The sequence below is a fragment of the Staphylococcus sp. HMSC056G08 genome (assembly GCF_001812305.1).
Lineage (GTDB): Bacteria > Bacillota > Bacilli > Staphylococcales > Staphylococcaceae > Staphylococcus > Staphylococcus simulans.
This window is the reverse complement of record NZ_KV808472.1, coordinates 1-43,835: the sequence shown is the minus strand read 5'-3', so window position 1 is coordinate 43,835 and position 43,835 is coordinate 1. Positions and strand designations below refer to the sequence as shown.

The window sequence follows — 43,835 nt, the reverse complement described above, 5'->3', positions numbered from 1 at the left end:
TCAAGTTATAACGGTAGTTTGTCTACGGTCTGACTGCATTCTATTGAATGCAGTGATTAATGATGAAACTTTGCTTCCATTCGGTAAATACGTGAACCTTTATCCGCAAACTTTCTTTCATATTCAGTTTCAATATTATCCTCATCATCTTCATCATGAAGATTGAGATTAATCTTAGTAAAATACATACCAAACTGAGACATATTTTCTAAACTATAAGCAAATAATCCTCGATTATCAGTCTTGAAATGGATTTCTCCATCTTCTTTCAAAATCGTTTTATATAATGCAAGGAACGTGTGATACGTTAGTCTTCGCTTCGCATGTCGTTTTTTCGGCCAAGGATCAGAAAAATTTAAATAAACACGATCAATTTCGCCAGGTTTAAAGTAATCAGTTAATTCCATTGCATCATTACAAATTAGTTTGATATTCTGCAAATCCTTTTCCAACACTTTATCTAACACACGAATCATCACGTTTTTATCTCTTTCTAAAGAGACAAAGTTGACTTCAGGATGTTGTGCAGCGAGTTCTGTAATAAACTGCCCCATTCCAGAACCGACTTCAATATAAATCGGTTGTGATTTATCGAACCATGCTGACATCTCGCCAGCATGCGTTCCATCCATATCTACAACTGTATTATGTTTGCGCAAATAATCCTCTGCCCAAGGTTTATTTCTTAATCTCATTTGCTTATTCTCCTCAAATAAATACGTTGCTGTTCATCACTTCATTTAAAAATTTCAGCCATATATTCATATCTTTATAACGTTTCTGTTCTTCAGACCACTCTACAAGACCAATCGCTTGAATAACGGTATACCATTTCATTCTTTTACTTAAATCTAATGATTCTTTGCAACCATATTTTTCAAGCCATTCTGACCACTCATTTTGAGGAACGTAATTGTAAAGCAGCATTCCGATATCGATGGCAGGATCTGCTAACATTGCACCTTCCCAGTCGACTAAATAAAGTTCATCACGATCAGATAGCAACCAATTATTATGATTTACATCTCCATGAACGACTGTATAAAAGCGAGGGTCCAAATGAGGTTTATGCTCTTCAAGATACGTCAAGGCTTTTCTGACTACATGGTGCGTCAGTACCTGTCTGGAAAGCGAGGTATTGATTTTATTGTATAGAATATCTGGTGTTATAGGTTCCATTTCCATTCTTTTCAACATGGTCAATAATGTTTTTGAGCTATGAATTTTTTTCAATAACTTAGCCACTCTTGTCTGAGTCATTTCTTCGAAAGTTAATTCTCTGCCATTTTTCCAATGTTGCGCTGTGACAACTTCCCCTGTTTCTATTCGTTTTGTCCAAACTAATTTAGGGACAATACCTTCAGCTGATAATGCCGCTATAAATGGATTAGAATTTCTTTTCAAAAATAGCTTTTGACCATCTTGTTCGGCCATATAAGCCTCTCCGGATGCGCCTCCAGCAGAATCTAAAGTCCATCCTAACTGATAGAACTGCTCCAACACGTTCACCTCGCTTTCAATTAGAAAATGGCTCTAGAAGTGTATTTCAAGAGCCATATTTTATATTTCTTTAAAAAGTTTAATACTTTTACGTCCTTAGCACTCATTGTTAATTTTATAATTTTTAACCTTGGTTTTCAACCAAAAATGAGAAACAAAAAGACACATTTTACTTTCTAGAAAGCTATTGAAAATAATTAAATTTTCAGTAGCGACAAAATAAAATTATAACACATTTTCAAGGTAAGTTGGAGAAAATCATGCAATTAATGACTTTCCTCAATTTTTTGTTCGAAGCCTTTTTGTAATTGGCGAGTAATTGGGCCGACTTCACCATTGCCGACCGCTTCACCATCCAATTTAATTACAGGCATTACTTCAACAGACGTACTAGAAACAATAATTTCATCTGCTTGTTTTAAGAAATCCACTGTAAACGTTTCTTCTTTAAATGGGATTTCTTGTTCTTCAGCAACTGCTTTAATAACTCGTCTCGTAATACCATTCAAAATATAATTATTCGTAGGATGTGTATAAACAACACCGTCTTTAATTGCGTAAACGTTACTTGAAGCTCCTTCAGTAACTGTTTCGCCACGATGTTGGATTGCTTCATCAGCGTTATATTTCACAGCGTATTCTTTCGCAAGCACGTTGCCTAATAAATTTAAGCTTTTGATATCACATCTTAACCAACGAATATCTTCTACAGTAACAGCATTGATACCATTTTCTAGTTTTTCCACAGGTCTGCCGTAGCTTCTTGTAAATGCCATCATCTGAGGTTTAACATCTGGTCCAGGGAATGCATGATCTCGTGGTGCTGCACCACGAGTAACTTGGATATACACCCCACCATTTTCAACATTATTTACTTCTGCAAGTTTTTTTACTTTGTCAGTTAGTGATTCTATTGTTTCATCTAAATCAATATTTAATTCTGACGCACTTCGTAAAAATCTTTCAAAGTGTTCTTTTACAGTAAATAATGTATTGTCATAAATACGAATGTATTCATAAATACCGTCACCAAAGTTATAACCTCTGTCATTGTATGGTACATTTGCATCCTGTTCATCTACAAATTGGCCGTTCAAAAATACCTTGTTTGTCATACTCATTCCTCCACACATAATGCGTATAGCGCTTCTAAATAAATGCTAGTAGCATTGAAAAGTTGTTTTTTCGTAATATATTCATTTCTTTGATGCATTAAGTCCTCTGAGTCGCTGAACATTGCTCCGAATGCTACGCCTTTATCTAGATTACGTGCATAAGTACCTCCGCCAATTGTATAAGGCTCAGTCATGTCACCTGTTTGATTACGATAAGCTTGAACTAATGATTGTACAAATGGATCTTCTTTATCTACATAGTGCGGACGTTGAACTTTCCCAAGTTTAAGTTCGAATCCTAAATCATTCACTTCATGCTTGAATCCTTCAATTGCTTCATCAAATTCAAATCCCTCTGGATAACGTAAGTTCACACCGAATCTTCCGCCTTCAGGCAATGTATATGAAATAATACCGATATTTGTTGTTAAGTCTCCCATTTTATCAGTATGGAATTTCATACCCATTTTTTCACCGAAGTGAGATTCGAATAAGTAACGTTCACTTAAATCAACGAATTTAGCTGCTTGAGTATCTAATTCTAATCCACGTAAGAAGTGGAGTAAGAACAAGCCGGCATTTAAACCGATAGATGGATCCATACCATGTACCGCTTTACCTTTTAATCGTAAAACCAGCTTATCGTCTTCTAATTCACTGTTACCTACAAGTTCATGTGCTTCTAGATATTGTTGGTAACGTTCTGTTACTTCTGAATTGTTATTTTTAACTTTGAGATGTGCAACTGCTTCATCTGGAACCATGTTATAGCGTTGTCCAGATTCAAATGATAAAAGTGTAACTTCTGAATTTGTATCAGTAGAATCTTTTGCTTCGCCAGCTAATTCAATATCGAATGTTGTAATACCTTTTTCACCATGGATTGCAGGGAATTCTGCATCAGGTGCAAAGCCTAGTTCAGGCATTTCTTCTGTTTTGAAATAACGATCTACACAAGTCCAGTCTGATTCTTCATCTGTGCCAATGATAATGTGTACACGTTTTTTCCAGTCTACATTCATTTCATTTAAGATTTTAACCGCATAGTACGCAGCAATTGTTGGACCTTTATCATCCAATGTACCACGTGCAATAATTGCATCTTCAGTTACAGTCGGTTCAAACGGTGGTGTATCCCAACCTTCACCTGCAGGTACCACGTCAACATGACAAAGAATGCCGAATAAGTCTTCACATTTACCTGCTTCAATTCTTCCTGCAACATGATCGACATCGTGGACATTAAATCCGTCACGTTCTGCAATTTGATACATATAATCAAGCGCAGCTCTAGGACCTGGACCTAGCGGTGCATCAGGTGTAGCTTTGCTATCATCTCTGACACTTTCAATTGAAAGTAAGCCGTTTAAATCAGCAATAATTTGATCTTGGTATTCTTGCACTTTTTCTTTCCACATTCGTGATCAACTTCCTTCTCAAATTTTAGTTCACTCTATATTTTACCCTAACTGATTCTTAAACAACAGTGGGAACCTACTTAATTTTCTGACTTAATCTCAAAATGTTGTCATCACAGTCATCTCAGAATGAAATTTTTAAATAAAAAAATACCTTAGCTATTCGCTAAGGTACTGAAGGTTCAATTGCTATTATTTAGTATCGTTTGAACCTTTATTGTCATTTTGTTTTAAGTCTTCTTCAGTCACAATTCTGATATTATTTTGTGCTTCATCAGATTGTTTAACATCATCTAAAGTTGGTGATGCTGCATCTTCTGAATTAGAGAAGCGAGCTTTTTGCTCTTGTAAGAAACCTTTAGGGTCTTGTTTTACTTTTTCAGCATAGCCTTTAGGATCTTGTTTTACTTCGTTGAACGTTTCAGTTGCTTTAGATGCAACTTGGTTCGCTAATTCTTTAGCATTTTCTTTGTATGATTCTGGATTTTCTTTGTATTTATCATACTCTTGTTTTAGACGATCTCTGCTTTCTTTTCTTGATAATAATACTGCTGCAGTTGCTGCACCAATACCTAGTACTGCTTTAAAAAAGTTACTTGATTTTGCCATAATAATCACCTTGTCCTTTAAGAAATTAGTTTTTCACTAGTTCTAATTCTGCTTCCGTCAAAGTACGATATGCACCTTTTGACAGATTATCATCTAGTTTTAAGCTTCCGATTTGAACTCGCTTTAATTTAGTTACCTCATTTTCAATTGCGTGAAACATCCTTTTTACTTGGTGGTAACGTCCTTCTTGAATTGTAACGTACACAATCCTTGGATTTTCCGTTAGTCCAAGCTTTGCAGGTTTAACCGGTCCATCTGATAATTTAATACCTTGTTCAAACTTTTGTACATCTTCCTCTGTTACAGGCAGTGCTGCTTCAACACGATATACTTTCGATACGTGTTTATTCGGACTCATTACATCATGATTAAATTGCCCATCATTCGTAATCAATAATAAGCCTTCAGTATCTTTATCAAGACGACCTACCGGAAATATGTCTAAATATTGGTAGTCTTCAATTAATCCGATAACCGTTAAGTGTTCTGCATCCTCTACAGCAGACACATAGCCTTCAGGTTTATTGAGCATCAGATAAATCTTATCAATATAAGTTATTTGTTCTCCATTGACTGTAATGATATCTGAATTCGGATCAATTTGTCGTTTGCTTTGTTTTTCTTTTTTGTTATTCACTTCAACAGCGTTCTGTTTAAGCAATTGTTTTACCTCACTGCGTGTTCCGACACCCATGTTCGATAAAAATTTATCCAATCGCATTATGAGATTCTCAACTTTCTACGTAACTTGCTTGGCAATTCACCTAAAAATTGGTCAGCAAGTCTTGTTTTCAGCGTGATACCGCCATAAACAACCATGCCGATAACAACCCCCACAATTAAGATAATCAGACTTCCGATTTTAGTTTGCGGTGACACAATCAGTTGCGTTACCCAATATGCTGCTTCAACACAAAGCATCATGATAAAGCCATAGATAAAGATTTTCGCAAACTGTATCCAAGTTTCTGTAAATGTAAACTTAGCATACTTTTTCAAAATATAAAAGTTACATATGTTCGCAAACAATAATGCGATACCTGTACTTAATACCGCACCTGCTGTATGGAATGCGACAATTAATGGGAAGTTCAAGACAACCTTAACGACGACTGCTGCTAATATAACAAACACTGTCAATTTCTGTTTATCAATTCCTTGTAGCATTGATGCTGTAATACTTAATAAAGAAATCAGCATCGCGACGGGTGCGTAGAAGAATAATAAACGACTTCCGTCAAAGTTACTGCTATAGAACACTGTATATAACGGTGCTGCTAAAGCCATAATACCTAAACTTGCTGGAACAGTGATGAACATCAATACACCTAATGATGTTCTGATTTGACGATGCATTTCTGATAATTCCCCTGACTCATAAGTTTTAGTGATATAAGGGATTAAACTAATCGCGAAACCAGCAGCTAAAGATGTTGGTATCATCACAATTTTATTTGTTGTCATATTCAAGATTGTAAAGAAGTAGTCATGCAATTGTTGCGGTACTCCTGCCATACCTAACGCATTGTTATGTGTTAATTGGTCTACAATATTGAATAATGGGAAGTTCAAACTCACAATGACAAACGGGATACTATAAGAAATAATTTCCTTATACATTTTTGAATATGGTACATCTAAACCAGTGGTATCAGACGCTACCATTTTATCAATATGCGGTTTACGCTTACGCCAGTAATACCATAGCGTAAAGATACCGACGATAGCACCGATTGCTGCCGCGAACGTAGCGACACCATTCGCCATCAATACTGATCCACCCATCACATTTAACACGACATAACTGCCGCCTAAAATGAAAATAATACGTGCAACTTGTTCAGTTACTTCAGAAACAGCTGTAGGTCCCATAGATTTAAATCCTTGGAACACACCTCGCCAAGTTGCAAGTAACGGAATGAAGATAACAACTGTACTGATAATACGAATAATCCACGTGATGTCTTCGACAGTCCAGCCGCCCTCTATGTTTGATTTATGCGCAAGTGTCACATTGGCAATCAATGGTGATAATGCATATAAAATAATAAAACCGATAACACCGCTGATTGACATAACGATAAAACTTGATCGATATAACTTTTGACTGACATGATATGCACCGATTGCATTATATTTCGCAACATATTTTGATGCGGCCAATGGCACACCAGCAGTTGCTACCGCAATCGCAATGTTATAAGGTGCATATGCATAGTTGAACGGGGCCAAGTTTTCTTCTCCGCCGATAATGGCATAAAACGGAATGATAAATAGCACACCTAGTATTTTAGTTATTAAAATACTTACCGTTAGAAGAAAGGTCCCTCTTACTAATTCTTGACTTTCATTCATTACAATCTTCCTATCTGAAAATAATTTTAATCTTATCCTACTACCAACAATTGTCAGCAGTTACTTTTTTTCATTAGTATTATAGCTTAAAATAGTGTTAACAGGAAAGATTATATAAATAATTTCACAACAGTGTCAGAGAAATATATCGCAGGCACTGCAAAACAAACAAATGACTCACCTAAGCTTTCACAATAACCTAAATACAATACAGAAATCAAATTTAAAGGAGGCAGACGCGCATATTCATTTCAGCGCGTACCGATTATATGTATCAATCGATTATTATCGGCGGCGGACCCAGTGGTTTAATGTCTGCAGCAGCCGCAAGTCAAAACAAACAAAAAGTATTATTAATAGAAAAGAAAAAAGGACTCGGCAGGAAATTAAAAATTTCAGGCGGCGGACGATGTAATGTCACAAATCGACTGCCCTATGATGAAATTATTCGCCACATTCCAGGTAACGGAAAATTCTTATACAGTCCTTTTTCAGTCTTTGATAACGAATCCATTATTGAGTTCTTCGAATCTCGCGGTGTGAAACTTAAAGAAGAAGATCACGGCAGAATGTTCCCGGTTTCTAACCGTGCTCAAGACGTCGTAGATACTTTAGTTCAAGAACTCAAAAATAATAATGTTGAAATTAAAGAAGAAACTGCAGTCAAACATATTAAGCTAGATGAGGACGGCCATTTTATTGTGACAGATCAAAATGATCAAGTTTATCATAGTAAGACCGTTGTTATTGCGACGGGTGGGACAAGTGTTCCGCAAACAGGATCAACTGGAGATGGCTATACGTTTGCTGAGTCTCTCGGTCATACAATAACTGAACTCTTCCCTACTGAAGTCCCAATTACTTCTAAAGCACCTTTTATTATCAGGAAGACTCTAAAAGGATTGAGTTTAAAAGATGTCGCATTATCAGTGCTTAGAAAAAATGGCAAACCGCGTATCACACATCAAATGGATATGATTTTCACTCATTTTGGAATCAGTGGTCCAGCCGCATTACGATGCAGCCAATTCGTCTACAAAGAACAAAAATCTCAAAAGAAACAAGACATTCAAATGCAATTAGATGTGTTCCCTGACGAAAAAGAAAATGAGGTTCAAGCGCGTATCAAATCTTTAATTAAAGAAACACCAGATAAACTTGTTAAAAACAGTCTGCGTGGGATTATTGAAGAACGCTATCTCAACTTTATACTAGAACAAGCTGGTGTAGCTGAAGACACTACAGGTCATCATATTTCCAACCAACAAATCCTGACGCTTGCACAACTGTTCAAAGGTTTTACATTTACAGTGAATGGTACGTTACCTATTGAAAAAGCATTTGTGACAGGTGGCGGTGTTTCTATTAAAGAAATTGAACCGCATACAATGATGTCAAAAATTACACCTGGCCTATTTTTATGCGGTGAAGTTTTAGATATTCATGGTTATACTGGCGGTTACAATATTACAAGCGCATTGGTTACAGGCCGTGTATCAGGTATCAATGCCGGACAGTTTGAATAGTTTTCCACATAATTTAATCAACAAAATGAAAAATAGCCGAAACTGCATCGTAATTTTACGACCAGTTTCGGCTATTATCATTCAATTAGATACTATTAATTTCTAAACCTTCATCGCCCCAAGCTTTCATACCGCCTTCTACATTAACCGCATGAATATTAGGGTTTTGTTCTTTCAAGTAATTCACTACATTCGCACTGCGAACACCTGCAGCACAGATAATGTAATACGTATCATTCTCATTGAATTCATTAAGGTTATCAGGAATTTCATTCATTGGAATAGTTGTTGCTCCTGGAATAATACCTTTCGCTGTTTCTTCGTTTTCTCGGACATCAACGATATGAATTGGTTCATTATCGAACATTTTCTTTTTCAATTCATCAGCTGTGATTGATTCCATAACTTAATCATCCTCCTTTATTATTTAGCTACAATATTAACTAATTTTTGCGGAACTGCGATGACTTTCTTGATGTCTTTATCCCCTATATCTAATTTAACATTCTCATTGTGTAACGCAATATCTTCCATTTCTTCTTTTGACGCATCTTTTGGAATGAAGACTTTTGCTCTTACTTTGCCATTAACTTGGACAACGATTTCAACTTCGTCATCTACTAACAATGCTTCATCGAAATCTGGCCAAGGTTGGTAACTGATTGTCTCATCATGACCTAATTTAGCCCATAGTTCTTCACCTAAGTGTGGTGCAATTGGTGATAACATTTTAACGAAACCTTCAACATATGGTTTGTATAATTGATCAGCTTTATAACCTTCATTGATGAAGACCATCAATTGACTGATTGCTGTGTTGAAGTTCAATGTATCAAAGTCTTCTGTCACCTTTTTAACAGTTTGGTTATAAACTTTTTGAAGTGACTTATCATCTGTATCTACAATTTTAGAAGATAATGAGCCATCTTCATTCACAAACAATCTCCAAACACGGTCTAAGAAACGTCTTGAACCATCTAAACCTTTTTCACTCCATGCGATTGCCGCATCTAAAGGTCCCATAAACATTTCATATAAACGTAATGTGTCAGCACCGTGAGAACGGATGATATCATCAGGGTTTACAACGTTACCACGAGATTTACTCATTTTTTCGTTACCTTCACCTAAGATCATACCTTGGTTGAATAATTTTTGGAATGGTTCTTTCGTTGGTACAACGCCTAAATCATAAAGCACTTTATGCCAGAATCTTGCATAGAGTAAGTGAAGTACAGCGTGTTCTACACCACCGATATATAAATCAACCGGTAACCAATGTTTTAATTTTTCTGGATCTGCTAACATTTCATCGTTATGCGGATCAATATAGCGTAAGTAGTACCAGCAACTGCCTGCCCATTGCGGCATCGTATTCGTTTCACGACGACCCTTCATACCAGTTTCTGGATCTACAACGTTTACGAATTCATCAATATTCGCAAGTGGAGATTCACCAGTACCAGAAGGTTCGATAGAATCAGTTTCTGGTAATAATAATGGTAATTCATCAGTCGGAACAGTTGTCATAGTGCCATCTTCCCAATGAATAATTGGAATAGGTTCACCCCAATAACGTTGACGGCTGAATAACCAGTCACGAAGTTTATAATTGACTTTTTTCTCGCCGGCACCTTTTTCTTCTAACAATTCAATTGCTTTTGTAATGGCTTCAGCATTATGCAAGCCATCTAAAGCACCAGAATTTACATGTGGACCATCGCCTGTGTATGCCGCTTCTGAAATATCTCCGCCTTCAATAACTTCTTTGATTGGCAAATCAAATTTTTGTGCGAATTCATAGTCACGTTCATCATGCGCAGGAACAGCCATCACAGCTCCTGTACCATAAGATGATAAGACATAGTCCGCAATCCAGATCGGTAATTTTTCACCAGATAATGGATTAATCGCATAAGCACCAGTGAATACACCTGTTTTGTATTTTGCTAAATCTGTACGTTCCAAATCAGATTTCATAGAAGCATCTTTTTGGTATTTTTCCACTTCTGCTTTATGATCTTCTGTTGTAATTTGAGAGACTAACTCATGTTCTGGACTTAATACTGCGAAAGTCGCACCATAAATAGTGTCTGGACGTGTCGTAAACACATCAATTTTACCGCCATGATTTTCAACTTCAAACGTAACTTTTGCCCCTTCAGAACGACCAATCCAGTTACGTTGCATATCTTTAATTGATTCAGGCCAATCTAAATCTTCTAAGTCTTCTAATAAACGGTCTGCATATTCTGTAATACGAAATACCCATTGACGCATAGGACGACGATATACTGGGAAACCACCACGTTCTGAAACGCCATCTACAACTTCTTCGTTAGATAAAACCGCTTTAAGCTCAGGACACCAGTTCACAGCTACTTCATCAACATAAGCTAAACCTTTATTGAACAGTTGGATGAATACCCATTGTGTCCATTTATAATAGTCAGGATCTGTTGTGCTTAATTCTCTATCCCAGTCATAACTGAAACCTAATTCTTGAATTTGGCGTTTAAACGTTTGAATATTCTTTTTAGTGAATTCACGTGGATCATTACCTGTATTCAACGCATATTGTTCTGCCGGTAAACCGAAAGCATCCCATCCCATAGGATGTAACACGTTGTACCCTTGCATACGTTTGTAACGTGAAATAATATCTGTTGCTGTATAACCTTCAGGGTGCCCAACATGAAGTCCAGCACCTGATGGATACGGGAACATATCTAAAGCATAAAATTTCTTTTGACCCAAGTTATCGTTCGTTTTGAACGTTTTGTGTTCTGCCCAATAATCTTGCCATTTCTTCTCAATTTCTTGATGATTAAAACTCACTTTGCTTTCCTCCTAATAAAAAAATACAACTCAAACTATTATGCTTTGCTTATGAAGGACGACATTGTGCCGCGGTACCACCTTCATTCGTATCTTCTACGCACCTCATACATAATAGCTCGAGCTGTATTATTCTTAATATAATCGTTGGTAAGTTCATTTAAATGACTTAACTGGTTTGCACCGAACACCAGCTCTCTTGATAAGTCCATTAAATTACTACTCCATATACACTTATAACTATATTTTATTCTAACTCTTAATGCAAGTCTTAAATTCCTAGTCACCGCTTCTATTCTCATTGATATATAAATGAAGTTATTCTACGTCCCTGCTTATCCATAAAAAGAAAAAACAAGATATACCACGTATACCTTGTTTAAACATCAAATTCATCTGGTGATAAACGTTTATCATATATAAATAAGAAAAACATCGAAATAAACAATAAGCCCATCATCGTTAAGAACATGGCTTGCATATTGAAACTGTCAACTAAAATACCGCCGATTAAAGGTCCGAATGCTTTACCGACCGTCGCTGCTGAATTAACAATACCTTGATAAGCACCTTGTTTACCTTCAGGCGCTAATTGATTCGCAATAGTTGGAACGGCTGGCCATACGAACATTTCACCAAGCGTTAAAATGATCATCCCAATCACAAATACTGAAAATTGCTCCGCAAAGCTTGTCACAAAGAATGACACGATGAATACGCAAATTCCGACAAACATCTGTTTTTTCAAATTACCTCTAAGTAAGCGAATAACCGGATAAATTAAAGGTTGGGCTACTAAGATCATAATACCGTTAATTGTCCACAGAACACTGTATTGAGACAATGAAATATTCATTTCTTGAGTGAATGAAGCGATAGTGCTTTCCCATTGAATATATGCAATCCAACAAATTGAAAACATAACACAAAGTAATAACAAAGCTACAAAACGTTTGCGATATTTCTTTTGTGCCCATTGGTTTGCATCGGGTATTTTAACTTTACCGCGATATTGTAAATTAAATCGTGTCACTGCCACGATAAAGAATGCGACATACATTAACAAGTTTGCGATAAAAATGTAATTAAAGCTGAGTTCAGCTACATACCCAGCAATAGCAGCTCCAAATGCGACACCTAAGTTTTGTGCTAAATAGATCGCATTAAAAGTTTGGCGTCCACCATTCGGCCAAACTGCACCTGCCATCGCATAAATTGCCGGGATAATGATACCGCCGCCAAATCCTAACATGACTAACCATACCGCATATAAAGGCCACCCATGATAGAAATTCAATAATGTCGTTGCGCATAAACAAATCACTGCACCGCTCATAATCGTAATAAAACCACCGAGCTTATCAAAGAAAAAACCACCTAATAAGTTCCCGACAACCATACCTAAAGAGTTGATCATTAAAACCATTCCGGCAGTCGTCAAACTCTTCCCTAATTCCTGACTCATATAAATCGTATTTAAAGGCCATAAAAAACTAGCACCCATAATATTGATGGCCATACCAATAACTAACCACCAAATGGATTTAGGCATATTCATACTGTTCCACCCACTTTCTATTCTTTTTATCTTTTTCTCAGGCAAAAACGTTCTGTATTTTTACCAATAAAAATTTCGCAAACAGAGACAAATAACTGTAAGCGAAACGTGTTTAGGATTTATATTGAATTGAATTTTGGATTTTGCAACCAAATCATCTTACTATAATTTTCAAATGAATAAAAGACCTAATTCGGATTTTCTCCTCAACATGTCCCTTCAATTTATGGTAAAATCTTACAATGGATTAATTTAAGAAAGGAAAATGTCATATGGGTCGATATTTTACGTATGCATTTGAAGATAAACGTTATCATACATGGAATTACCATTTAAAAAATAGATTCGGACAAAAGATATTTAAAGTCGCATTAGATGGAGGCTTTGATTGCCCAAACCGTGACGGCACTGTTGCACATGGCGGTTGCACATTCTGCTCAGCTGCAGGAAGTGGTGACTTTGCGGGAAATCGTGCAGATCCGATTGATGTACAATTTAAAGAAATTAAAGAACGCATGCATGAAAAATGGCATGAAGGTAAATATATTGCTTATTTCCAAGCCTTTACAAATACACACGCACCTGTCGAAGTGTTAAAAGAAAAATTTGAACCTGTGTTGAAAGAACCTGGTGTTGTCGGCTTATCCATTGGAACAAGACCTGACTGTCTTCCTGACGATGTGGTTGAATACTTAGCCGATTTAAATAAACGTACGTATTTATGGGTGGAATTAGGATTACAAACCGTACATCAAGAAACTTCCGATTTAATCAACCGTGCACATGATATGCAGACATATTATGATGGTGTTGCTAAATTGAGAAAACATAATATTAACGTGTGTACCCACATTATTAATGGTTTGCCTGGTGAAGATTATGACATGATGATGGAAACAGCAAAAACTGTCGCACAAATGGATGTTCAAGGTATCAAAATCCATCTATTACACTTACTTAAAGGCACACCGATGGTAAAACAATATGAAAAAGGCATGTTGAATTTTATGTCACAAGAAGAATATGTCAACTTAGTTTGTGATCAATTAGAAATCTTGCCACCTGAAATGATTATTCATCGTATTACAGGTGATGGCCCAATTGATTTAATGGTTGGACCAATGTGGAGTGTTAATAAGTGGGAAGTGCTGAATGCGATTGATGCAGAATTAGCACGTCGTCATTCCGCACAAGGTGAACATTATCAACCTGTAGAGAAAGTAGAACAATCATGAAAGTAGAACGTATTTTACCTTTTGCGAAGTCATTAATTATTTCTCACATCAATGAAACTAGCACAGTAGTAGATGCTACGTGCGGCAATGGACATGACACATTATTTTTAGCCCAGCATGTTCCAAAGGGGCATGTGTATGGGTTTGATATACAGGAAGCGGCTATCAAAGCAGCACGAGAGAAAGTAAAAGATTATAACAACACTACTTTGATCTTAGATGGACATGAACATGTATCACGCTACATCAAACAAGAAGATTTGCCGATTGATGCGGCAATCTTTAATTTAGGATACTTGCCTAAAGGTGATAAACATATTGTGACGACTTCTGAAACTACTATACAAGCCATTGAGTCACTTTTTGAAATGTTAGCACCAGAAGGTATTATTGTAATTGTGATTTACCCTGGCCATCCTGAAGGTCGAATAGAAAGCAATGTTGTCTTTGAATATCTTCAACAATTCGATCAACAAAAAGCACATGTCTTACAATACGGTTTTATTAACCAACAAAATAATCCACCTTATATTTGCGCGATTGAAAAAAGATAATATCTGAGTATAAAAATAAGAGCAGTTACCGCATAATGCGATAGCTGCTCTTGTTGTATTTAAATTTAGTTAAATAATTTATCTACACTTTTAGTTGTTTCTTTTAATACTTCTACAGAGTGGCTAAACTCTTTAGTTTCTCTTTCATTTAAAGGTGTTTCATAAATTTTCACTGCACCTGCACGGTTTACAAGTGTTGGTACACCGATGTAAACATCTTTATGACCGTATTCACCTTCTAAGTAACTTGAAACTGTTAATACAAGATTTTGGTTACGTAAAATGGCTTTAGAAATGTGTAATAAGCCCATTGCGATACCATAATAAGTTGCGCCTTTAGCTTTAATGATGTCATAAGCTGCATCACGTGTATTTAAGAAGATTTCTTCAATACGTTTTGCACGTTCAGGATCACCATTTAAAATATCATATAAATTTTGACCTGCAATACTTGCTTGTGACCATACTGCTAATTCTGAATCACCATGTTCACCAATAATGCTAGCATTAACACTTTCAGGTGCTACACCGAATTCTGCACCTAATTCATATTTGAAACGTGCTGTATCTAGAATTGTACCAGAACCGATAACACGTTCTTTTGGTAAACCAGAAACTTTTTTAGTGACATAAGTAAGCACATCTACTGGGTTAGCAGCAATTAAGAAAATACCATCAAAACCGCTGTCCATAATTTGACCCACAATTGATTTGAAGATTTTAGTATTTTTTTCTACTAAATCTAAGCGTGTTTCACCAGGTTTTTGGGGTGCACCTGCAGTGATAACAACTAAATCAGCATCTGAACAATCAGCATATGAACCTGCTGTAACGATAGATGGTGATTCACCATAAGGCATACCATGGTTTAAGTCTAGTACATCGCCTTTTACTTTTTCTTCTACTAAATCAATAATTACTAATTGATCAGCAACACCTTGTGCTACCATAGCGAATGCATAACTAGAACCTACTGCACCATCGCCTACTAAAACTACTTTATTCGCTTTTACATTACTCATATTACTTACCCTCTCCAATTTAGAATCGCTTCTATGTGATTTATTTCACATATACAAGATACCAATTTCAGCCTATAAAATCAATGCGAAATGCTTGGAAATTTTACACATTGTAAACATTTACCGACAATACAAAAGACGCTGTAATGGTAAAGGTTATTACAGCGCCTTTTTGATTAAATTTCAATTTGATCATCAATGTCATTTGGTATAAAACCTAATGCATTGACTTTGTTATTTAAATAACTAAGAATATAACGCATGACTAACGGACGCTCTGGTTCATTATGAATTTCATGGTAGAGTCCTTCCCATGCTTTATAATAAAGTTCGTCTGTTTTTACACGTTTTTTGATTTCTACAATCGCATCGGTGTCTAAAATTTGATCTTCTTTCCCATACATTAAGCACATTGGGATACTTTGGATGTCTTCTAAATGTTCTAAAGTCTTTTTCATGACATGAACAACTTCTTTATACCAATGGTAAGATACTTTTGTCAGCATCAAACCATCTTCTTTAGTTTCTCTTATAACTTCTTCATTTCTTGTTAAATGCTCTGGTTCAATGCCTACATTAAAGCGCATATCTTTAACGCCTGCACCAATATTAGATGTAAATAGATTTTTGCGTGTTTTAGCATTTGTCTTAAACGCAACTAATGGCGAAAGTAAAATAATACCTTCAATCGGCAACTCAGTTCTTTCCATTAAATTTAATGTAATCAAACCGCCTAAGCCGACACCCATTAAAAATGTAGGTAATTTATATTCACTCGCTATTCTCAACCATTCCAATATATGTTCGTGATAGACTTCAAAGTTGTCGATTTGACCTTTATTAGATCTTGAAGTTTGGCCTTGTCCAGGCAAATCACCCATAATCACATGATATCCATTTCGTCTGAGTGATGTAATCACATAGGCATATCTGCCTGTATGTTCTAATATATTGTGAGCAATAACTATGACACCTTTTGCTTCACTTTCTGTTTCCCACTTCCACATATCAACGACTACCCTTCTACTGAATTAATTACTATTATTGTATCAAAACGAACCGATTAAAATCTATTTAGAACTGACATATATACTCAACGGAATTAAGGATAACCTTTTTAGTATTGTGTTCTTTTCTCATATCAATTACATAATTTACTATTCGTGTTATTTATAAATAAATAAGTATATTTGTATATTGTTAACGTTTTCATACATTTATGAAACATGATACACTATTTTTAACAGAGTTGTATGGGAGGAATTTACATGCCATTAGTCAAAGATTTTTTTATCAGTTTATCAAATAACACTTTTTTGAACCAAGCAGCACGAAAATACGGACCTATGTTAGGTGCCAGTAAAGTAGTTGTTGGTAACTCGATTGATGAAGTTATTAAGACAATCCAAACACTTAATGATAAGGGGATTACGGTGACTGTCGATTGTCTTGGTGAATTTGTAGATTCAAAAGAACAAAGTATTAAAGAAAAGAAAATTATTTTAACTGTACTACAAGCAATTTACGACAACGATTTAGACGCACATATTTCTCTTAAAATCAGTCAATTAGGCGCAGAGTTCGATGTAGATTTGGCAGAACAGAACTTAAGAGAAATTGTAGAAAAAGCAAAGTCACTTGGTAATATTCATATCAATATTGATACCGAGAAATATGCAGGCTTATCAAATATCCTCTACGTATTGGATGAATTATCAAAAGATTATGATAACATCGGAACAGTAGTTCAAGCTTATTTATATTCAGCCGACAATATGATTGAAAATTACCCGCACATTCGATTACGTTTAGTCAAAGGTGCTTATAAAGAAAATGCGTCTATCGCCTACCAAACTAAAGAGGACATCGATGAGAATTACATTAAGCTTATCGAAAAAAGACTGAAAAGTGCGAAGAATTTTACATCTATCGCTACACATGACCACAAAATCATTGAACATGTTAAAAATTTCATTAAAGAGAACAACATAGATCGTGATAATTTCGAATTTCAAATGTTGTATGGTTTCCGTTCAGAGTTAGCTTATGAAATTGCCGAAGACGGTTATCATTTCTGTATCTATGTTCCATTTGGCGAAGATTGGTTCGGATACTTTATGCGACGTTTAGCTGAACGTCCGCAAAATTTAAATTTAGCTGTCAAAGAATTTGTGAAACCTGAAACACTTGCTGTAGGCGCTGGCGCAATTGCCGCAGTTATTGGTTTAAGTTTCGGTCTCAAAGGCTTAAAGAAACGTAAGTAAATACTGTATTCATGAAAAAGGCAAGACCACTATCGGCCTTGCCTTTTGTCTGTTATTTTTAATTCATAAACACTTATTGAATTGATTTTAATAAGTTTGCCATTTCAATTGCAGCCATTGCTGATTCTGCACCTTTATTGCCTGCTTTTGTACCTGCTCGTTCGATTGCTTGTTCAATTGTCTCAGTTGTTAGTACACCGAAGATTACTGGCAACCCTGCTGTATCACTCACTTTTGATACGCCTTTTGCAACTTCATTACATACATAATCATAATGAGATGTTGCTCCGCGAATGACACAACCCAATGTAATCACTGCATCATACTTATTTGTTTCTGCTAATTTTTTAGCAGCTAGTGGAATTTCAAATGCACCTGGTACATATGCTACATCAATATTATCATTTTCTACTTCATGACGGACTAATACATCTTTAGCCCCTTCTAATAAGCGACCTGTAATAAAATCATTAAAACGACTCACAACAATACCGATTTTTAAATCTTTACCTAATAGTTTACCTTCAAAGTTCATGTTAATTCCTCCAATAATATCGTTAAAATTTATTAAATCATGTGTCCCATTTTTTCTTTTTTCGTTTGCATATAATCATGATTGTGACTACATTCAGGTACAATCAGTTCAATTCGCTTTTCAACTTCAATACCATAATGTTTTAACCCTTTGAATTTTTCTGGGTTATTACTTAACAAGTTCACTTTTTCAATGCCGAAGTGTTTTAAAATTTCAGCAGCATGATAATAATCTCGTAAATCTTCTTCAAAACCTAATGCTAAATTCGCAGTGACTGTATCGTGACCTTGTTCAATCAGTTCATAGGCTTTCAGTTTATTAATTAAGCCAATGCCTCGACCTTCTTGTGGTAAGTAAATCACCATACCGTTGTGTTCATCGATGTATTTCATTGCTGCTTCTAATTGAGCACCACAGTCACAACGTTGACTATGGAAAATATCACCTGTCAGACAAGATGAATGAATACGTACATTTTCAACGTTTTGAATGTCACCTTTAACAATTGCTACAATTTCATCATGTGAATAATCTGATTCAAATCCATACATATCAAATGTACCGAAATCTGTAGGTAATTTTACTTTAGCTTTTGCATGCATGTGCTGTTCATGCAATTTACGGTAATGAATTAAAGATTCAATAGTAATCATTTTTAATTGATATTTTTCTTTAAATGCTTGGAGTTGCTCACCTTTAGCCATTGTGCCGTCTTCATTCATGATTTCACAAATGAGACCTGCTGGTTTTGAACCTGTCATACTTGCTAAATCTACAGCCGCTTCCGTATGTCCTGGACGTACTAGAACCCCGCCGATTCTAGCAATCAATGGAAATAAATGACCTGGTCTATTAAAATCTGCACTTGTACTCTCATCATTAATCAAAGCTTTAGCTGTCAGCATTCTCTCAGCAGCGCTGATACCTGTCGTAGTATCGATATGATCAATACTTTCAGTAAATGCTGTACCAAATGCATCGCTGTTATCTTTAACCATCGGCTCTAAATTTAATGAGCGTGCGATAGAAGGAGCTAGAGGTGCACAAATTAAACCACGTGCTTCTCGTGCCATAAAATTGACTGTATTTTCATTCATCAATTCCGTTACAGCTACTAAGTCCCCTTCATTTTCTCGGTCTTCATTATCCACAACAATAATACTTTCACCTTGTTTTAGTGCTTCAACTGCACTTTCGATATCATCAAATTGCATTTCTGAACACTCCTCTTAGAATCCGAATTGCGCTAATTTATCTGGCGTTAATTCAGTATTTTGATTTGAAATTGCTTTTTGTACATATTTAAATAACATATCCGCTTCCAAATGCACGGTATCACCGACACGCTTTTGACCTAAAATCGTTGCGCGTTTTGTTTCTGGAATTAAATGAATATCAAATTGGCCTTCTGCTAATCTGAAAATCGTTAAACTTGTTCCATCAACCGTGATTGAACCTTGTTGAACCATTTGGTCAGTAATAGATTTAGGACATTGTATGGTCATGATATTAGAATTAGATGACGGTCTGATTTTTAGTACTTTTCCGACTTCATCGACATGACCTAACACAAAATGGCCACCAAATCTGCCCTGACTCGGCATAGCACGTTCAAGATTGACCGAGCTGCCTTTAGTCAGTTGATTGAGATACGTTTTATTTTCTGTACCTTTGATAACATTCACATCAAAGGATTTCTGATTAAAGGAAGTTACTGTTAAACATGCACCATTGACACTGATTGAATCGCCGATATGCATATCTTCTAAAATTGTTTCACATGCTATCGAGAGTTTTATGACATTTTGTTCTGTCACAAGGCGATCAACCGTACCGATTTCTTCTACAATACCGGTAAACATGAAATCACTTCTTTCTTAATACAACTTTGATATTTTGATCGATGATTTCAGAATGGTCAATTTCAAATTGAGGAGTTTGTTCTAAAGGAAGTACATTGTCAGTTTGATAAAACTGATACTTGCCAGAACCTCCAATTACTTTCGGGGCGTAGTAAAAAATCAGTGTTTGGACACACTGTGATTGGAGAAATTGTGAAGTCACTTTAGGTCCGGCTTCTACATAGACTGAGCCGATACCTCTTTGATATAAATCTTTTAAAATAGTTTCAATAGAACAATCATCTAATACAATGATTTGAATATTAGACCCATGCTCTTTTGTTTTTAATTGTGTATTTTCTGTATACACAAGCACAGGTGTCAGTTGATCAATAAATAAAGTTTGTGTGAAATCCAAATGACCGCTTCTCGCTAACACCACACGTACAGGCTGTCTTTCTCCTTCTAACCTTACCGTTAAACTCGGATTGTCAGCTTGTACAGTACCTGCACCGGTTAGAATAGCATCAAGTCTTGCTCGATGTTTAAACACATCCTGTTTCACACCTGGATTTGTAATCCACTTACTTTGACCGTTATCTGTCGCTTGCTTTCCATCTAAACTGACACTAACCTTTAAAGTTACTTCAGGTATCTGTGCTTGTTTAGCTTTGAAAAAATCTGTATACATAGCTTCTGCTTGTGCATCATGCTGATATTCCACTTCTATACCTGCTTCAGTTAAAATCTCATCACCAGGTGAATCTAAAGTTATATCTTTCATCGCATATACAACTTTTGAAATACCTGCTTCAATGATTTTATTGACGCAAGGCGGTGTAGAACCAAAGTGTGTGCAAGGTTCAAGCGAAACATAAATCGTTGCGCCTTCTGCATCTGCACCTGCCATATCTAAGGCTTGTACTTCCGCATGACGTTCACCTTGTTTTAAATGCGCACCTAAACCGACAATTCTGCCTTCTTTAACCACGACAGAACCAACAGCAGGGTTCACACCCGTTTGGCCTTCAGCCATTTTTGCTAATGCAATCGCATTTTGTAAAAATCGATTCAAACAATCACCTCATTAAAATAAAAAAATTCCGTCACCTAACTAAAGAGGCAACGGAAAAAATGTATCATTACCGTATTTAAACAGAGTCCACCCATGTTAAAAATTGCTAACACAAACTAGACTTCACTTAAATACGCGTTTTAAATCATATTTAATGACGTCTTGATTCTTTCTCCCATCCAGACTTTCACTGTCGGCTCTAGATTCACACTAGATCAGCCATACTCTAAAATAGAGTACAGGTCGCAGGCTTATGTTTTTACTGCCGGTTGGGAATTGCACCCTGCCCCGAAAGAATATTATGAAATTGTTTCTGAATCGAACGAGCAATACTTTGCTCATATATTTATCATAGCTTATTTTAATTTAACTGACAATAATTATTACTTAATGATTATCTATTCTCCGAATGAAATTCATATAAACTATTAACCGCTTGTACAGATTGACGCACAATCATATTGACACCATTTCGTGCTTGGTTGATGCCATTGGTAATCTGACCAATCGCAATTAAGTGTGGCAGTGTTCCGTATCTCGGGCTGATGACTTGATTTGTTTCAGGCACAATTTGAATGCCGCCCATCGGATGCGCTTGCACAATTTGTCTATTCGCAATATCAATTAAAAAGCCGTCATCTTCATCTAAATCTTTTAATTGTGTTCTAGGTCCAGTCGCATTAATCACAACATTATATTGTTCAGTTTCGTTTGAATCTTTATATTTGAAAACAAAGGTATCATTTTCTTGTACAACTTTTTCTAAATCTTTTTTGATTAACAAGTGTCCCGCTTCTATCTCTTCTATAAGCAAACGTGCTGTGCGTGGCGGCATTGGGTTGGAATTCGCTTTTAAAATCGGCATGTAGCGTTTCATAAACTCCCTTTGATCTTCAATGCTTAAACTATTCCAAATCCAGTTCATATTTTCTTTTATCGTTTCTAATAAACTTTGGAATACACCTAATATTTCTGGGTGAGCTAAATCATATTTTAAATCTTTAATTGGGTCGCCGACTTTTCGATTGATAAGCTGTTGAAGTGGGATATTCAAATCCTCACACTCTTGCTTAAAGAGATGAATAGCAGTCTCTAGTGGAACTACACCAAAATGAGATTTAATAATCTGATTAAAGTTTTCTTTAGTTAGATACTTTAATGTAATTTCTGGCATTTCCCCTCTGACACTCGGCAACTCTCCACGTCGACTCACAGCCGTCAATGGTAAGTTAGGATGATGCTTCACAACATAACGAATAACATCAAGACTAGATAAACCTGTTCCGATTACTGCGATATCATCCGTATCTTCCACTGTATTTAATGTTTCATATGTGGGATAAGGTGATTTAATAAATCCTTTTAATCCTTTTAACTGGTATGGGTCATGATAAGCCATCGTACCGACTGTCAAAAAGACATAGTCATATTGACGACATGCCTCTTGTTCATGATTGGTACAAATAAAGTATTGAATATGCGCATCTTTTTCAAAACCTTTTTCCAAGTACATTTCAGTCGCTTTTTCAGTAATAATATGAATATTGTCATACATGTCATTAAATTTATCGAGGTAACTTTTCATATAATGTCCAAAGACAAATCTTGGTAAATAAGTCGCATTCTCAAATTTAAATTCATTTTGTTGTTGATACCAATGATAGAACTCTTCCTTATCTTTAGAATTTAATGACATATCCTTACTTGGTAAATTAATTAGTAATTGTGAGCTGTCATTTTGAAATGGTACACCTTGTCCCATATTTTTAGCATTGTCATAAACATCAATGTCTAGTTCTTTGAAATATGGGTGCTGTTCTAATTGTCTTAAAATACTGACACCTGCAGTGCCCATTCCGATTATTGCAACACGCATACAAATAACCTCCTACTCTTCCTACATAACTACCCTGTTTATTACTTCACCTTCTATTATGCAACAAACAAAAATAAAGCGAAACAATTAAATCACATTCATTTAATCATTTCGCTTTAAACTATATATTATATTGAATTATTATTGATGTTCTTTGTCATCTTTATAAACAAATAACTTGTAGTATTTACCTTCAGTATTAATCTTTTTATAGAAATCTGCAATAAGTGATGCGTTGCTTTCTGCCCATTTGATATCTGTTGCATATTGGTGTTCACCAGGATTCTTAGGATTCCATCTCATACTATATAACGTATTTTGATCTGGATTTGATAAGAAGTGCTTATGAATAAATTCTGCACCACCATCAATCGCTTTTTCTGGTGTATCCCAACCATGTTTTTTAGCATATTCAGCACCCGTTTTAATCGGGTCTTCATCTAATGCGCCTACACCATAGAAATTGTAGTATTTTTTACCATCAATTTCTACACCTTTTGATAATTCACTTTTTACAGCACCTGTTTCCAAGATAGCATGTGAAATTAAGTATACTTCATTTACTTGTCGTTTTTTAGCTGCATGAATAAAGTCTTCAGTATGTGCTAATAATGTAGGTCTGTCAGCAAGCATACGCTTGATTCTATTTTTATCGATACCTTGATATTTAGATAAATCTAAGAATTGATACTTTTGAGTTTTATCATCGATAAATTTTTCACTGTCCATGGCTTTCTTGATCTCTGTTCCTGTAGCATCATGCCATCTATCATTTTTGTCGGAAACTTGTTGGCTTGTATAGTTATTAATTTGTTTTTTAGCTGCTTGATTCAGAGTTACGTCCAAATGTTCAACTGTTTCTTCTTTTTTAACATGTTTAAACAATATTTGGTCGGAAATCATAGAAAAGAAAATATAACCTGTCACAGCCAAAATAACAAGCAGCCCTATAATTGCGAAGATAGAGCCTTTCTTGTGTTTCGTCATAATTACACCTCTTAGGTCAAGTTAAAGTGAACTGCTTAACACTATGTAATACGGTGTTGAAGCTTCTCGGCGCATTCATGATGACTGATTTATTTCCTACCGAGCTATCCCCATAGTTCCTACGGTTTTATAACACTTAAAAATTATTTCGTTTTGATTCTAAATCTTAACACTTTTTGCAGTGTATCACAATTTAGAGTTATCCAACCACCATTCTATCATATCTTATTCCATAGAACGTGCTTGAAGTCAGAATGTAATATTGCTGTATTCTTTCAATAACATTTCTATAACCTCAGTACATGATTCGTGCAAAATAACATCCTTCAAATAAAAAACAGCCTATTTATCTACAGACATTTCTGTAATAAACAGGCGAATACTAGCTTTCGTTTTTAATTATTCCGGACGTTTGTACTCCATAATTATAAAACTAGCTGCTTCTGATCTATTCTTATAGTAGTAACGGTTCAAATCGATTGTACCTTCAATTTTGCCATCACGATACATCATTTCATTTGTCATATTATTAATCATTACAAAATCTGAACTATCTTTAATCATATCCAATTCATCATGGCGTGCGAAAAAGTGTTCTAAATTCAAGTGTGCGTAATCCATGGAATCCTCCCATCTATTAGTAAATTATGTTTAATCATGCTTATTATGTCGAAAACTACAATTTATTTTGTTAAATTATTTAATTCTACCCTTCTATTTAACACCTATTTTGTACATTTAGCAAATGAAAGAATTAATCCGCTTCGTTAAACTCAAACCAACCAGAAATAATATGTTATGTACAAAGATTGAAAGTGTGGAGTGATGAACATAGAGACATTAATCATCCGACACCAGGGTATCATTTATGCTTTATTAAAAAGATATAATATTAAGTATGATATTGACGAATATGCCCAACTTTTATCCATCAAAATGTGGTCATTATTACGACAATTTGATACGTCCATTCATAATAGCATGAGCGGTTATTTATTTCAAAGGCTGAACTACTATCTCATCGATTTATTTAGAAAGAAAAGTAAAGTTTTAGAAGAGAGTAATCAAGCAATCATCTCCGATATTAAAGATGCAAGTGATTACTCAGATTACAATTATCTCACGCAGTTGATCGCATCTGAATATTACTTGCTGCTTAATGACTATGAACGCATGTGGTTGAATTTAAAATTATGTGGTTATAAACAGTTCGAAATACAAACTTTGATGAAGAAGTCAGCGACTACAATCAGAAAGTATCAAATGCAAGTTCGCCATAAACTTGCACCTTTAAAACACTTTCTTAAAGGAGAGATGTCATAATGGTTGTTTGTGAACGTCCAAGAATTTTATATTTCACTTCCTACCCTCATCACACTTTCCAAATAGAATGTGTTTACAACATGTTTCATGGTTTAACGAAAGTACCATTAAAATCTTATATGAATGCATTATTAAGACGTGAATCACCTCAATCTAAATATGCATCATATGAATTGAAACAAATGCTCAATATTCGTAAACACTTGCCATTAATCGTGAATCAACAAACCATTTTATTCCCTATACAGAATAAACGTGCACCTATCCAACACTTTGTAAATGGTTTGGAAATCATAGGTCTAAAACAAGAACGCTATACGACAAGACTGATCTTTAAAAATGGTGTGCATTTAGTCGTAAACGCCCATTACTCGTTTGTGCATCGTAAGTGGTTAGAATGTATCTTCTTACATTTTATGACTTTTCATGACGCTGATTAAAGCGATTTTCTAACAACTTTTTTGTAAAGAATGCTGTAACGATTTTCATTAAAATACTTGCGACGATTAGCGATATAATGCCACCTACTAGAATTAATGCTAATTTTACAAGTGATAAATCGACTTGTGGATTTACAAAATATTGAACGACACTTAAACTCGTTAGTAAACCAAATAAAAATAAACCTAGTAATAATGCATTGATAAGTAGCATCCCAACAATAATTAAGAATAGTGACGCTGTCCCTTGATGACGCTTTTTAAAGATATGCGTTCTTAAAAATTGATTTGAAAACTTGATAGGCTGTTTATAAGTTAATGTATCAGTCTGATTGTTTTCTAAATCCTTTAAAACTTGGCTCAACTGATCTTTTTCTTTCTTATTTAGGAACCAAAGTTGCTTTTTTACTTTTGTTTCAAATTGCTCTTTTTTCACGACATCTATACACCTGCCCGGTAAAAATTTTAAAAAGAGGCAGAAATAACTTTACGATAAGGACTGATACCTTGGTAAAGATTATTTCTGCCTTTATTTTATACTAGAATCAATTATCATGATACTAGATTTCTCATTTAATTATAGAATTGAAAGTCCTGATTTTTGAATATCTTTTGCAAATCCTTCAACAGTATCTACTGATAATTCATTGATATCTCTGCCGATATTTGGAATTTTGCTGATAACGCCTGCTGGGCATGTGATAATATCTGCACCAATTTCATCTGCTTGAATGACATTAAATAATTCACGGCAACTTGCCCACAATAATTTTACACCTTTTTTAGAATGTGTTACTTCTACAGATTCTTTCATTAGTGGTAATGGATCCACACCAGTGTCCGCAATACGTCCTGCAAAGACAGAAACATAAGTTGGAACACCTTCTGTGACTGCATCTGTAATTTCTTTAACTTGTTCTAAAGTGTATACTGCAGTTACGTTTAATTGTACGCCGTCAGCTGATAATCTTTTAATTAAAGGAATTGTAGACTCACCTTTTGTATTCACAATTGGAATTTTAACGAAAACATTTTTACCATATTGTTTTAAAATTTCCGCTTCTTTTTCCATTGTTTCTAAATCATCCGCAAATACTTCAAATGAAATTGAAGCATCTGGAATTTCTTTCACAGCTTCCTCAGCGAATGCTTTATAATTTGTAACACCTGCTTTAGCCATTAAGCTCGGGTTTGTTGTGAATCCGTCTACCTCGTTATTTTTGTAAGCTTTTTTCATTTCTTCAATATCTGCTCCATCCGCAAATACTTCTACATTCAAATCTGCTTTTACCATAAAATAAGTGCCTCCTTATTACTGTTAACTTTCAATGCTGTCTAAAGTAACTTGATTATAACATTCCCCCGTTTAAATCGCGATTGATTAACTCACAGTAGAATTGTTAATAAAGGTTTAAAAAAGAAACCACAACCCTCTAAAATTTTATGATATTATAAAAGAATGTACAGAAACGGAGGTCATCATGTCACGGTCAAAACTTTATTTTTACCTTACTATAATCCTTATTATCATCAGTTTTAACTTTAACATGTATAATCCACTGTTAAACGAGCAGTTTCATTCAATTGCGAAAAAAATAATTACAAGCAGTGTTGTTAATGCAATTATCCTAATTATTGCGATCATTTTAGCAGATAAATCTATTAAACATTCAAAAGAACGTACAGATTGGATTCGTAAAGCCAGTAAAATATTACCTATCATCTTATTTATAGTGATTGTTATTCTTATCGTTACTTCTTTAATCTCATTTGGTATGATTAAATTTTAATTGACAATCCACTATAACAGTAGCATTATTTATATATTAAAAATGTAACGAGGCGATATTTTGCAGTATTTATATGTGTTCGTAGGAGGCGCACTAGGTGCCTTGCTGCGATTTGTCTTTTCACAATTAAATCATGGCCAAGGATTCCCAATCGGAACTTTTATTGCTAACTTAGCGGGTGCCTTTTTTATGGGTTTAGTCTCCGTCTTGGTAATTCAAACTTTTAAATCTAATCCTTTCCTCAAAAAAGGAATTACAACTGGATTTTTAGGTGCATTAACCACGTTCTCTACATTTCAATTTGAACTGGTAAAAATGTTTGAACATCAGCAATATATTTTACTTTTTGTCTACGCGATTTCAAGCTATATTCTTGGTTTAGCAGTATGCTATATCGGTAGTAAAGCTGGAGATGCCTTAAGTCATGAGTAACCTTTTATTAGTAATGCTTGGTGGCGGTTTAGGCGCTGTAGTCCGTGCAGCTGTCACAAATAGCTGTTCAAAACTATCTACTCAGCTGCCAGTAGCAACGCTTATTGTCAACTTAGTAGGCAGTTTCTTAATCAGCTTGTTATCAGGTATCGCAATTGCACAAGCTTGGTTGTCTCCATTGATTATTGTAGGATTTTTAGGCGGTTTAACTACTTTCTCTACCCTATCACTGGAATTAACCAATATGTTGACCACTAAGTCACAACGTATGCTTTTTATTGCGTATAGCTTTTTACAATATGGATTATGCTTTATGGCATGCATAATCGGTTATGTTATCGCATAAAAGAAGCGTTATCTTTTACAACTCTCTGTAAAGGGTAACGCTTCTTTTTGATTAATATGATTTATAAGATGGTACATCTGCGTCTATACTTTTATTTTGATTTAATAGATCTATGCGTTTCATTTGGTCGTCGGATAGCTCAAAGTCAAACACGTTGATATTTTCTTTAATGCGTGAAGGTGTGATGGATTTAGGAATCACAATAACATCATGTTGAATATGCCATCTCAATACAACTTGCGCAGGTGACTTCTCTACTTCTTCAGCGATAGCTTGAATTGTTTCATCTTTTAAGATGTCGCCGTTCATAAATGGTGACCAAGCTTCTGCTTGAATACGTTGTGCTTTAAGATACAACCTTAAATCATTTTGTGTTAAATAAGGATGAAATTCTATTTGATTAATCACTGGTTTAATCGATGCATGTGACAACAAACTTTCTAAATGATGCGGTTGAAAGTTGCTGACACCAATATTTTTAACTTTATTTTGTTTTAATAAATCTTCCATGCCTTTCCATGTATCAATCATTTCTTCTTCATTAGAGCCAGGCCAATGCATTAAATATAAATCTAAATAATTTAAATCAAGTTTATCTAAAGTTCGTTGATAAGCTTCTTCTACATTCATTCTGCCGTAATCATCTAACCATAGTTTTGAGGTAATGAATAAATCTGAGCGTTGTATGCCAGCAGCTTGAATACCCTTTTTAATGCCTTCTCCTACTTTTTCTTCATTTCCATAGCGTGCAGCTGCATCTATACTGCGATAACCGTGTTCTATCGCAAATGATACACGTTGTGCTAATTCATCACTATTTTCAATTCTATATGTGCCAAGTCCCAATTGTGGCATCGTTTGTCCATTATATAGCGTAAATGTATTCATTTTCTCTCTCCTTGCATCGTTGCTTTACCTTTATGCTATGCACAATGAATAAAACTGTAAAACATTTTGAATTAAAAATGCACTGCTAACTGTAAAATTACAGTCAACAGTGCATATTGTATTAATTAAATGATTCAATTTCTTCCATAACACGTTGTAAGTCTTCAACATTATATTGAATACGTCCATGGAAAACGAATTTATTAAAGTATTCATCTAATTGTTCTGGTCCAACTAGTACTTTAGTATTTGTTGTTTGTGCGTAATTTGAAATTGTCACTGCACCTTCATTTTTAGGATTGAAATAAAGTAATGCCATTGGTGTATATTTCAAATTCAATTCGCGCTTCAATGTATCTGCTAAGTGCTCAACTTCTTTTAATTGATTTGAGTAGTTTACAAATGAAGCTGATTGCTTATCATCATTTTCATCTAACACTAATGTTTGAGGATGACGTTTATCTAAATCCAACACATCAAAGACTTGTTCAATGGTTGGTAATGTACCGAATTGTTCTTGACTGATGCCATTATAAACATGTCCTTTAAGTAATTGAGAATCGATAATGTATAAGCCTGTACGTGTTAAGACTAAATGACTGATACGATCAATCGCATTAAAATCATTTTTAGGTAAGAAGATATTCGCCATAATATGCATATCTTCTGGTCGAATACGTTTTTCTTTAACCAAACGATCTCTGATACCGATTAAACGCATGTCTGTCACATACTCACTATGATTTTTCGAGAAGAGCTTCAGCGCATCGATTTCACGATCTTTTGCTGTCACTGTTTCATCGAAATCAGCGCGTTGTTTTGTGACCGCTTTTTTATGTTCGACGCGTTCTTTTTCAAGCTCGTCTTCATAATTTTCTTTTATACTTCTTTCTTTTGCCTCATATTGTTCCTCTGCTTTCAACTTAGCCTTTTTCTTACTGTTTAAGACAACTAAGAATAAGACAAAGAAGATAACAGCGACGACAATTGCTGCAATCAAACCAATTTCTAATGGTCCCATAACATATTCCGCTCCTTTACATATCTTACTCCCAATTATAAAGGAAAATATCGAATGTATCGATAATAAAATGTCACAAATTCAAAAACTGTATAGTTATGCTTGAACAGCTTCTTTTAATGCATCTACTTTATCTACACGTTCCCATGGTAAAGCAACATCCGTACGGCCAAAGTGACCATAAGCTGCTGTTTGTTTATAAATAGGACGTTTTAAGTCTAACATTTTAATGATACCTGCTGGACGCAAGTCAAAGTTAGCTCTTACCGCTTCTACCAATTTTCCTTCAGAAACTTTACCAGTTCCAAATGTATCAATTGAAATAGATACAGGTTCTGCTACACCGATAGCGTATGCAAGTTGTACTTCACATTTATCTGCTAATCCTGCTGCAACAATATTTTTAGCCACATAACGTGCTGCATATGCTGCTGAACGGTCTACTTTTGTAGGATCTTTACCACTGAAGCAACCACCGCCATGACGTGCAAGACCACCATAAGTATCTACAATAATCTTACGTCCTGTTAAACCAGCGTCACCTTGAGGTCCGCCAATCACAAAACGACCTGTCGGGTTAATGAAGAATTTAGTTTCTTCATCTAATAGCTCAGCTGGTACGATTGGATCAATCACATGTGTTCTGATATCACGTTGAATTTGATCTAATGACGCATCTTCAGCATGTTGTGTTGAAATAACAATCGTATCAATACGTGCTGGTTTATCATTTTCATCATACTCAACAGTAACTTGTACTTTACCGTCTGGTCTTAAGTAAGTTAATGTACCATCTTTTCTGACATCTGATAAACGTTTCGCAAGTTGGTGTGAGAAGTAAATAGGTGTCGGCATATACGTATCTGTTTCATTCGTCGCATAACCAAACATTAAACCTTGGTCACCTGCACCTGTACTTTCAATTTCCTCTTCCGTAATTTCATTTCTATATTCTAAAGCAGTGTCTACTGCTTGTGCGATATCTGGTGATTGCTCATCAATTGCTGACATCACAGCCATTGTTTGACTATCATAACCATATTTCGCTCTCGTATAACCGATTTCTGCTACTGTATCACGGACAACCTTAGGAAAATCAACATAAGTTGCTGTAGAAATTTCTCCGACAATCATAGCCATTCCCGTAGTGACTACTGTTTCGCAAGCTACTCTTGCATCCGGATCTTTCTTTAATAATTCATCCAGAATAGCGTCTGAAATTTGGTCCGCTATTTTATCAGGATGCCCTTCTGTAACAGATTCTGACGTAAACAATTTTCTATTATTCGACATAACTGACTCCTTTTGATTTTGATTACGAAAATTCTCTATCTACGAGCTCAAATAAAAAAGGACTTTCAAACTATATAAACATAGAGAGAAAGCCCTTAAACGTCCTTTCGCTCTTATCGTTCAAACATCTTTAATGACATTTGCAAACGGTTTGGCACCTTTCTCCGATAAGGAGAGGTTGCTGGGCTTCTTTGGGTCCATGTCCCTCCGCCACTCAGGATAAGAGAATCCGTTAATCACAATACTACCCAAACTCTTTAGGCTTGTCAATTCTATATGTCTAAAATCTTAAATCTGTTATGGAATAATCGGCATATTATGTTATACTATGAAAATGTAAAGGCTTACAATTATTAACAATACTTACGCGCTGGAGGGGTTTTTAAAATGGCAGTAGATGCACAAACTAACCGTAATAAGTTGGATCATTTGATTGGAAAGTCTTCATCACTTTTCCAACTCACAACTACACAATTGTACAACAAGATTCTGGACAACAACGAAGGGGAACTGACAGAGCTTGGGGCTATCAATGCACTGACAGGTCAATACACTGGACGTTCACCTAAAGACAAATTTATTGTAAATGAACCTTCTTATAGAGATACGATTGACTGGGGTTCAATCAACCAAACTATTGAAGAAGATACATTCTTAAGACTTTACGACAAAGTTTTAGACTATTTAGATCAAAAAGATGAACTTTATGTTTTCAATGGTTATGCAGGCAGCGACGAAGATACACAACTACGTTTAACAGTAGTGAACGAAATGGCATGGCATAATTTATTCGCGAAAAATATGTTCATCCGCCCTTCTTCAAAAGAAGAAGCTCAAAAAATCAAACCAAACTTCACAATTGTTTCAGCACCACACTTCAAAGCTAATCCTGAAGTAGATGGTACAAAATCAGAAACATTCGTGATTGTTTCATTCAAACACCGCGTTATCTTAATCGGGGGAACTGAATATGCGGGTGAAATGAAAAAAGGTATTTTCTCAGTCATGAACTATTTATTACCACAACAAGACATCATGAGTATGCATTGCTCAGCCAACGTTGGCGAAAAAGGTGATGTTGCTTTATTCTTCGGTTTATCAGGAACTGGTAAAACAACATTATCTGCAGCACCTGACCGTAAATTAATCGGAGATGATGAACACGGTTGGAACCAAAATGGTATTTTCAACATTGAAGGCGGCTGCTACGCTAAAGCAATCAACCTTTCAAAAACGAAAGAACCTGAAATTTTCAACGCAATCCGCTACGGTACAATTTTAGAAAACGTAGTCGTTGCTGATGATGGTTCAGTTGATTTCGATGATAACGAGCACACTGAAAATACGCGTGCTGCTTATCCGATTGATTACATTAAAAACATTGCTAAACCATCTAAAGCTGCACACCCAAATACAATCATCTTCCTTACTGCAGATGCATTTGGTGTGTTACCGCCAATCTCTAAATTAAACAAAGCACAAGCACTGTATCACTTCTTAAGTGGTTTCACATCTAAGCTTGCAGGTACTGAACGTGGTATTACCGAACCAGTTCCTTCATTCTCAACTTGCTTTGGTGCACCGTTCTTGCCATTGAACCCTAAAGTTTATGCAGAATTATTAGGTGAATTAATCGACAAACACGATGTGGATGTTTACTTAGTGAATACAGGCTGGACTGGTGGAAAATACGGCGTAGGTCGTCGTATCAGCCTTAAATATACACGTCGCATGGTAGACGCTGCGATTAAAGGCGACTTAAAAGATGCTGCATTCGAAAAAGATGAAGCATTCGGTTTAAGTATTCCAACTGAAATTGAAGACGTACCAAATTCAATTCTACAACCAATCAACGCTTGGAGTGATAAAGACGCATACCGTGAACAAGCTGAAGACTTGAAATCACGTTTCGTTGAAAACTTTAAGAAATTCGGTGAAGAGAACGATGAAATCGCTGAAAAAGGCGGATTCCAAGCCTAATTAAATATAGAAATAAAAAATTCCGAGAGAGGTCACCCCTTTCTCGGAATTTTTATATCTTTTTTGCTTCAACATCGTTCATCCATTGATGTATCACTTGTAATACTTGTTTTAATGCTTTCGGTCTCGGAATATGTCCTTCCTTTGGTTGATAATACGTTTGATAACGATGTCCGATTTTTTTCAAGTAATTTTCTAAATAATAAGCTTGATGGATACCAACTTGAATATCTTCACCGCCATGAATAATTAAAATCGGTGGACTATTTGCGTCTATATATTGTAAAGCTTCTCTTTCTTGATAAGCAGCTAAATCTTTTTTAGGATGCCCTACCATACGACGTAACATCCCTCTTAAATCCACACGCTCTTCATACATCAAATGCAAGTCAGATACACCGCCCCAAGTAATATAGCTGTCTGCTGGTAAATCTTGGAATGTTAATAATCCTTGTAATCCACCTCGAGAGAAACCAATTATATGCACAAAAGCTTCTGGATATAATATTTTTAATATACGGATCGCTTGTGTCACATCATGCAAATCATCACCACTGAATTCATCTCTGCCTTCACTGCCATTGTTACCGCGATAGTAAGGTCCGAAAACTAATGTATGATCATTCGCAAACTGTAATAAACGTCCAGTTCTGACACGCCCTACTTTTCCTTTACCGCCACGTAAATAGACTACAATACGCTTTACAGACTGTTTAGGTGTAATCATAAGTCCTTTGACTCGTAAATCATCTACAAGGTAAGTTACTTCTTCACCACGATGCGTTGTGAGATCAATCGGCATCCTCTTTCTTTTGATAAAGTCCAAGTTCTATCACTCTTTCTACACATTTTAATATCGCTTCGTCTTCTAATAAGAAACTCTTTTCTTCATCCGAAATTTCATCTAAATGTTTACACGTCATAGGGCCTGCTGTTTCTAAATAATCGTCTTTACTTTCTAAAGTGTCTACTTGTACCGCAAAGACATCTTTCGTAAACCATTTCGTCCCTTCTGGGTGATATACGGTATATTGCGCAACGTACGTCATCTCAGCAACAATCCCGCCAGTTTCTTCATAGACTTCACGAACAATTGCTGCTTCGCTACTTTCACCCTGTTCTATTTTTCCACCTGGAAATTCTATCCCTCTTTTTTTATGTCTAGTTAAAAGATAACTATCATTGAGAAATGCGATCGCAAGAACGTGTTCCCCATTTGGTTTATCTTGTGGTTGTGTAAAGTTCAACCGAATTTCTTTATCAAATTGATCATGTATAATCACGTTCTATCACATCCTTTTATTATATATGCTAAAATAGATTCGTTACGAATTGAGACAAATCAGTTGGAGGGATTAATTTGAAGAAGCTCTTACTCGGCTTAATATGGATATATCAACATTTTATTTCACCGTTGACACCTCCTACATGCCGCTTCTACCCTACATGTTCAAACTATACAAAAGAAGCTATTGAAATCCATGGCCCAATCAAAGGAACATGGCTTGGTATCAAACGTATTTCAAAATGTCATCCGCTTCATAAAGGTGGATTTGACCCAGTGCCATTAAAGCATGACAAACATCAACATTGTCATCATCACCATCATCATCAATAAATTTTTAATTGATCCACATCAATTTCAGGGGGCGCAAAGTATAAGTGTCCCCTTTTTAATATGCCGTTTTCTTGTGTAAACTCCTGATCAAAATAATAGCCATAAGGCGTTACATCCCCTGGATAGTCAGCATACTGACTTAGATAAGCAGTAAAATAGCGGCTTAATCCATATTCATACATACCGCCGATCACTACTTTAATGTTTTGTCGATGCAAGCTGTCTATCGCATCTAATATTTTATCTATGCCGCCAAGTCTGAAAGGCTTTAAAATCACTGTATCAATCGGATATTGTTCAATCAAGGTTAAAATGCTTGAGACATCTCTTGCTTTCTCATCTATTGCTACAGGTGGGATAACTTTTGGAGATAAGGTTTTCAACATTTCTAAATCTTTAAAAGGCTCCTCGATATACAAGATATCTTCAAGGTTTTGAACTTTTTTTAAAGTCGCTATATCTTGATTCGTTAAAGATTCATTCGCATCTAATGCGATCCATGGTTTAATTGGTAAATTTTGTAGCTGTTCGATGTCAGCAATAACTTTTGGCGACCACTTTAATTTAATACGCTTTGGTTTTGTTTCTAATAGTTGCTGATAATTTTCAGTTGATAAACCACTTATCGTTGCACCATACTGAACCTCGAATGAAGGAAGATGATGGAAAACTTGATATAACGCCATCGCAACAGTACTTCTCGCTGCAGGTGCGTGATTCAAGTGGTTCAACAATACTTTAGCTTCATCAAAGGTTTCTATCTCTTTATTTTTGAGGACTGTATTAAACCATTGTTTCAATGTTTCATATACACTCTCTATTGTCTCTTTATCATACCAATCTGTTTCAAAGGCATTACATTCGCCGAAATATGTTTGTCCGTGCTCATTTTTCAATCCGATCACTAAGACTTTTCTTGTTTCTAGAGTGACTTTAGGCGTTTTAATCTGATGCTTAAATGCTGCTTCATACGTATAAAATAGAATAGATTCAAAACGCATGCTTATTCCTCTAGCTTTCCACGTTTTAATTTACCTGTAGATGTATAAGGCAATGTTGTCACTTGTTGATAATATTTCGGCACTTTATATTTCGCTAATTCCTCTTTTAAAAAGGTATCTAATGCGTCATGATTTATATCTTTTTCACTCGTATAATATAATGCCGGCACTTGTCCCCAAGTATTATCATCTTTGGCATAACACATTGCATCTGTAATACCGTCAAAACGTTTCACAACTGTTTCGATTTCATAAGGATAAATGTTTTCTCCACCGCTGATAATCAAATCTTTTCTGCGGTCATAAACCATCACAAAGCCATCCATATCTACACTTGCGATATCACCTGTTTTAAAGTAGCCATCTTCAAATACATCTGTCAGATTTTCAGGATATAGATAACCTTCCATAACGTTGTCACCTTTTAATAAGAGTTCTCCATGTCCTTCATGGTTTGGATTGATAATCTTAACTTGAACGTTTGGGCTCGGTTTCCCTACTGTGTTAGGATTTTGTTTAAGCATGGATGGAGAAGCGGTTAAAAATTGTGAACACGTTTCTGTCATACCAAATGAATTATAAATCGGTAAATCCGCTTTCAAGGCGTTATGAATTAAATCATCAGATAATTTCGCACCGCCAAGCAGTATTTTTTGAAGTTGATAAGGTTGTGTTAAACCTGCGTCCATCATCCAACCTAAAGTTTGCGGCACGAGTGAAATGTGGGTAATCTGTTCACTTTGAATCGCTTTTAATACCGTTTTTGTTTCAAATTTCTGCATTAATCTGACTGTAAAACCTTCAATGATACTGCGCAGTAACACACTTAAACCTGAAATGTGATAAATCGGCAAGACAGATAACCATTTCGTATTACTATCAAAACCTAAGCTTTCTCTGCATCCATTCGCACTTGCTAAATGGTTATTAAAAGTTTGGGGTACTGCCTTTTGCGGACCTGTTGTTCCTGAAGTAAACATAATCGAAGCGATACGGTTTAAATCCAGTTCAGTCTCATAAGTTTGTGTTGAGCGACGTTGTTCAACTTCACTCCAATTTATAATGGTAAAATCATCTAATTCTAATGGTAATGTGGCAATGATTGTATCTGTGTGTACAGATTTAAGTTGCGCTTTAATTTCTTTGTATGTAAGTCGTGTATTAATCATGACTGCTTCTATACCAGCAAACCATGCACCATAAATCATTAAAGCCGCATCTATACGATTATCTATATAAAATGCAATTCTCTTTTGATTCAGTTGTTTAAATACATATGCATATTGTTTTGCTGATTGATACACGCTCGCGTATGTAAGTTTTGTTGCTCCATCGTCTAATGCGATATTTTCAGGAACACGCTCTGCGCTTTGTTTTAACCAAAAATCCATACTATCTTCCTCCCATAATCTCTACCTATCTATCATAACAAAATTCAAGTAGTTTCCCTTAATTTTCGAATTGAAAAAAGAGGATGCGCGTTGCACCCTCTCATTTCTTTCATATTTAATTGAACAGTTGACTTAGTTTATCTTTAATCGTTTGTAGTTTACTATCGATATCATTTAATAAACTGTCTACTTTAGATTGATTTTCACCATTTTGTTGCGCTTGGTTTGCTTGTTTTAATTTATCAACCGCATTTTGATATTGGTCAGTGACATTTTGATCTGTCGCATTTGAAGCTTTATCTTTTAATTGGTTAACTTCATTTTGTGCAGATTCAATCGCATTCTGGCTATTTTGACCATTTTGAATGTTGTTTTTAGCACTTTCAATTTTTTCTTTAATGACTGTTTCTTTCTCACGAATGATTTCTTTATAGTTATTTGTCACTGGTTTTTGAGTTTGTGAGCTATTAGGTTGTGTTTGTTGTGTTTGCGCATTTTGATTTGCGGTTTCTGTGCTATCTTTTGGCTGCATCATATTTCTAACTATAAATATTGCTACAACAATCAATAAGATAACTACAATCGCGGCCAAACCTTTTTTCCATTTACTATTTTTACGATTCTCATCTTCCAACATACGTTCACGTCTGTAATCACGTTCATTATAATAACGACCATCTTCATCAGAACGTCTGCGGTACTCTTCTTCACGTGTATCACGATATCTTGGATCGTGTCCATCTCTTGAGTCACGTGGGTCTCGATTATAGCGGTCATAATCAGGTTGATTTCTATCTGAGCGTTTCATGTCTATCACCTTATTTCGAAATAATGTTAAAGTTTTTCTTATATTACTCTTACCACTATTGTACCACGCGTATTCATCATGCACCTCGTATAAAAGTCGTATCTATTTCTCTATTTCTATTGTATTCAATATAGAGTTATAAGATAATAATAGAAATTGCTTGAAATGAGGGAATTGTTTTGCGCCAATCATCCAATAAAATGCCACGTACTATCATGAAATATTGCGGCTCAATTATATTATTACTACTTATCGTCTACTATTTATACAAAAATTACGGTAGTAACTTATTCAGACTAGATATTCCAACTGATTCTTCTATGTATTACATTATTCATCTTGATTGGAATAGATATGCTGAAGCTTATGTCGCAACTTTGACTACAATCATTATCCCCTTATTTCTAATCGGGATAATCCTGTTCATACTGACTCGCCTAACTAAAGGTACAGTTAAAAATATATTAATCAAAATACTGCCATTGATATTATTCATTGCACTTTTTGTCTTAATCTTTGTGCCGATGTTATTCGTACTAAACGTGACACACTTTTCATTCTTAGCAACATTTTTATCATTCTTGGCATTATCCAAACCAGCAATGGTAAAAATCTATCGTTTCAGCCAAAAAAGTGTTGATGAGATCAATCATCCAGAGATCAATACAACAGAAAAAGAAAATAAATCATAAGATGCATCCACTTCATATCGGAGTGGATGTTTTATTTCTTTAACTATCTACTACTTAGCGTTATATGAACCTATATAGCTCATAACAAAATAAGCAAACGCTCTTTGAATGAACATAATTGCTATTGATTGAAACGTAATTCTGAGTGGATGATTGCTTAGCGAAAAAGAAACATAATTGCATATACTCCATACCCCTATACCGTATATGTTATACTAAAGTTGTATTTACTATATCAATATATTTAGGAGGTATTATTTTGTCTAGTCATGAACATACACATAAAAATGGACAACATAAACACCATGAGCATACGACTGATAACGGTCACAATCATCACATGCATCATCATGGGAATTTTAAGCGTAAATTCTTTATTTCTTTAATTTTCACGATACCGATTATTATTTTATCACCTATGATGGGTATTCAATTACCATTTCAAGTTACTTTTTCTGGATCAGACTGGATTGTTTTAATTCTATCGACCATTTTATTCTTTTATGGTGGTATGCCCTTCTTATCAGGCGCTAAGGATGAAATCGCTTCTAAAAAACCAGGCATGATGACATTAGTAGCACTTGGTATTTCAGTAGCTTATTTCTATAGTTTATATGCATTTTACATGAATAACTTTAGTGATTCATCGTCGCATACAATGGATTTTTTCTGGGAGTTAGCAACTTTAATTATAATTATGTTATTAGGCCACTGGATTGAGATGAACGCAGTAGGCAGTGCTAGTAGTGCCCTTAAAAAAATGGCCGAACTACTCCCCAATACTGCAGTTAAGGTAACTGAGGATGGTCAACGTCAAAAACTTAAAATCTCGGATATTCATAATGGTGATATAGTAGAAATCAAAGCAGGTGAAAGTATTCCAACAGACGGAGTAATTGTTGATGGTAAAACATCGATTGATGAATCATTAGTTACTGGAGAATCTAAAAAAGTTCTAAAAAACAAGAACGATAATGTTATCGGTGGTTCAATGAATGGTTCTGGTACAATTCAAGTTAAAGTAACTGCAACTGGAGAAGATGGCTATTTATCTCAAGTTATGGGGTTAGTAAGCCAAGCTCAAAATGATAAATCAGATGCTGAACTTCTTTCTGATAAAGTCGCAGGGTACTTATTTTATTTTGCAGTAATTAGTGGATTAATTGCGTTTATTGTTTGGATGCTGATACAAAACGATATTGATTTTGCGCTTGAACGCTTAGTAACTGTATTGGTCATTGCTTGTCCGCACGCTTTAGGTTTAGCTATACCCTTAGTTACAGCACGTTCTACTTCTATAGGTGCACATAATGGATTAATTATAAAAAATAGAGAATCTGTAGAAATCGCACAACACATCGATTATATTATGATGGATAAAACAGGTACATTAACTGAAGGAAATTTTTCAGTTAACCATTATGAAAGTTTTACTGACGAATTTAGTCATAAAGAAATATTAAGTTTGTTTGCTTCATTAGAAAGCAGCTCTGAACATCCGCTCGCTGTTGGAATTGTCGAATATGCAAAAGAAGAAAACATTTCTTATTCATATCCTGAAGATGTTAATAATATTTCAGGTGTGGGATTAGAAGGCAGTGTTGATGGTAAAGAAATTAAAATTGTAAATGCCTCATATTTAGATAAAAAGGATTTGAAGTATAATAAAAAACAATTTAAAGAACTTGCTCAGCAAGGTAACTCTATTAGTTATTTAATTTATGAACAACAAGTGATTGGCATTATCGCCTTAGGAGATCAAATCAAAGAAAGTTCAAAACAAATGGTCGCAGATTTAATAGCGAAAAACATCACACCAGTTATGCTTACAGGAGATAATCATGAAGTAGCACAAGCAGTAGCTAAAGAATTGGGAATTAAAGATGTTCATGCGCAATTAATGCCTGAAGATAAAGAAAGAATCATAAAAAATTATCAGAAAAAAGGCAGCAAAGTAATGATGGTCGGCGATGGCATTAATGATGCGCCAAGTTTAGTCAGAGCAGACATCGGAATGGCAATCGGTGCAGGCACAGACGTAGCTGTTGAATCAGGTGATGTCATACTTGTCAAAAGTAATCCTTCTGATATTATTAACTTCCTTACCCTATCAAAAAATACAATGCGGAAAATGGTTCAAAACTTATGGTGGGGTGCTGGATATAACATCATTGCAGTACCTCTTGCAGCTGGTGTACTAGCCTTTATGGGTATAATACTCTCACCTGCTGTCGGAGCAATACTCATGTCTTTAAGTACAATTATCGTTGCGATTAATGCTTTCACATTAAAATTAAAATAAATGATTCAATGAGATATAACCACTTTCATCAACAATTTATGAAAGTGGTTATTTTTAGTAAATGCCTATTTATTTGTACTATTGACCAGTTACAAAGGGAAAAGGGCTCTTCACAAAAATAAAAAAAGCCAAATGATTATGCATCAATTGGCTACTACTTTTAAAAATTCAACTTAAGTAGGCATGAACTCTCCTCTTTATAAATCTTCAACTTTAAACTGGCATGAACTCTCCTTTTTGAATCATTCAACTTAAATAGGCATGAATACTCCTACTTTTATTCACATGTGTTGTATTCAAATGCATTATACACTAAGCGTTATTTTCGACACAAGAAATTTTATAATGATAACAAATAATAGTTCACATTAAAATTGATTTAGTTGATTCCTTTTAACTTAAAAGGGTATTAAACAACTAAATACATAGAAAAGGATGAACCAATCATGAAAAAGTTAATTATACCGTTATTTAGTTCCCTATTACTATTAACTGCTTGTGGTAATAGTGATGAAAGTAATAAAGAAACTGCGAAAAACGAAACTAAAACACATGAAAAAGAGAATAAAAATAAGGAAAAAAAACAGAAGAAGAAAAATGAACAAAATAATAATCAAGAAAAACAAGAAAATAGTGAATCTACAGAACAAGTTAATGAAGATTCTGTAAACGATCAAGCAAATATTGAAAATTCTTTCACACAACAAAATGTTAATGAACAAAACCAACAAAAAGTAGATTCAAATCAAGAGCACTATCAAAGCAACACACAAGAACCAACATATGAAGAGCAAATGCGTGCCAATGCAGAAGTAGCTAAACAACATGGATATACCGGAATACCTAATGGTGATATGGGGGCTACTGAAGAAATGAATGAATTTTTGCAAAATCAAAATAATAATCATGAAACAGAAAGTAAACCAAGTAATTGGATTCAGGATCAAATAGACTGGAATAATGCAACTGAGTCGGAAAAAGAACAAATTAGAAAAAACGATGCTGAAAAATATGGAGTTGAATATAATCCTGAAGATTATATTGAATAGCATTGTATAAATGTTATCTGTATAATCTACCTCAAATCATACAAAGATAAAACCATTCAAGCTTCTTGTATTTCAAGTGCTTGAATGGTTTTTAATAAAAAGAATTCAAAAATGTGAACTAATTACAAACTGCAATAAAAGAAAGTCATATAAAAAGATATAACCCTAATAACATAAAAATGTTTTAGATAAAAAATTAATTAGACAATTTTAGTACGGCGCACTTTAACAAAGATTTTCTACTGTTACTTCAACATTAATATATTTCATTCATAATGATATTTACAAGAAGCAACTAATATAGATTCATTAGTCACTTGATAAACTAATCTATATTCTTGTGTAATTCGTCTACTCTACCAACCAGTGAATTGTCCTTTTAACAATTCCTTCTAACATGCCATCTCTTTCAATGCTCTTAATCAAAACAATGATTTTCTTCCCTACTTTTTTATCTTGAACTAGCCAGTTCTTATAATCTTCAGATGTAATTACTTATCGATTCATACTTGTACCACTTTACCTTTTTCTAGTTATTCCATTGATTGTTTTAAATATGCTGTATTGGCAGAGTTCTGTTGTAAATAGAGAATTTCTATGTTTGTACTATGATCTGACCCAGAAACCAAAACACCGTTATTGTTATTTGGTGTAGTAGTATTAGCTTCATCATTTTTGTTTGGTTGATTCATTGAATGTAATTCATTAAACATGGTTATCACCACTGCTATCAAAGAAAACTTATACTTATATTGCATATATTATAATAGTATTTCTTTATAACTATAATATCCAAAAAAATGTCATGAGCTTTTTAAAACAGTCTGCATATGTCCATTTTAATAAATACTATTCTTAAAAAAGATTCTCAACCAAAAAAACTCTAACCCGTTGATATCCAAGAAGTTAGAGAAAAACAAAGCATCTATATTGAGTTAAAACGTAAGTTATAATTAATTTCAATTTAGTCTTATGATGATAACGGAGAGTGAGGGATTCGAACCCTCGAGACGCTTGTGGCGCCTACACACTTTCCAGGCGTGCTCCTTCGGCCAACTCGGACAACTCTCCATGTATACAAATTAAAAAATCAGAAACGATAATTCGTTTCTGATTGAATGACTCCTACGGGACTCGAACCCGTGTTACCGCC

At 35.0% G+C, this 43,835-nt stretch carries 46 protein-coding genes, 1 tRNA gene, 2 riboswitches and 1 other annotated feature; of the genes, 14 read left to right on the top strand and 33 right to left on the bottom strand.

Annotated features, from left to right (window positions below; all coding sequences use genetic code 11):
* Window positions 1-56: 56 nt before the first annotated feature.
* The 7 genes from trmB to HMPREF2846_RS07060 all read right to left on the bottom strand — a co-directional run bounded on the left by trmB (window position 57) and on the right by HMPREF2846_RS07060 (window position 6,997).
* Window positions 57-695, bottom strand: a complete 639-nt coding sequence (trmB, locus tag HMPREF2846_RS07090) for a tRNA (guanosine(46)-N7)-methyltransferase TrmB (protein ID WP_070626322.1) — start codon at window positions 693-695, stop codon at window positions 57-59.
* A gap of 13 nt (window positions 696-708) precedes the next feature.
* Window positions 709-1,500 (bottom strand): phosphotransferase family protein, encoded by a 792-nt coding sequence (locus HMPREF2846_RS07085; protein WP_023015987.1) that lies wholly within the window; start codon window positions 1,498-1,500, stop codon window positions 709-711.
* 266 nt (window positions 1,501-1,766) lie between these two features.
* A complete protein-coding gene (gene dat, locus HMPREF2846_RS07080) occupies window positions 1,767-2,615 on the bottom strand; it encodes a D-amino-acid transaminase (protein ID WP_023015988.1) in 849 nt (282 codons plus the stop codon).
* Window positions 2,616-2,617: 2 nt separating this feature from the next.
* Window positions 2,618-4,033 (bottom strand): dipeptidase PepV, encoded by a 1,416-nt coding sequence (pepV, locus tag HMPREF2846_RS07075; protein ID WP_070626321.1) that lies wholly within the window; start codon window positions 4,031-4,033, stop codon window positions 2,618-2,620.
* Window positions 4,034-4,225: 192 nt separating this feature from the next.
* A complete protein-coding gene (locus tag HMPREF2846_RS07070) occupies window positions 4,226-4,642 on the bottom strand; it encodes a YtxH domain-containing protein (protein WP_057509789.1) in 417 nt (138 codons plus the stop codon).
* A 25-nt stretch (window positions 4,643-4,667) separates the two neighbouring features.
* Complete coding sequence (locus HMPREF2846_RS07065; RefSeq protein ID WP_070626320.1) at window positions 4,668-5,363, bottom strand: pseudouridine synthase; 696 nt, start codon at window positions 5,361-5,363, stop codon at window positions 4,668-4,670.
* Window positions 5,363-6,997 (bottom strand): putative polysaccharide biosynthesis protein, encoded by a 1,635-nt coding sequence (locus HMPREF2846_RS07060; protein WP_070463358.1) that lies wholly within the window; start codon window positions 6,995-6,997, stop codon window positions 5,363-5,365. The genes HMPREF2846_RS07065 and HMPREF2846_RS07060 overlap by 1 nt, the downstream gene beginning before the upstream one ends.
* A 269-nt stretch (window positions 6,998-7,266) precedes the next feature.
* Between HMPREF2846_RS07060 and HMPREF2846_RS07055 the strand changes: the two genes are divergently transcribed.
* Window positions 7,267-8,523, top strand: a complete 1,257-nt coding sequence (locus HMPREF2846_RS07055; protein WP_070626319.1) for a BaiN/RdsA family NAD(P)/FAD-dependent oxidoreductase — start codon at window positions 7,267-7,269, stop codon at window positions 8,521-8,523.
* Window positions 8,524-8,608: 85 nt separating this feature from the next.
* Here HMPREF2846_RS07055 and HMPREF2846_RS07050 read toward each other — a convergent pair whose 3' ends face one another.
* The 3 genes from HMPREF2846_RS07050 to HMPREF2846_RS07040 all read right to left on the bottom strand — a co-directional run bounded on the left by HMPREF2846_RS07050 (window position 8,609) and on the right by HMPREF2846_RS07040 (window position 12,919).
* Window positions 8,609-8,926, bottom strand: coding sequence for a rhodanese-like domain-containing protein (locus tag HMPREF2846_RS07050; protein WP_070626318.1), 318 nt, complete (start codon window positions 8,924-8,926; stop codon window positions 8,609-8,611).
* 20 nt (window positions 8,927-8,946) lie between these two features.
* Entirely contained in the window at window positions 8,947-11,361 is a 2,415-nt protein-coding gene (gene leuS, locus HMPREF2846_RS07045; RefSeq protein ID WP_070626317.1) for a leucine--tRNA ligase, read from the bottom strand.
* A gap of 51 nt (window positions 11,362-11,412) precedes the next feature.
* Window positions 11,413-11,603, bottom strand: a binding site (T-box leader).
* A 137-nt stretch (window positions 11,604-11,740) separates the two neighbouring features.
* Window positions 11,741-12,919 (bottom strand): MDR family MFS transporter, encoded by a 1,179-nt coding sequence (locus tag HMPREF2846_RS07040; RefSeq protein WP_070626316.1) that lies wholly within the window; start codon window positions 12,917-12,919, stop codon window positions 11,741-11,743.
* Window positions 12,920-13,191: 272 nt separating this feature from the next.
* Between HMPREF2846_RS07040 and HMPREF2846_RS07035 the strand changes: the two genes are divergently transcribed.
* Window positions 13,192-14,154 (top strand): tRNA modification radical SAM protein MnmL/YtqA, encoded by a 963-nt coding sequence (locus tag HMPREF2846_RS07035; RefSeq protein ID WP_002481235.1) that lies wholly within the window; start codon window positions 13,192-13,194, stop codon window positions 14,152-14,154.
* Entirely contained in the window at window positions 14,151-14,708 is a 558-nt protein-coding gene (locus tag HMPREF2846_RS07030) for a tRNA 5-(aminomethyl)-2-thiouridylate-methyltransferase MnmM (protein WP_070626315.1), read from the top strand. The genes HMPREF2846_RS07035 and HMPREF2846_RS07030 overlap by 4 nt, the downstream gene beginning before the upstream one ends.
* A 65-nt stretch (window positions 14,709-14,773) precedes the next feature.
* Here HMPREF2846_RS07030 and HMPREF2846_RS07025 read toward each other — a convergent pair whose 3' ends face one another.
* Together HMPREF2846_RS07025 and HMPREF2846_RS07020 are read right to left on the bottom strand one after the other, a co-directional pair.
* Window positions 14,774-15,730: an L-lactate dehydrogenase gene (locus HMPREF2846_RS07025; RefSeq protein ID WP_002481237.1), complete on the bottom strand. Its 957-nt coding sequence runs from the start codon at window positions 15,728-15,730 to the stop codon at window positions 14,774-14,776.
* 176 nt (window positions 15,731-15,906) lie between these two features.
* Window positions 15,907-16,737, bottom strand: coding sequence for an alpha/beta fold hydrolase (locus HMPREF2846_RS07020; protein ID WP_002481238.1), 831 nt, complete (start codon window positions 16,735-16,737; stop codon window positions 15,907-15,909).
* 261 nt (window positions 16,738-16,998) lie between these two features.
* On the opposite strand from HMPREF2846_RS07020, the gene HMPREF2846_RS07015 reads away from it, so the two are divergent.
* Window positions 16,999-17,994, top strand: coding sequence for a proline dehydrogenase family protein (locus HMPREF2846_RS07015; RefSeq protein ID WP_070626314.1), 996 nt, complete (start codon window positions 16,999-17,001; stop codon window positions 17,992-17,994).
* Between the two features lie 73 nt (window positions 17,995-18,067).
* Here HMPREF2846_RS07015 and ribE read toward each other — a convergent pair whose 3' ends face one another.
* From ribE to HMPREF2846_RS06980, 7 genes are all read right to left on the bottom strand, one after another.
* Complete coding sequence (gene ribE / locus HMPREF2846_RS07010) at window positions 18,068-18,529, bottom strand: 6,7-dimethyl-8-ribityllumazine synthase (RefSeq protein ID WP_070626312.1); 462 nt, start codon at window positions 18,527-18,529, stop codon at window positions 18,068-18,070.
* Between the two features lie 32 nt (window positions 18,530-18,561).
* A complete protein-coding gene (locus HMPREF2846_RS07005; protein ID WP_070626310.1) occupies window positions 18,562-19,743 on the bottom strand; it encodes a bifunctional 3,4-dihydroxy-2-butanone-4-phosphate synthase/GTP cyclohydrolase II in 1,182 nt (393 codons plus the stop codon).
* Window positions 19,744-19,758: 15 nt separating this feature from the next.
* Window positions 19,759-20,391 (bottom strand): riboflavin synthase, encoded by a 633-nt coding sequence (locus HMPREF2846_RS07000; RefSeq protein ID WP_057509781.1) that lies wholly within the window; start codon window positions 20,389-20,391, stop codon window positions 19,759-19,761.
* Window positions 20,392-20,395: 4 nt separating this feature from the next.
* On the bottom strand, window positions 20,396-21,445 hold the full coding sequence (ribD, locus tag HMPREF2846_RS06995; protein ID WP_070626307.1) for a bifunctional diaminohydroxyphosphoribosylaminopyrimidine deaminase/5-amino-6-(5-phosphoribosylamino)uracil reductase RibD: 1,050 nt from the start codon (window positions 21,443-21,445) through the stop codon (window positions 20,396-20,398).
* A gap of 163 nt (window positions 21,446-21,608) precedes the next feature.
* Window positions 21,609-21,745: riboswitch (FMN riboswitch) on the bottom strand.
* A gap of 94 nt (window positions 21,746-21,839) precedes the next feature.
* Window positions 21,840-23,321: an FAD/NAD(P)-binding protein gene (locus HMPREF2846_RS06990; RefSeq protein ID WP_070626305.1), complete on the bottom strand. Its 1,482-nt coding sequence runs from the start codon at window positions 23,319-23,321 to the stop codon at window positions 21,840-21,842.
* A 141-nt stretch (window positions 23,322-23,462) separates the two neighbouring features.
* The gene (locus tag HMPREF2846_RS06985; RefSeq protein ID WP_002481245.1) at window positions 23,463-24,308 is read right to left on the bottom strand and encodes a peptidoglycan release complex glucosaminidase SagB; all 846 of its coding nucleotides are present in this window, start codon (window positions 24,306-24,308) and stop codon (window positions 23,463-23,465) included.
* Window positions 24,309-24,707: 399 nt separating this feature from the next.
* The gene (locus HMPREF2846_RS06980; RefSeq protein WP_023016000.1) at window positions 24,708-24,929 is read right to left on the bottom strand and encodes a hypothetical protein; all 222 of its coding nucleotides are present in this window, start codon (window positions 24,927-24,929) and stop codon (window positions 24,708-24,710) included.
* Between the two features lie 204 nt (window positions 24,930-25,133).
* Between HMPREF2846_RS06980 and HMPREF2846_RS06975 the strand changes: the two genes are divergently transcribed.
* Complete coding sequence (locus HMPREF2846_RS06975) at window positions 25,134-25,631, top strand: sigma factor (protein WP_002481247.1); 498 nt, start codon at window positions 25,134-25,136, stop codon at window positions 25,629-25,631.
* Window positions 25,631-26,071 carry a hypothetical protein gene (locus tag HMPREF2846_RS06970; protein ID WP_002481248.1) on the top strand — a complete coding sequence of 147 codons (441 nt, stop codon included), beginning with the start codon at window positions 25,631-25,633 and terminating at the stop codon, window positions 26,069-26,071. The genes HMPREF2846_RS06975 and HMPREF2846_RS06970 overlap by 1 nt, the downstream gene beginning before the upstream one ends.
* Here HMPREF2846_RS06970 and HMPREF2846_RS06965 read toward each other — a convergent pair.
* Both HMPREF2846_RS06965 and HMPREF2846_RS06960 read right to left on the bottom strand, forming a co-directional pair.
* A complete protein-coding gene (locus tag HMPREF2846_RS06965) occupies window positions 26,046-26,507 on the bottom strand; it encodes a hypothetical protein (protein ID WP_070626304.1) in 462 nt (153 codons plus the stop codon). The genes HMPREF2846_RS06970 and HMPREF2846_RS06965 overlap by 26 nt on opposite strands.
* Window positions 26,508-26,648: 141 nt before the next feature.
* On the bottom strand, window positions 26,649-27,365 hold the full coding sequence (locus HMPREF2846_RS06960; RefSeq protein ID WP_070626302.1) for a transaldolase: 717 nt from the start codon (window positions 27,363-27,365) through the stop codon (window positions 26,649-26,651).
* Between the two features lie 187 nt (window positions 27,366-27,552).
* Between HMPREF2846_RS06960 and HMPREF2846_RS06955 the strand changes: the two genes are divergently transcribed.
* From HMPREF2846_RS06955 to HMPREF2846_RS06945, 3 genes are read left to right on the top strand one after another with little or no spacing between them, the layout of a single operon-like run.
* Window positions 27,553-27,861 carry a hypothetical protein gene (locus HMPREF2846_RS06955; protein ID WP_070626300.1) on the top strand — a complete coding sequence of 103 codons (309 nt, stop codon included), beginning with the start codon at window positions 27,553-27,555 and terminating at the stop codon, window positions 27,859-27,861.
* A gap of 60 nt (window positions 27,862-27,921) precedes the next feature.
* Complete coding sequence (gene crcB, locus HMPREF2846_RS06950) at window positions 27,922-28,293, top strand: fluoride efflux transporter CrcB (protein WP_070626298.1); 372 nt, start codon at window positions 27,922-27,924, stop codon at window positions 28,291-28,293.
* Window positions 28,286-28,639, top strand: a complete 354-nt coding sequence (locus tag HMPREF2846_RS06945) for a fluoride efflux transporter FluC (protein WP_070626296.1) — start codon at window positions 28,286-28,288, stop codon at window positions 28,637-28,639. The genes crcB and HMPREF2846_RS06945 overlap by 8 nt, the downstream gene beginning before the upstream one ends.
* A gap of 51 nt (window positions 28,640-28,690) precedes the next feature.
* Here the strand turns inward: HMPREF2846_RS06945 and HMPREF2846_RS06940 are convergent, their stop codons facing one another.
* From HMPREF2846_RS06940 to metK, 3 genes are all read right to left on the bottom strand, one after another.
* Window positions 28,691-29,527: an aldo/keto reductase gene (locus HMPREF2846_RS06940; protein WP_070626294.1), complete on the bottom strand. Its 837-nt coding sequence runs from the start codon at window positions 29,525-29,527 to the stop codon at window positions 28,691-28,693.
* A gap of 121 nt (window positions 29,528-29,648) precedes the next feature.
* On the bottom strand, window positions 29,649-30,548 hold the full coding sequence (locus HMPREF2846_RS06935; RefSeq protein ID WP_002481255.1) for an NERD domain-containing protein: 900 nt from the start codon (window positions 30,546-30,548) through the stop codon (window positions 29,649-29,651).
* Window positions 30,549-30,644: 96 nt separating this feature from the next.
* Window positions 30,645-31,841, bottom strand: coding sequence for a methionine adenosyltransferase (metK, locus tag HMPREF2846_RS06930; protein WP_057509773.1), 1,197 nt, complete (start codon window positions 31,839-31,841; stop codon window positions 30,645-30,647).
* A gap of 110 nt (window positions 31,842-31,951) precedes the next feature.
* Window positions 31,952-32,067, bottom strand: a riboswitch (SAM riboswitch).
* A gap of 161 nt (window positions 32,068-32,228) precedes the next feature.
* On the opposite strand from metK, the gene pckA reads away from it, so the two are divergent.
* Window positions 32,229-33,821 (top strand): phosphoenolpyruvate carboxykinase (ATP), encoded by a 1,593-nt coding sequence (gene pckA / locus HMPREF2846_RS06925; RefSeq protein WP_070626292.1) that lies wholly within the window; start codon window positions 32,229-32,231, stop codon window positions 33,819-33,821.
* Window positions 33,822-33,873: 52 nt separating this feature from the next.
* Here the strand turns inward: pckA and HMPREF2846_RS06920 are convergent, their stop codons facing one another.
* Both HMPREF2846_RS06920 and ytkD read right to left on the bottom strand, forming a co-directional pair.
* Entirely contained in the window at window positions 33,874-34,647 is a 774-nt protein-coding gene (locus HMPREF2846_RS06920; protein WP_070626290.1) for an alpha/beta hydrolase family protein, read from the bottom strand.
* The gene (ytkD, locus tag HMPREF2846_RS06915; protein WP_070626288.1) at window positions 34,613-35,104 is read right to left on the bottom strand and encodes an RNA deprotection pyrophosphohydrolase; all 492 of its coding nucleotides are present in this window, start codon (window positions 35,102-35,104) and stop codon (window positions 34,613-34,615) included. Before ytkD ends, HMPREF2846_RS06920 begins: the two co-directional genes overlap by 35 nt.
* A 77-nt stretch (window positions 35,105-35,181) precedes the next feature.
* Between ytkD and yidD the strand changes: the two genes are divergently transcribed.
* Window positions 35,182-35,439 (top strand): membrane protein insertion efficiency factor YidD, encoded by a 258-nt coding sequence (yidD, locus tag HMPREF2846_RS06910; RefSeq protein WP_070626286.1) that lies wholly within the window; start codon window positions 35,182-35,184, stop codon window positions 35,437-35,439.
* On the opposite strand, the gene menC is transcribed toward yidD, so the two are convergent.
* From menC to HMPREF2846_RS06895, 3 genes are all read right to left on the bottom strand, one after another.
* Window positions 35,433-36,440 (bottom strand): o-succinylbenzoate synthase, encoded by a 1,008-nt coding sequence (gene menC, locus HMPREF2846_RS06905; protein WP_070626284.1) that lies wholly within the window; start codon window positions 36,438-36,440, stop codon window positions 35,433-35,435. The genes yidD and menC overlap by 7 nt on opposite strands.
* A gap of 2 nt (window positions 36,441-36,442) precedes the next feature.
* A complete protein-coding gene (gene menE, locus HMPREF2846_RS06900) occupies window positions 36,443-37,831 on the bottom strand; it encodes an o-succinylbenzoate--CoA ligase (RefSeq protein WP_070626282.1) in 1,389 nt (462 codons plus the stop codon).
* Between the two features lie 115 nt (window positions 37,832-37,946).
* The gene (locus tag HMPREF2846_RS06895) at window positions 37,947-38,639 is read right to left on the bottom strand and encodes a hypothetical protein (protein WP_023016242.1); all 693 of its coding nucleotides are present in this window, start codon (window positions 38,637-38,639) and stop codon (window positions 37,947-37,949) included.
* Window positions 38,640-38,818: 179 nt separating this feature from the next.
* Here HMPREF2846_RS06895 and HMPREF2846_RS06890 point away from each other — a divergent pair, with 179 nt between their 5' ends.
* The 3 genes from HMPREF2846_RS06890 to HMPREF2846_RS06880 all read left to right on the top strand — a co-directional run bounded on the left by HMPREF2846_RS06890 (window position 38,819) and on the right by HMPREF2846_RS06880 (window position 42,682).
* Window positions 38,819-39,331: a hypothetical protein gene (locus HMPREF2846_RS06890; protein ID WP_002481264.1), complete on the top strand. Its 513-nt coding sequence runs from the start codon at window positions 38,819-38,821 to the stop codon at window positions 39,329-39,331.
* Window positions 39,332-39,590: 259 nt separating this feature from the next.
* Window positions 39,591-41,633, top strand: a complete 2,043-nt coding sequence (locus HMPREF2846_RS06885) for a heavy metal translocating P-type ATPase (RefSeq protein ID WP_070626279.1) — start codon at window positions 39,591-39,593, stop codon at window positions 41,631-41,633.
* A gap of 446 nt (window positions 41,634-42,079) precedes the next feature.
* The gene (locus HMPREF2846_RS06880) at window positions 42,080-42,682 is read left to right on the top strand and encodes a hypothetical protein (protein ID WP_070626277.1); all 603 of its coding nucleotides are present in this window, start codon (window positions 42,080-42,082) and stop codon (window positions 42,680-42,682) included.
* 266 nt (window positions 42,683-42,948) lie between these two features.
* Here the strand turns inward: HMPREF2846_RS06880 and HMPREF2846_RS14910 are convergent, their stop codons facing one another.
* The 4 genes from HMPREF2846_RS14910 to HMPREF2846_RS06870 form a co-directional block, all read right to left on the bottom strand.
* On the bottom strand, window positions 42,949-42,999 hold the full coding sequence (locus tag HMPREF2846_RS14910) for a hypothetical protein (RefSeq protein ID WP_371099750.1): 51 nt from the start codon (window positions 42,997-42,999) through the stop codon (window positions 42,949-42,951).
* A gap of 34 nt (window positions 43,000-43,033) precedes the next feature.
* A complete protein-coding gene (locus HMPREF2846_RS14905; RefSeq protein WP_371099749.1) occupies window positions 43,034-43,117 on the bottom strand; it encodes a hypothetical protein in 84 nt (27 codons plus the stop codon).
* A 98-nt stretch (window positions 43,118-43,215) separates the two neighbouring features.
* On the bottom strand, window positions 43,216-43,395 hold the full coding sequence (locus tag HMPREF2846_RS06875; RefSeq protein ID WP_070626275.1) for a hypothetical protein: 180 nt from the start codon (window positions 43,393-43,395) through the stop codon (window positions 43,216-43,218).
* Between the two features lie 269 nt (window positions 43,396-43,664).
* Window positions 43,665-43,753, bottom strand: a tRNA-Ser gene (locus HMPREF2846_RS06870).
* Between the last annotated feature and the right edge of the window lie 82 nt (window positions 43,754-43,835).

Coding starts and splice junctions, on each gene's coding strand:
- trmB (WP_070626322.1), bottom strand. CDS start 695: ATGAGATTAAGAAATAAACCTTGGGCAGAGGATTATTTGCGCAAACAT.
- dat (WP_023015988.1), bottom strand. CDS start 2,615: ATGACAAACAAGGTATTTTTGAACGGCCAATTTGTAGATGAACAGGAT.
- pepV (WP_070626321.1), bottom strand. CDS start 4,033: ATGTGGAAAGAAAAAGTGCAAGAATACCAAGATCAAATTATTGCTGAT.
- HMPREF2846_RS07070 (WP_057509789.1), bottom strand. CDS start 4,642: ATGGCAAAATCAAGTAACTTTTTTAAAGCAGTACTAGGTATTGGTGCA.
- HMPREF2846_RS07065 (WP_070626320.1), bottom strand. CDS start 5,363: ATGCGATTGGATAAATTTTTATCGAACATGGGTGTCGGAACACGCAGT.
- HMPREF2846_RS07060 (WP_070463358.1), bottom strand. CDS start 6,997: ATGAATGAAAGTCAAGAATTAGTAAGAGGGACCTTTCTTCTAACGGTA.
- HMPREF2846_RS07055 (WP_070626319.1), top strand. CDS start 7,267: ATGTATCAATCGATTATTATCGGCGGCGGACCCAGTGGTTTAATGTCT.
- HMPREF2846_RS07050 (WP_070626318.1), bottom strand. CDS start 8,926: ATGGAATCAATCACAGCTGATGAATTGAAAAAGAAAATGTTCGATAAT.
- HMPREF2846_RS07040 (WP_070626316.1), bottom strand. CDS start 12,919: ATGAATATGCCTAAATCCATTTGGTGGTTAGTTATTGGTATGGCCATC.
- HMPREF2846_RS07035 (WP_002481235.1), top strand. CDS start 13,192: ATGGGTCGATATTTTACGTATGCATTTGAAGATAAACGTTATCATACA.
- HMPREF2846_RS07030 (WP_070626315.1), top strand. CDS start 14,151: ATGAAAGTAGAACGTATTTTACCTTTTGCGAAGTCATTAATTATTTCT.
- HMPREF2846_RS07025 (WP_002481237.1), bottom strand. CDS start 15,730: ATGAGTAATGTAAAAGCGAATAAAGTAGTTTTAGTAGGCGATGGTGCA.
- HMPREF2846_RS07020 (WP_002481238.1), bottom strand. CDS start 16,737: ATGTGGAAGTGGGAAACAGAAAGTGAAGCAAAAGGTGTCATAGTTATT.
- HMPREF2846_RS07015 (WP_070626314.1), top strand. CDS start 16,999: ATGCCATTAGTCAAAGATTTTTTTATCAGTTTATCAAATAACACTTTT.
- ribE (WP_070626312.1), bottom strand. CDS start 18,529: ATGAACTTTGAAGGTAAACTATTAGGTAAAGATTTAAAAATCGGTATT.
- HMPREF2846_RS07005 (WP_070626310.1), bottom strand. CDS start 19,743: ATGCAATTTGATGATATCGAAAGTGCAGTTGAAGCACTAAAACAAGGT.
- HMPREF2846_RS07000 (WP_057509781.1), bottom strand. CDS start 20,391: ATGTTTACCGGTATTGTAGAAGAAATCGGTACGGTTGATCGCCTTGTG.
- HMPREF2846_RS06990 (WP_070626305.1), bottom strand. CDS start 23,321: ATGCGTGTTGCAATAATCGGAATGGGCACTGCAGGTGTCAGTATTTTA.
- HMPREF2846_RS06985 (WP_002481245.1), bottom strand. CDS start 24,308: ATGACGAAACACAAGAAAGGCTCTATCTTCGCAATTATAGGGCTGCTT.
- HMPREF2846_RS06980 (WP_023016000.1), bottom strand. CDS start 24,929: ATGGATTACGCACACTTGAATTTAGAACACTTTTTCGCACGCCATGAT.
- HMPREF2846_RS06975 (WP_002481247.1), top strand. CDS start 25,134: ATGAACATAGAGACATTAATCATCCGACACCAGGGTATCATTTATGCT.
- HMPREF2846_RS06970 (WP_002481248.1), top strand. CDS start 25,631: ATGGTTGTTTGTGAACGTCCAAGAATTTTATATTTCACTTCCTACCCT.
- HMPREF2846_RS06960 (WP_070626302.1), bottom strand. CDS start 27,365: ATGGTAAAAGCAGATTTGAATGTAGAAGTATTTGCGGATGGAGCAGAT.
- HMPREF2846_RS06955 (WP_070626300.1), top strand. CDS start 27,553: ATGTCACGGTCAAAACTTTATTTTTACCTTACTATAATCCTTATTATC.
- HMPREF2846_RS06945 (WP_070626296.1), top strand. CDS start 28,286: ATGAGTAACCTTTTATTAGTAATGCTTGGTGGCGGTTTAGGCGCTGTA.
- HMPREF2846_RS06940 (WP_070626294.1), bottom strand. CDS start 29,527: ATGAATACATTTACGCTATATAATGGACAAACGATGCCACAATTGGGA.
- HMPREF2846_RS06935 (WP_002481255.1), bottom strand. CDS start 30,548: ATGGGACCATTAGAAATTGGTTTGATTGCAGCAATTGTCGTCGCTGTT.
- metK (WP_057509773.1), bottom strand. CDS start 31,841: ATGTCGAATAATAGAAAATTGTTTACGTCAGAATCTGTTACAGAAGGG.
- pckA (WP_070626292.1), top strand. CDS start 32,229: ATGGCAGTAGATGCACAAACTAACCGTAATAAGTTGGATCATTTGATT.
- menC (WP_070626284.1), bottom strand. CDS start 36,440: ATGCGTTTTGAATCTATTCTATTTTATACGTATGAAGCAGCATTTAAG.
- menE (WP_070626282.1), bottom strand. CDS start 37,831: ATGGATTTTTGGTTAAAACAAAGCGCAGAGCGTGTTCCTGAAAATATC.
- HMPREF2846_RS06895 (WP_023016242.1), bottom strand. CDS start 38,639: ATGAAACGCTCAGATAGAAATCAACCTGATTATGACCGCTATAATCGA.
- HMPREF2846_RS06880 (WP_070626277.1), top strand. CDS start 42,080: ATGAAAAAGTTAATTATACCGTTATTTAGTTCCCTATTACTATTAACT.
- HMPREF2846_RS06875 (WP_070626275.1), bottom strand. CDS start 43,395: ATGTTTAATGAATTACATTCAATGAATCAACCAAACAAAAATGATGAA.